This is a genomic window from Ideonella sp. A 288 (assembly GCF_002198735.1).
Classification (GTDB): domain Bacteria; phylum Pseudomonadota; class Gammaproteobacteria; order Burkholderiales; family Burkholderiaceae_C; genus Pseudaquabacterium.
This window is the reverse complement of the sequence record NZ_MWLO01000115.1, coordinates 1-55,751: the sequence shown is the minus strand read 5'-3', so window position 1 is coordinate 55,751 and position 55,751 is coordinate 1. Positions and strand designations below refer to the sequence as shown.

Here is a 55,751-nt window from a genome sequence, read left to right as displayed (position 1 = left end):
GACCATTCCTTCAGCTGCCCGCCTTCGAACACCTTGACCTGGGCCTCCACGGCCTGCAGGCGCGTGCGGCAGAAATCCAGCAGGAAGGCGGCCCGGCGGTAGTTGTCCAGCAGCCCGTCGAGCGGCATCTGCGCCGATTCCATGGCCTGCACCAGGCGTTCGAGCTCGGCCAGGGCCGCCTCGTAGCTGGCAGGTTCGGGGGCGTCGGTGGGGCGGTCTGTCATCGGCTTCGGCACGGCGGGAAGTTTGATTTTAGTCGCCACCGGCGCCCCGCCCTGACCCCTTGGCTACAATCCCATGCATGGCCGCCAGTGCCTCGAGTCTGGCGGCCATGTTCTTGATGAGACCCATCCCGCGGGGCCACCGGGTGGGGGGTTGAGACATCCTTTCTGGAGCACCTGGGGATCATGTCGGACCTGAGCACACGTCTCGAAGCTCTGGCGCGCGGTGACACGAGCACCCGTTCGCAGCTTTCGGTTTCCACCTATTTCGCCGACGACCTGCATCGCCGCGAGATGGAGCTGATCTTCCAGCACGGACCCCGCTACCTCGGACACGAGCTGGCGGTGCCCGAAGTCGGAGATTTCTACGCCTTGCCGCAAGAGGGCGAAGGCCGCGCCATGGTGCGCACCGCCGAGGGCGTGGAGCTGATCTCCAACGTCTGCCGACACCGCCAGGCGCTGATGCTGCGCGGCCGCGGCCATACCAAGAACAACATCGTCTGCCCACTGCACAGGTGGACCTACGACCTGCAGGGCAAGCTGCTGGGCGCGCCGCTGTTCGAGAAAGACCCCTGCCTGCACCTGCAGCGCTACCGCACCCGCACCTGGAACGGCATGGTGTTCGAGGACAACGGCCGCGACATCGGCGCCGAACTGGGCCACGTCGGCCCGAAGGCCGACCTCGACTTCACCGGCTACGTGCTCGACAAGGTGCACCTGCACGAGTGCGCCTACAACTGGAAGACCTTCATCGAGGTCTACCTCGAGGACTACCACGTCGGGCCCTTCCACCCCGGGCTGGGCCGCTTCGTCAGCTGCTCCGACCTGCGCTGGGAGTTCAGCCGGCACCACTCGGTGCAGACGGTGGGCATCAACGATTCGCTGCGCCAGGCCGGCTCGCCCGCCTACAAGCGCTGGCACGAGGCGGTGCTGGCGCTGGGCAACGGCCAACCGCCCAAGCAGGGCGCGATCTGGCTCACCTACTACCCCAACATCATGGTCGAGTGGTACCCGCACGTGCTGGTGGTGTCCACGCTGTACCCCAAGGGGCCGCAGAAGACGCTGAACATGGTGGAGTTCTACTACCCCGAGGAGATCGCCGCCTTCGAGCGCGAGTTCATCGAGGCCGAGCAGGCCGCCTACATGGAAACCTGCATCGAGGACGACGAGATCGCCCTGCGCATGGACGCCGGCCGCAAGGCGCTGATGGAACGCGGCGACGACGAGGCCGGCCCGTACCAAAGCCCGATGGAAGACGGCATGCAGCACTTCCACGAGTGGTACCGCCGCGTGATGGGCATGGGCCGCGCGTCCTGGTAGGAATGCGCCCGGCGCGTCATCGAAAAAGGGCCGCAGCAATGCGGCCCTTGTTCATTCCGGTGGGCGCAGATCAGGGCTGGTAGACCCAGGCGCCCTTGCTGATCTTGACCATCACGCGGGCGCGTTGGTCCAGGCCGTTGTGGTCGTTGGCCGACATGTTGAAGATGCCGTGCGCGCCCGCCACTTCCTTGGTGGCCTCCAGCGCGTCGCGCAGCGCGGCGCGGAAGGCCGGCGTGCCAGGCTGGGCCTTCTTCAACGCGGCGGTGGCGGCCGCCTGCACCACCAGGCCCGCGTCCCAGGCGTGCGCGCCGAAGGTGGACACGCTGCCCTTGCCGAACTTGGCCTCGTAGGCCGCCACGTAATCCAGCGCGGTCTTGCGCGCGGGGTGGCTGGCCGGCAGCTGGGCGGCCACCAGCACCGGCCCGGCCGGCAGCAGCGTGCCTTCGCCATCGGCACCGACCACGCGCAGGAAGTCGTTGTTGGCCACGCCATGGGTCTGGTAGATCTTGCCGGCGTAGCCGCGCTCCCTCAGCGTGCGCTGCGGCAGCGCTGCCGGCGTGCCCGACCCGCCCACCAGGATGGCCTGCGGGCTGGCGCCCAGCAGCTTGAGCACCTGCCCGGTGACCGAGGCGTCGGTGCGGTTGAAGCGCTCGCTCGCCACCACGTTGATGCCCTTGAGCGCCGCCGCCTTGCCGAACTCCTGCGCCCAGCCTTCGCCGTAGGCATCGGCAAAGCCCACGTAGCCGACCGTCTTGATGCCGTTGTCGGCCATGTGCTGGGCGATGGCCAGCGCCATCATGATGTCATTCTGCGGCGTCTTGAAGGCCCACTTGCGCTTGGCGTCGACCGGTTCCACCACGCGCGAGGACGCGGCCAGCGAGACCATCGGCGTCTGGCTCTCGGCCACCACGTCGAGCATGGCCAGCGAGTTGGGCGTGGTGGTCGAGCCGATGATCACGTCGACCTTGCTTTCGGTGACCAGGCGGCGCACGTTGGCCACCGCGGCCGTGGTGTCGGACGCGTCGTCCAGCACGATGTAGTTCACCTTCTGGCCGGCGATGGTGCGCGGCATCAGCTCGACGGTGTTCTTCTCGGGGATGCCCAGCGAGGCCGCCGGGCCGGTGGCCGACAGCGTGACGCCGATGGTGATGTCGGCCTGCGCCGCCAGCGAGGCCAGCGCCAGGGCGGCAGCGAGCAGGGAACGGGTGAAGGTCATGGGGAGTGCTCCTGTGGTGTCTGTTTGAATCGATGGCCGCGGACGTCGCCGCGGCGGCGGGCCGTCAGCCGCCGGATCCGGCCCGGTGCACTGGTGCACCGCCGACCACCGGGCGTCCCTTCATCGTGTACGACCGACCGCGGAACTCGGCCACGCGCCGGCCATGCTGGTTGGTGACGACGATGTCGTACAGGCCGGTGCGGCCGGTCTTGTTCAACTCGCGCGCCACTGCCGTGAGCACGTCGCCTTCGTGCGACGGCGCCAGCAGGTCGACCGAGAAGCCGGAGGCCACGGTGAGCTCGTCGTAGGCGTTGCAGGCGTAGGCGAAGGCCGTGTCGGCCAGCGTGGTGACGAGACCGCCGTGGCAGATGGCAAAGCCGTTGAGCATGTCGGCGCGTACGGTCATGCTCACCGTCGCCCGCCCGGGACCGACCTCGCCCACCGTGATGCCCAGCGTGCGCAGCACGGTGTCGTTGACGAGCATGGCATCGCGCACGGCCTCGGCGGTCTGCTGCGGCGTTCGCTGGGGCGGGGTGGGTTCGGTCATGGTGGTGTGCAGAGGAACGGCAGGCTCGGTCGAGCCGGCTCGAGACAGGCCATGGTACCGGCTGCCGCCGTCACAGACGACCGGCCACCTTGCCCAGCAGTTCGATGAGCATGGCGTGCTCGGCACGGCTGAGCCGGTCCAGCAGTTCGCGCTCCATCGGGGCGGCGGCCTCGGCCGTGGCGCGGGCAATGCGGCCCCCTTCGGCCGTGAGCACGATGTTCTGCGAGCGGCGGTCGACCTGGCTGCGCTCGCGGCGGATGAGGCCGCGCTCCTGCAGGCGGTCGAGCAGCAGCGTCAGGTTCGGCGCCGACAGCGCCAGTGCCTGGATCAGCCGCTTGGGCGACAGCGGCCCGTTGGCCAGCAGCAGCATCAGCATCGAATACTCCACCTTGCGCAGGCCGTGCGGCTGGCCGATGTGGCGCTCGAACAGCGCATAGGTGACGACCGCGGCCTGGGCAATGTGGTAGCCCAGCACGTCGGTGAGCGGCCCCAGCGACAGCGACGCCGCCTCGTTCGGCCGGTCGGTGGGCAGGTCGGCCGTGGGCTCTGCCCCGGCAAGGTCGGACGTTCGGTCGGCGCGGGCCATGCGTGATTGTCAGGCCCAGGGCAGCACCGCATCGCGCCGCGCCGCGCGGGCCCAGTGCACCTGGGCCTGCGGCAGCAGCCAGTCGATGCCGAAGCGGGCCGACTGCAGCCATTGCGCCGGACTGCGTCCCCCGGCGACGGCGGACGGTTGCGGCTGCGCCGTCGCCCGCGCGATGCGGGCCCAGGCCCAGGCCATCAGCGCATGGCCGATGCCGTGCAGCAAGTCGTCGGCCACGCGCAGAGGCCAGTCGGGGTCGGCGTCGCGGCCCGCCAGCAGCGCCGCCATCGCGTCGCGCCAGGCCTGCAGTTGCCCGTCCAGCGCGTCGGCAAACGGCTGCAGCCCGGCCAAGGCCCGGCACGCCGCCACCTCCTGCGCCAGCAGCGCGATCAGCGCGGTCGCGCGTGCGCCGCCGTCGTCGAGCAGCTTGCGCTGCACCAGGTCCACCGCCTGGATCTCGTTGGTGCCCTCGTAGATCATCGCGATGCGGCTGTCGCGCACCGTCTGCTCGATGCCGAACTCGTGCACGTAGCCGTAGCCCCCCCACACCTGCAGGGCCTCGTCGGCGCTGCGGTGGCCGAGGTCGGTGAACAGCGCCTTGGCCACCGGCGTCAGCACCGCCACATGGCCACCCGCGGCGGCGCGTCGCTTGGCGTCCGGGTGCTGCTCGTGCTCGTCGAGCAGCAGCGCCGTCCAGTAGGCCAGCAGACGGCAGGCGTCGGTGCGGGCCTGCAGCGTGTGCAGGATGCGGCGCATCGCCGGGTGCCAGGCGATCGGGTCGGCCGGCGCGGGCGCGGCGCCCTCGGGCCGCACCGCCGCCCGCATCTGCACCCGCTCGGCGGCGTAGCGCCAGGCGTTCTGCGTCGCCGCCTCGAGGTGGCCGACGCCCTGCATCGCCACGTGCAGGCGCGCCGCATTCATCATCAGGAACATCGCCGCCAGGCCACGGTTCGGCTCGCCGACGAGCCAGCCCTGCGCGCGCTCGAAGTGCATCTGGCAGGTGGCGCTGCCCTTGATGCCCATCTTCTTCTCGACGCCGTCGCAGTGCACCGAATTGCGCGTGCCGTCGGGCAGCCACTTGGGCACCAACGCGAGCGACAGGCCCTTGGTGCCGCCCGGTGCGTCGGCCAGCCGGCACAGCACCAGGTGGACGATGTTGTCGGTGAGGTCGTGGTCACCGCCGGAGATGAAGATCTTGCCGCCAGTGACCGTCACCGTGGCGCCGTTGGCCGCCTCGGCGCCGCCCGCCAGGTCGGCGCGCGTGCGCACCAGGCCCAGGTCGCTGCCGGCCTGGGGTTCGGTGAGGCACATGGTGGTCAGCCACTCGCCCGAGGCGACCCGGGCGAGGTAGCGCTCGCGCAGGGCCGGCACGGCATGCGCGCGGATCACCTCGTAGGCGCCGTGCAACAGGCCGGGGTACATGGTCCAGGCGTGGTTGGCCGCGCACAGCATCTCGAACAGCGCCGCGTTCAGCAACTGCGGCAGGCCCTGGCCACCGGCATCGGGCGCGCAGGCCAGTGCGGGCCAGCCGCCGTCGACGAAGGCCCGGTAGGCCGCGGCATAGCCCGGGGGCGTGCGCACGCCCTCGGCCGACCAGTCGCAGCCCGCCAGGTCGCCGGGGGCGTTGGTGGGCGCGAGCACCTCGCACGCAAAGCGAGCGGCCTCTTCCAGCACCTGGCCGGCGGTGTCGGCATCGAGCGCCGCGAAGGCCGGCTGGGCCGCCCACGAGGCCGGCGCGTCCAGCACGCGGGTCATCAGGTGCAGCATGTCGGCCACGGGGGCCTGGTACGACCACATGGCGTGGGTCCTCTCGAAGGGACAGCGGGCCTCAGGCGTTCTTGCGGGCCGCGCCGAGGTAGGTTTCGATGACGCGCGGGTCGCCGGCGAGTTCACTGGCCGGCCCCTCCAGCACGATGGCGCCGGTTTCCAGCACGTGTCCGTGGTCGGCCACCTCCAGCGCCGCACGGGCGTTCTGCTCGACCAGCAGGATCGAGACACCCTGCTCGCGCAACTGGTCGATGATGCGGAAGATCTCGCGCACGATCAGCGGCGCCAGGCCCAGGCTGGGCTCGTCGAGCATCAGCAGCTTGGGCTGCGACATCAGCGCGCGGCCGACGGCCAGCATCTGGCGCTCGCCGCCCGACAGCGTGCCGGCCAGTTGCACGCGCCGCTCCTTCAGGCGCGGGAACAGCGTGTAGACGCGCTCCAGGCCGTCGCGCCAACCGGGCTGGCGCAGCTTCATCGGGCGGTAGCCACCCAGCACCAGGTTGTCCTCGACCGGCAGCGTGCCGAAGAGTTCGCGCTTCTCGGGTACCAGCGCCATGCCCAACATCACGCGTTCTTCCAGCGTGACGTCGGCCAGGTCGACGCCGTCGAAGACCACCCGGCCGCGCGACGGCAGCACCGCCATCAGCGCGTTCAGCAGCGTCGACTTGCCGGCGCCATTGGGGCCGATCACCGTGACCACCTGGCCGCGCGTCAGCCCGAAGCCGATGCCGGTCAGCACCTCGGCACGGCCGTAGCCGGCGTGCAGGTCGCTCACTTCGAGCAATGGGATCGTCATGTCAGTGCTCCGTGCCGAGGTAGGCGGCGCGCACCACCGGGCTGGCCTGCACCTCCTCAGGCGTGCCTTCGATCAGCCGGGTGCCGAACTCCATCACGACGATGCGGTCGGTCAGGCCCATCACGAACTCCATGTCGTGCTCGACCAGCAGGATGCTCATGCCCTCGGACTTCAGCTGGCGCAGCACGTCGGACAGTGCCTGCTTCTCCTTGTGGCGCAGTCCCGCGGCGGGTTCGTCCAGCAGCAGCAGCGCGGGGTCGGTGGCCAGGGCGCGGGCAATCTCCATCAGGCGCTGCGGGCCCAGCGCCAGGTTGCCGGCCAGCTCGTGCATCTGCCCGGCCATGCCGATGCGCTGCAGTTGTCGCTCGGCCTCGGCGAACAGCGCGCGCTCCTCGGCGCGGTCGAGCCGCAGCATCGCGCGCAGCGTGCCCGAGCTGCTGCGCAGGTAGCCGCCCAGCGCGACGTTTTCGAGCACCGTCATCTCGGGGATCATCTTCACGTGCTGGAAGGTGCGCGACACGCCGCGCCGCGCGATCTCGCGCGACGGCAGCCCGGCCACCGATTCGCCGCGGAAGCGCACGTTGCCGCGGGTGAGCGACAGCACGCCGGTGACCAGGTTGAAGGTGGTGGACTTGCCGGCGCCGTTGGGCCCGATCAGCCCGACGATGTCGCCCGCGCGCACCTGGAAGCTCACGTCGTTGACCGCCACCAGGCCGCCGAATTCCTTGCGCACCTGGTCCACGTCCAGCAGCAGTTCGCCGGGCTGCGGCTTGTCGCGCGAGACCAGCGGCGCGGCACCCTGCCAGTCGCGCACGCGGGCCGACGCCGGGAACCAGCGGGTCACGAAGGTCCACAGGCCGTCGGGCACGTACTTCAGCACGCCGATCAGCACCAGACCGAAGACCACGATCTCGAAGTTGCCGCTGGTGCCGATGAGCCTGGGCAGCACCACCTGCAACTGGTCCTCGACGATCTTCACCACGCCGGCGCCGAGGAACGCGCCCCACACGTGGCCGATGCCGCCGAGCACGGCCATGAACAGGTACTCGATGCCCTTGTGGATGCCGAAGGGCGACGGGTTGACGGTGCGCTGGAAGTGCGCAAACAGCCAGCCCGACACGGCGGCCAGCACCGCCGCCAGCACGAAGGCGATGACCTTGTAGCGGAAGGTGGATACGCCCATCGCCTCGGCCATCGTGGTCCCGTTCTTGATCGCGCGGATGGCGCGGCCGGGGCGCGAATCGAGCAGGTTCGTCACCGCCAGCGCCGAGGCCAGCGCGATGGCCCAGATCAGCACGTAGATGCCGCGGCCGCTGCCCAGGCTGAAGCCGGCCAGCGAGATCGGCGGCACGCCCAGGATGCCGTCGTACTTGCCCAGCCAGTCCATGTTGGCCATGGTGTAGTTCAGCGCCAGGCCCCAGGCGATGGTGGCCAGCGGCAGGTAGTGCCCCGACATGCGCAGCGTGATGGCCCCCAGCAGCAGCGCCACCGACACCGACAGCGCCACGCCGATGAACAGCGTGAGCCACGGCGAGACGCCCAGCTTCGTCGACAGGAAGGCCGCCGTGTAGGCGCCCACGCCGACGAAGGCCGCCTGGCCGAACGAGGTGAGCCCGGCCACGCCGGTGAGCAGCACCAGGCCCAGCGAAACGATGGCATACAGCCCGATCGAGTTGAGCTGGGTGATCCAGAAGTCGGGCAGCGGCAGTGCCGGCAAGGCCAGCATCACGGCCGCGAAGAGCGGGAAGTGCAAGCGCCGTGGCATGTCAGTACCGCCCGGCCGTCCGAAGGGACTGACGCGCCCCTCGGGGGCTGCGAACGCAGTGAGCTTGGGGCCGTTTCACTTCAGTGCTCCTCGGTGTGCGGGTCGCGCAGCGAGCGCCACAGCAGCACGGGGATGATCGAGCCGAACACGATCACCTCCTTGAATGCGCTGGCCCAGAACGATCCAAAGCTCTCGAGCAGGCCCACGCACAGTGCGCCCAGCAGCGCCTGCGGGTAGCTGGACAAGCCGGCGAACACCGCGGCGACGAAGCCCTTCAGCCCGATCAGGAAGCCCGAGTCGTAGAACACCGTGGTGGTCGGCCCGATCAGCAGGCCCGACAGCGCGCCGATGAAGGCCGCCACGGTGAAGGTGGCGCGGCCGGCACCGTCGGTGGAGATGCCCATCAGCCGCGCGCCCAGCCGGTTGATGGCGGTGGCGCGCAGCGCCTTGCCGTGCAGCGTGCGTTCGAAGAACAGCCACAGCGAGACGATCAGCGCCGCCGAGGCCATGAAGATGATCAGGGTCTGGCCGCTGAAGGTGAGCGGGCCGACGTTGAAGCGCGCGTCCCAGAAGCTGGGGTTGCGGAAGCCCTCGGCACCGAAGAAGAACAGCCCCAGCCCGGTGAGCGCGAAGTGCACGCCGACCGACACGATCAGGAGCACCAGCACGCTGGCGTCGGCCAGCGACTGGTAGGCCAGGCGGTAGATCAGGCCGCCGAAGGGAGTGACGACCGCCAGTGTCAGCAGCGCCTGCACCAGCAGCGGCGGGTTCTGCGGCGCCGCCCACACCACCAGCGCCGACACGGCCACCGGGTAGGCCAGCGTGCGCAGCGCGGCCAAGGCCACACGCGCCAGCTGCTGGCCGCGCTGCAGGCCCTGCACCAGGTCGGTCACTGCCGCCGCACCGGCCAGCACCAGCAGGAACCACACCGTGCCGGGCACCTTGCCGAGTTGCAGCATGGCCAGCGTGAGCGCGCCGAAGGCCACGTACTCGCCCTGCGGGATGTAGATCACCCGCGTGACGGCGAACACCAGCACCGTGGCCAGCGCCAGCAGCGCGTACACCGCGCCGTTGGTCACGCCGTCGAGCGTGAGGATGCTTGCGATCGAGAAGTCCATCGGGGCCTCTGCGCCGGTTGCCCGGGCGGTGATGGGGAGATCGACGCCGGCTCGCGCCGGGCCGGTCGACAGGGCATGCAGTGGCCCGCCGGGTGGCGGGCCCGTCGCGGCCTTCGGACCGCCCAGAGGCGGGCCGAAGGCCGTGAGCTCAGTTGGCCAGCGCCCAGTCGGCGTTGACCACCTTCAGCATCACGCCGGTCTCGAGCGTGTAGCCCCAGTGGTCGTCCTTGGTCCAGTTCATGATGCCGTGCGCGAACACCGTGCGGCCCATGCCCTCGATGGCATCCTTCAGCGCCGCGCGGAACTCCTTGGTGCCGGGCTTGGCCTTCTTCAGCGCCACCGGCACGGTCTTCTCCAGCACCACGAGCGCGTCGTAGGCATGGCCGGCGAACTGGTTGCGCGAGCCGGCGCCATAGGCCTTCTCGTACTTGGCGACGAAGTCCATCGCCACCTTCTTGCTCGGGTGCGCGTCGGGCAGCAGTTCGCCCACCACAGCCGGGCCGGAGACGACGAAGGCGCCTTCGACGTCCTTGCCGCCGACGCGCATCAGGTCGCGCGTGGCCGCCGCATGCGTCTGGTAGATCTTGCCCTTGTAGCCGCGCTCGACGACGGCCTTGTGCGGCATCGCCGCGCCCGAACCCGAGGCCACGATGAGCATCGCGTCGGGGTTGGCCGCGGTGAGCTTGAGGGCCTGTGCGGTGACGCCGGTGTCCGAGCGCGCGAAGCGCTCGGTGGCCACGATCTTGATGCCGTTCTTCTCGCCCTCGGCGGTGATGGCCTTCAGCCACTGCTCGCCGTAGGCGTCGGTGTAGCCCAGGAAGCCCACCGTCTTGACGCCCTGCTTCTTCATCAGGCCGACCATCGCATGGGCCATCACGTCGTTGGACTGCGGCAGGCGGAAGGTCCAGCCGTCCTTGCCGGGCGGCAGGCCGATCGGCGAGGCGGCCAGTTGCACCGTGGCCGATTCGGCGGCGACGTCGGCGATCGGGATGGCCACCGGCGTGGCGGCCGAGCCGATGATCAGGTCGACCTTGTCCTCGGTGACGAAGCGGCGCGCGTTCTGCACGCCCTTGGTCGGGTCGGTGGCGTCGTCGAGGATGATGACGTTGAGCTTCTCGCCAGCGATGCTGGCCGGCCAGAGCTTGAACTGGTTCTGCATCGGGATGCCCAGGCCCGAGGCCGGGCCGGTCAGCGGCAGCGTGATGCCGATGGTGATGTCGGCCAGCGCCGGTGCCGCCGCCAGCAGGGTGGCCGCTGCGGCCACCAGGGTCTTGATGAACTTCATGGAGGTGTCTCCTTCTGGGTGGGGTGGGGGCGACTCAGAGGCACAGCGCCTTGATGTCTTCGGGGATCGGTATGGCCTTGATGCGGTCGGGATCGGCCGGGTCGCGCACGACGAATGCACGCACCTCGGTGCCTTCGCACAGCAGGTCGTCGCCGCGGCGCACCACATGGCGGTGGAGGAAGGTCTTGACGGCCCACTCCTCGACGGTGGTGTGCACCTCGATCGTCTGGCCATAGGTGGCGGGCTTCATGAAGCGGGTGTGGATCTCGAGCAGCGGCGTGCCGACGATGCCGCGCGTCTTGACCAGCTCGCGCCAGGGCGGCACACCACAGGCCATGAAGAAGGCGAGCGAGGACTGGTCCATCCACTTCGAGAAGTTGGGAAAGAACACGATGCCTGCGGGGTCGCAGTCGCCGAAGCACACGTCGACGCGGTGGACGTGCACTTTGCTCATTGGGTTCTCCCGATCGCCGTGGGGCGCGTGGTCGCGGCGGTCATGCTCAGTCCTTGCGCGGCAGGATCAGGAACGGATCGGCCTCGCGGCCCTCGTACAGCGCCTCCACCAGCGAGGCGCGGTGGGTGAGTACCGCGCGCTGGTTGATCGAGCCCTTGTCGGTGACCTCGCCATGGTCGATCGACGGCGGCTCGGCCAGCACGTGCAGGCGGGCGACTCGGCTGGCGCTGCCGGTCGACTCGCGCCACAAGCGGTCGGCCAGCACCTGGAAGAAGGCCCGCACCGCCGGGTGGTGCAGCACCTCGGGCATCGGCGTGCCCTCGGGCAGGCCGGCCAGGCGGCGGCATTCGTCAGGCCGCGGGAAGATCATCGCGCCGACGTCGTCGCGGTTCAGACCGGTGATCACCGCGTCCTGCACGCAGGGGTCGCCCGCCAGCGTGATGCGCGCGCGCAGCGGGCCGACGCTGACGAAGGTGCCGGTGGACAGCTTGAAATCCTCGGCGGTGCGGCCGTCGAACATCAGGCCGCGGCCGGGGTGGTCGGCATCGATCCAGCGGGCGGCGTCGCCGGTGCGGTAGAAGCCTTCGTCGTCAAAGGCCTCGCGCGTCTGCTCGGGCGCGCGCCAGTAGCCGGGCATCACGTTCGGGCCGCGGAAGCGGATCTCGGCCTTGCCGCCGGTGGAGGCATCCTTGACCAGCTTGACCTCGACGCCCGGCACCGGCAGGCCGATGTGGCCCGAGCGCACGTCGGTGCCCACGGCGAAGGTGCAGGCTGGCGCGGTCTCGGTCATGCCCAGGCCGGTGATGATGCGCACGCGCTCGCCCACCGCCGCCTCGCCATGCGCCTCGAGCTTGTCCCACACCGCCTGGTTGAGCGCGGCGCCGGCGAACATGAAGGCCTTGCAGCGCCTGAACAGCGTGTCGCGCAACTGCCGGTCGGTGTCCATCGCCGAGGCGATTTCCTCGAAGCCCTTGGGCACGTTGAAGTACACCGTGGGCGAGACCTCGCGCAGGTTGCGCAGCGTCTGCGCGATGGCCTTCGGCGTGGGCTTGCCGTCGTCGATGTAGAGCGTGCCGCCGTTGTAGAGCACCAGGCCCACGTTGTGGTTGCCGCCGAAGGTGTGGTTCCAGGGCAGCCAGTCGACCAGCACCGGTGGCTCGTCGGCCAGGAAGCCCATGCACTGGCGCAGCATCTGCTGGTTGGCGCAGAGCATGCGGTGGGTGTTGATCACGCCCTTGGGCGCCTTGGTGGACCCGGACGTGAACAGGAACTTGGCGATGCTGTCGGGGCCCACCTTCGCATGCGCCTCGGCCAGCGCCGGGCCGGGTACGGCACCGAGCAGGCTGTCGAAGCGGCGCAGGTCGCGGCCCTGCAGCAGGCCGGCGGCGGCCACCTCGGCCAGGCCGTCGGTCAACACCACCGGCACGTCGGGCGACAGCACCGCATCGATGGCCTTGGCGTAGGCGGGGCCGCTGGCAAACACCAGACCGGGCGTCACGATGCCGACGATGTGGCGCAGCTTGCCGAAGTCCTGCGAGATCAGCGAATAGGCCGACGACACCGGCGCATAGGGCACGCCGGCCCACATCGCGGCCAGCGCCAGCGTCAGGTGCTCGAGGTCATTCTCGGACAGGATGGCCAGCGGTCGGTCGACCGACAGGCCCAGGTCCAGCAAGCGCTGGCCCACAGCCTGCACCCGCTGCAGCATCTGCGCGTAGGTGATGTGCACCCAGGCGCCGCTGGCGTCGCGGCGGGCGACCAGCGTGCGGTCGGGTGCCTCCTGCGCCCACTGCTCGAGGCAGTCGGTCAGCCGGTCGGGGAACCAGCGCAGCGCCTCGGTCGATCGCAGCACGATGCTGCCGTCCGGCCGCTGCTCGATCTCGGCCTCGACGCAGCCGCCGACGCTGGCGTCGCGGTAGCGCGGCGCGCCGGCCTCGCCGTCGTGGCGCGCGTGGACGGCACCCGCGCTCATGGGTGCACCCTGCGGCCTGCGGCCGGTCCCGCCAGGCGGGAATGAGCCCTCGGCAAAGCCTGCGGGCTCATGACTTGACGACCTTGCCGGCGCGCCCGTCGAGGAACGCGCGCAGGCGGTCCTGGGCATCGGGCGTGCTCTCGGCCACCGCCGCCATCAGCGACTCGGTGAACAGGCCTTCGGACTGCGCCTGATCGGCGATGCGCGGCAGCGCGTGCATCACCGCGAAGTTGCTCATCGGCGCATTGGTGGCGATGCGCTGGGCCAGCGCGATGCCCCGGGCCAGGCCTTCGCCGTCGCGCACGCGGTACTGCACCAGGCCGACCTGCAGGCCCTCGTCGGCGTCGTAGACGCGGCCGGTGAGCATCAGGTCGGTCATGCGGGCCACGCCCATCAGCCGCGGGATGCGCGCCGAGCCGCCGCCACCGACGAAGATGCCGCGCTGGCCCTCGGGCAGGCCGAAGTACGCCGAGTCTTCCGCCACGCGCAGGTGGCACGAGGTGGCCAGTTCGAGGCCGCCGCCAACCACCGCGCCATGCAGCACCGCCACCACCGGCACGCGGCCGAACTGGATGGCATCGAACGCGGCGTGCCACATGCGCGAGTGCAGCACCGCGCTGCCGATGTCGCGCTCCACCAGTTCGGCCAGGTCGAGCCCGGCGCAGAAATGGGCGCCCTCGCCGCTGAGCACCACCGCGCGCACGCCTTCGGGCAGGTTCACGAAGCAGGTGTGCAACTGCTGCACCAGCGCGTCGCTGATGGCATTGCGCTTGGCCGGGCGGTTCAGGCGCACATGCACCACGGCATCGTTGCGCGAGACCTGCAACAGGTCCAGAGTGCCGGGCAGGCCGGGCAGCGGTTGGAAGTCGGAGGTCATCGGGAGCCCTTTGCGAACAGGCGCAAAGATATTTCAGTTCATTAACTTAATAACTAGGAGAAACCCGAGTCACCCCCTGAATCTGCCCATGGAGAATCCGGCTTGACCCATCAATCGTTGCTTTTTTTATTCCACTGTTGAAGCAAAGCCACCCATGAAGACCGATGATCTGATCGCGATCGACGTGCACACGCATGCCGAGGTGTCGTGCTGGAACCCGTTCGACAGCTACGGCGAGGAGTACGACCGGGCGGCGGACAAGTACTTCCGCTCGAACCGCCGGCCGACCATCGACGAGACGGTGGCGCACTACCGCGAGAAGAAGATCGGGCTGGTGATGTTCACCGTCGACGCCGAGACGCAGATGGGCCGCCGCCGCATCCCGAACGAGGAGATCTGCGAGGCCGCAAAGAAGAACAGCGACATGATGATCGCCTTCGCCAGCATCGACCCGCACAAAGGCAAGATGGGCGCGCGCGAGGCGAGGCGGCTGATCGAGGAACACGGCGTCAAGGGCTTCAAGTTCCACCCGACGGTGCAGGGCTTCCTGCCCTACGACCGCATGGCCTGGCCCATCTACGAGGTCATTGCCGAACACAAGCTGCCGGCGATCTTCCACAGCGGCCATTCAGGCATCGGCTCGGGCATGCGTTGCGGCGGCGGCCTGCGCCTGCAGAACAGCAACCCGATGCTGCTGGAGGACGTGGCGATCGACTTCCCCGACATCGAGATCGTCATCGCCCACCCCAGTTGGCCGTGGCAGGACGAGGCGCTGTCGCTGGCGCTGCACAAGCCGAACGTCTGGATCGACCTGTCGGGCTGGAGCCCGAAGTACTTTCCGCCCCAACTGGTGCAGTACGCCAACACGCTCTTGCGCGACCGCATGCTCTTCGGCAGCGACTACCCGCTGATCACGCCCGAGCGCTGGATGAAGGACTTCGAGGAGGCCGGCTTCAAGCCCGACGTGCACCCGCTGATCCTGAAGGACAACGCCAAGCGGCTGCTGCGGCTGGGCTGAGCGCCGCCGCAAAAGGAAAAGCCGGTACCGCGAGTGCGGTACCGGCTTTCTTTTGGCGACCCCTAGGGGATTCGAACCCCTGTTACAACCGTGAAAGGGTCGTGTCCTAGGCCTCTAGACGAAGGGGTCAAAAACTTCGTCGTCCTGAACTGCGCGCTTTGATGGTGGAGGTAAGCGGGATCGAACCGCTGACCTCTTGCATGCCATGCAAGCGCTCTCCCAGCTGAGCTATACCCCCAACGAATCGACAACGATCCGCCATAAGGCGCGCCGTTCAAGCGAGTCCATGACTATAGCACAGGACTTCGTGGCTGCAAGCGTTCCAGCACCGTGCTTCGCTCGAAGAGCGACAGCACCGCGTCGACCGACGGCGTCTGCGCGCGGCCGCAGACGAGCACCCGCACCGCCGGGGCCAGCTGCGGCATCTTCAGACCGTGTTCGGCCAGCGTCTCCTTCATCGCCAGCTGGATGCCCGCCTTGTCCCAGGCACAGGTGGCCAGCCGATCGCGCAGCGCGCTCAGGGCCGGCTGGACCGCGTCGGTGACATGCGTGGCCAGATCCGCCGCCTCGGGCGTGACCGGCGCGTCGTACATCGCCAGCCAGTCGGCGAGCTCGACGGTGGTGTTGCAGCGGTCCTTGAACAGGCCGCATCGAGCGGCCATGCGGGCGTCCGCCGCCACCAGCAGGCCCCGCGTCGCGAGTTGCGCGGCCACCAGGCCGGCCAGGCGGGCGTCGTCGGCCTGCTTCAGGTACTGGGCGTTCACCCAGGCCAGCTTGGCCGGGTCCCACTGTGCCGGGCTCTTGGCCAGGTGGCTGCCGTCGAACCAGGCCACCATCTGCCCGCGGGTGAAGAGTTCGTCGTCGCCGTGGCTCCAGCCCAGGCGCGCCAGGTAGTTGAGCATGGCCTCGGGCAGGTAGCCGGCGTCCTCGTAGGCGGTGACGCTGACGGCACCGCGTCGCTTGGACAGCTTCTGGCCGTCATCGCCCAGGATGATCGGACAGTGACCGAAGCGCGGCAGTGGCGCACCGAGCGCGCGGAAGATGTTGATCTGCCAGGGCGTGTTGTTGATGTGCTCGTCGCCGCGGAAGACATGGGTGATGGCCATGTCCCAGTCGTCGACGACGACGGCGAAGTTGTAGGTCGGCACGCCGTCGGGCCGCAGGATGATCAGGTCGTCGATCTCCTCGTTCGAGATCGTGATCGGGCCTTTCACCAGGTCGTCCCAGCTGACCAGGCCGTCGGGCGGGTTGGCGAAGCGCACGACCGGCTTCACGCCCTCGGGCACCGGCGGCAGCGCCTTGCCGGGCGCCGGGCGCCAGCGGCCGTCGTAGTGGGTCTTCTCGCCGCGCTCGCGCTGGGCCTCGCGCATCGCGTCGAGATCGTCCGGCGTGGCATAGCAGCGGTAGGCGGTGCCAGCGGCCAGCATCTGCTCGATGACGGCGTGGTAGCGCTCGAGGCGCTGCATCTGGTAGATCGGGCCCTCGTCGCAATCCAGGCCCAGCCAGCGCATCGCGGCCAGGATCTGGTCGACCGAATCCTGCGTCGAGCGCGCCACGTCGGTGTCCTCGATGCGCAGCACGAACTGGCCGCCGTGGTGGCGTGCAAAGGCCCACGAGTACAGCGCGGTGCGGGCGGTGCCCAGGTGCAGGAAGCCCGTCGGTGACGGGGCGATTCGGGTGCGGACGGTGGATGTCATGGGCAGTTCAGGCCGCGGTCATGCCGCGTTGGAGGTCATCGGTGATGTCGTCGACATGTTCCAGGCCGACGGCCAGGCGCACCAGCCCCTGGCCGATGCCCGAGGCCTGGCGCTGCGCCTCGGTGAGCCGGCCATGCGAGGTGGTGGCCGGATGGGTGATGATCGACTTGGTGTCGCCCAGGTTGGTGGCGATGCTCAACACCCGGGTGCCATCGATGACGCGGAAGGCCGCGGCGCGGGCAGCTTCCGGGGTGTCGGCCCGCATGTCGAACGACAGCACCGCACCGCCCAGGCCCGACTGCTGGCGCATCGCCAGTTCGTGCTGGGGATGCGAGGCCAGGCCGGGGTAATGCACCCGCGCCACCGCCGGGTGACGTTCCAGCCAGTGGGCCACGGTCAGCGTGGCCTCGCTCTGCGCCTTCATGCGCAGCGCCAGCGTCTCCATGCCCTTGAGCACCACCCAGGCGTTGAACGGCGCCAGCGTCATGCCGGCCGTGCGCAGCACCGGGCCGAAGACGTCGCGGATCAGCTTGTCGGGCCCGCAGAGCGCACCGGCCATCACCCTGCCCTGCCCGTCCAGGAACTTGGTGCCGGCGTGCATCACCAGGTCGGCGCCGAGCGCCAGCGGCCGCTGCAGCGCGGGCGAGCAGAAGGTGTTGTCCACCGTCAGCAGCGCGCCGGCGTCGTGCGCCAGGTCGGCCAGTGCACGGATGTCGCAGACATCGGTGAGCGGGTTGGTCGGCGTCTCGGCGAACAGCAGCTTGGTCGTCGGGCGCATCGCGGCGCGCCACTCGGCCAGGTCGGTCTGCGACACGAAGCTGGTCTCGACGCCGAACTTGCCGAACTCCTTGGCGAACAGGCTGATGGTCGAGCCGAACACCGAGCGCGAGCACACCACGTGGTCGCCGGACTTGAGCAGGCCCATGATCAGCAGCAGGATCGCGCTCATGCCGGTGGCGGTGGCCACCGCGCCCTCGGCGCCTTCCATCGCGGCCAGGCGGGCCTCGAAGCTGCGCACCGTGGGATTGCTGGTGCGCGAGTAGGTGAAGTCCTCCATGTCCGTGAAGCGCCGGGCAGAGGTCTGTGCGTCTGGCTGCACGTAGGCGCTGGTCAGGAACAGCGCCTCGGAGTTCTCGCCGTGCTGGCTCGGGGCCAGTGCGGTGCGCACGGCCAGCGTCTCGGGGCGCAGCCCCTCGGGCAATCTGGCGCGGGCGATGCGGGCGGCTTCCGCGTCGCCGGGTCGGGCGGGGTCGGTCATGGCGTCAGGTTCGGTCGTTGCGGCTTTGCAGCGTCAGCCGGGTGCGGTCGTCGTCGTCCTCATCGTCATCGTCGCGCGACTCGGTGCGCTGCGACTCGATGGCCTCGAAATCGGCGCTGCTGACGTCGCCGGTGATGTACACGCCGTCGAAGCACGAAGCCTCGAAGCCGGCGATGGCGGGATTGAGCGCACCGACGACGCGCTTCATCGCGTCCACGTCCTGGTAGATCAGTGCGTCGGCGCCGATGAACTCGCACACCTGCGCCACGGTGCGGCCGTGGGCCACCAGTTCCTCGCGGGTGGGCATGTCGATGCCGTAGACGTTGGGATAACGCACAGGCGGTGCGGCCGAGGCCATGTACACCTTGCGCGCCCCGGCCTCGCGGGCCATCTGCACGATCTCCTTGCTGGTGGTGCCGCGCACGATCGAGTCGTCGACCAGCAGCACGTTGCGGCCCTTGAACTCCTGCACGATGGCATTGAGCTTCTGGCGCACGCTGCGCTTGCGCGCCTGCTGTCCCGGCATGATGAAGGTGCGGCCCACGTAGCGGTTCTTGACGAAGCCCTCGCGGTAGGGCTTGCCGATCTTCTGCGCCAGCTGCATGGCCGACGGGCGGCTCGACTCGGGGATCGGGATCACCACGTCGATGTCGCTGGGCGGCATCTGGTTGATCACGCGCTGTGCCAGGCTTTCGCCCAGGTTGAGCCGCGCCTGGTAGACGGAGATGCCGTCGATCACGGAATCGGGCCGCGCCAGGTAGACGTACTCGAACATGCACGGGTGCAGCGACGGCGCCTCGGCGCACTGGCGCGCATGCATCCGCCCGTCCATGTCGATGAAGATCGCCTCGCCCGGCGCCACGTCGCGCAGCACGCGGTGGCCGGTGCCTTCGAGCGCGACGGTCTCGCTGGCGACCATCAGTTCCTTGCCGCCGGGCAGGTCGGCTTCACCGACCACCAGCGGGCGGATGCCGAACGGGTCGCGGAAGGCCAGCAACCCATAACCCGCGATCAACGCGACCACCGCATACGAGCCGCGCAAGCGCCGGTGCACCGCACCCACCGCACGGAAGACCAGCTCGGGGGTCAGCGGCACGTCGCGGCCGGCAAGCTCCATCTCGTGGGCCAGGATGTTGATCAGCACCTCGGTGTCGCTGCCCGTGTTGATGTGGCGGCGGTCGATGTCGAACAGCTCCTGCTTCAGCGCATGGGCGTTGGTCAGGTTGCCGTTGTGCACCAGCACGATGCCGTAGGGCGCGTTGACGTAGAAGGGCTGGGCCTCTTCCTCGCTGTACGCGTTGCCTGCCGTCGGGTAGCGCACCTGGCCCAGGCCCACCGAGCCCGGCAGCGCCCGCATGTTGCGGGTGCGGAACACATCCTTCACCATGCCGCGGGCCTTGTGCATGAAGCACTGCGTGCCGAGCATGGTGACGATGCCGGCAGCGTCCTGGCCGCGGTGCTGCAGCAGCAGCAGCGCGTCGTAGATGAGCTGGTTGACGGGCGCCTTCGAGATGACGCCGACGATGCCGCACATGGTGTTGGACCCCTGGAGCGAGAAAGAGTGACGCCGGCCCGATCAGGCCGGCAGGTGGCGCGAGACCTCAGCCGGCAGCACGGGCTTGAGGCCCTGCAGCAGCGTGCCGAGCCAGGACGCGCCCTGAGATTGCCGCCACGGCTCGGACCGCACCGCCGGCGTGAAGGCAATCAACGTGGCGACGGCCAGCAACACCACCAGGCCGCGCAGCAGCCCGAAGGCACCGCCCAGCATGCGATCGGCCACCGTGAGCGGCGTGGCCTGGATGGCCATGCGCACCAGCTTGGCCAGCAGCACCCAGGCCACCAGCGCCGCAATGAAGGTGAGCGCGAAGGCCGCCGCCTGGTACAGCGCCGAGCCCTGTGAGCCGATCGGCAGGTAGGCGCCGAGTTGTGGCGAATAGGCCTGCGCGGCGATGTAGGCCACCACCCAGCCCACCAGCGACATCAGTTCGAACACCAGGCCGCGCCACAGCCCGACCACCACCGACAGCGCGAGGGTGGCCCCGAGCAGCAGGTCGACCCAGCCTGGCGCGGCCGTCGGCATCACAGCGCCAGGATGGCCGCTGGCAGGCCGGCGGCCTTTAACCGGGATGCGGCCTTCTCGGCCTCGTCCCGGCTGGGGAACGGACCGACCCGCACCCGGGTGCGGCGGCCGCCGTCGGCCTCGACGACCTGGGTGTAGGTCTTCATGCCGAGCTTTTCGACCTTGAGCCGGGCCTCGCGCAGCTTGTCGGCATCGGTGTAGGCGCCGACCTGCACGACCATCCGCATCCCGGCCGCGTCGGAGGCTTTCGTGGCGGCCTCGGCCTTGCCCTCGAGCAGCGCCTGGGCACGCTGGCCTTCGCCCGCCTTGGGCACCGAGGCAGGCCGCGGAGCGACAGCGGCGGCGGACGCGGCCCGGGGCGCCGGCACGGGCGGTGTCGATGCGGCAGTCCGCGGCGCCTCGGCCACCTGGGCCGCCGGCGCCTGGGTCGGCGCGGCGGCAGAGGCCGCGGTGGCCGGGTCGTCCGTCGGCTCGGCCGGCGCCACCACCACGGAGGGCGCTGGACGCGCAGGCGGCAGCGTCAACGCCGGCGCATGGTCCTTGCGCGGGATCTCGATCGGGATGTCGACCGGGATCGGCCTCGGCTGGGTTTCGAACAGCAGCGGGAAGCCGACGATGCCGATGGCGAGCAGCACCGAGGCGCCGATCAGCCGGCGGCGCGCGCGGGTGCGGGCAACGACCACCGCGTCGGGCGCCGAACTGGCGGCCGGGGTGGCATCGTCTTGGCGCTTGAAGAAGGACAGCAGACCCATGCGTGGCGCGGTGGCCGCGGGGGTGTGGCGAAAGGGGGCAGCACCCGGGTGGTCCGGGGCAGTCGCCAGGATCCGGGCGGTCGGTCAGCCCAGATGCTTGGCCACCAACCGGGGCAGGCCGTCCTTCAGCACACCACCGACGGTGTAGAAGGAGCCAAAGACGATGATTCTATCAGCCGGGTCCGCCGAACCGAGGGCGGCGAGCAGGGCTTCGCGGGGGTCGGCATGGCACTGCAGCGTGACGCCCGGGCGCAGCCCGGCGGCCCGCACCGCGGCCTGCAGTTCGTCGGCAGTGGCCGCCCGGGCGGCCGGCAGGCTGGTGAGGTGCCAGTGGTCGACCAGCGGCATCAGGTGCGGCAGCAGGCCGGCCAGGTCCTTGTCGCGCATGGCCCCGAAGACGGCATGGGTGCGCGGAAAGAAGCCCATCTCGTCGAGGTTGAGCGCCAGCGCCGCCACCGACTGCGGGTTGTGAGCCACGTCGAGCACCAGCGTCGGCTGGCCGGGCACGATCTGGAAGCGGCCGGGCAGTTCGACCATCGCCAGGCCGTTGCGCACGCCCTGCGCGGTGACCGGCACGCGGTCGCGCAAGGCCTCCAACGCAGCCAGCGCACCGCCCGCATTGAGCAACTGGTTGGCGCCGCGCAGCGCCGGGTAGGCCAGGCCGCTGAAGCGCCGGCCGCGACCGGTCCAGGACCACTGCTGCTTGTCACCCTGCACGTTGAAGTCGCGGCCCAGACACCACAGGTCGGCGCCCAGTTCCTCGGCCCGCCGCAGCACCGAGGCCGGCGGTTGCGGATCGCTGACGATCACCGGCCGGCCACCGCGGATGATGCCGGCCTTCTCGCGGCCGATCGATTCGCGGTCTGGCCCGAGGTATTCGGTGTGGTCGAGTGCGATGCTGGTGATGACGGCGCAGTCGGCGTCGATGGCATTGACCGCGTCGAGCCGGCCGCCCAGGCCCACTTCGAGGATCACCAGGTCGAGCGGCACGGCGGCCAGCGCCCGCAGGATGGCCAACGTGGTGAACTCGAAGTACGTGAGCGTCACGCCCTGGCGCGCGGCCTCCACCGCCTCGAAGTGCGGCAGCAGCGCATCGGCATCGACCATCTCGCCATTGATGCGGCAACGCTCCTCGAAGTGCACCAGGTGGGGCTTGATGTACAGGCCAACGCGATAACCCGATTGCAGAGCGACGCACTCGAGCATCGCGCAGGTGCTGCCCTTGCCGTTGGTGCCCGCCACGCTGATGACCGGCGCGTCGAAGTGCAGCCCCAGGCGGTCGCGCACAGCGACCACCCGGTCGAGCGTCATGTCGATGGTCTTGGGGTGCAGGTGCTCGCAATGCGCCAGCCAGTCGGCCAGCGTGCGCCGGCCGGGGCCGCCTGCGCCCCGGTTGTCGTCGATGGCGGCGGGCCGCTGGGGTGCTGCTGGAGCCGGCGCCGGGTCAGGCGACGGCATCGGCACTCTGCCGCTGCAGCATCGCCAGCATGTGGGCGATGGTGCTGCGCAGTTGGCGGCGGTCGACGATGCGGTCGATCGCACCCTTGGTGATCAGGAACTCGGCGCGCTGGAAGCCTTCGGGCAGCTTCTCGCGCACGGTGTTCTCGATCACGCGCGGGCCGGCGAAGCCGACCAGCGCCTTGGGCTCGGCAATGACCACGTCACCGACGAAGGCGAAGCTGGCCGACACGCCACCCATGGTGGGGTCGGTGAGCACGCTGATGTAGGGCAGTTTGGCCTTGGCCAGGTGCGTGAGCGCGGCGTTGGTCTTGGCCATCTGGAACAGGCTGAACAGCCCTTCCTGCATGCGCGCGCCGCCGGTGGCCGTGAAGCACACGAAGGGCACCTTCTGCTCGATGGCCGCGTCGACGCCGCGCACGAAGCGCTCACCCACCACCGAGCCCATCGAGCCGCCCATGAAATCGAACTCGAAGCAGGCCACCACCAGCGGCACGCTCATCACCGCGCCGCCCACGACGACCAGCGCGTCGGTCTCGCCGGTGGATTCGAGCGCATCTTTCAGCCGCTCGGGGTACTTGCGGCTGTCCTTGAACTTCAGCGGGTCGACCGGCACCACCTCCTGGCCGATCTCGTAGCGGCCCTCGGGGTCGAGGAAGGTGTCGAGCCGCGCGCGCGCACCGATGCGGTGGTGGTGGTCGCATTTCGGGCACACATTGAGGTTCTCGGCCAGGTCGGTGTTGTACAGCACCGTCTCGCAGGCCGGGCACTTGACCCACAGGCCCTCGGGCACCGAGCGACGCTCGGTCGGGTCGGTCTGCTGGATCTTGGGCGGCAGCAGTTTTTCGAGCCAACTCATCGATGCTCCTTCACGTCGTTGTCCAGCGCCGCACGGATCTCGGCCATGAAGGCCTTGCCGGCGGCGGCCACCGTGTCGCGGGGCTGGTCGTTGAGGATCTGCACCAGCCGCGAACCGATGACCACCGCGTCGGACACCCGGGCCACGGCCTGGGCGGTCTGCGCGTCGCGAATCCCGAAGCCTACACCCACCGGCACCTTGACATGGGCGCGGATGCGTGGCACCGCTTCGGCCACCGCATCGGTGTCCAGGTGACCGGCGCCGGTGACGCCCTTCAGCGACACGTAGTAGACGTAGCCCGTGGCGATGCAGCCGACCTCCTTGATGCGCGCCTCGGTGGAGGTGGGCGCCAGCAGGAAGATCAGGTCGAGGCCGGCGGCCTTCAGGCGCGACGCGAAGACCTCGCACTCCTCGGGCGGGTAGTCCACCACCAACAGGCCGTCGACGCCGGCGTCGCGGGCATGGGCCACGAAGGCGCCATCGCCGTGGCGCTGGTCGTAGCGCTCCACCGGGTTGGCGTAGCCCATCAGCACGACCGGCGTGGTGCGGTCCGACTCGCGGAAGCGCTTCACGTGGGCCAGCACCTGGGCCAGGCCGATGCCGCGTGCCAGGGCCCGCTCGCTGGCCTGCTGGATCACCGGGCCGTCGGCCATGGGGTCGGAGAACGGCACGCCCAGTTCGATGATGTCGGCGCCACCGGCGGCCAGGCCGAGCATGATCTCGGGCGTGGCGTCGGCGAAGGGATCGCCCGCGGTGACGTAGGGGATCAGGGCCTTGCGGCCCTGGCGCTGCAGCGCCTGCAGGGTGGCGGCAATGCGGCTCATCGCGTCACCTCGATCGTCTGCGCGCCGCCCTTGACGGTCTGGCCTCGGCACGAGGGTCGACAGAAGAACTCGGCACCCGACAGGTCGGCCACAGTGCCGATGTCCTTGTCGCCGCGGCCCGAGAGATTGACGAGCAGGTGCTGGTCGGGCCGCATCGTGGCCGCCAGCTTCATCGCATAGGCCACCGCGTGGCTGGATTCCAGCGCCGGGATGATGCCCTCGGTGCGGCACAGGCGGTGGAAGGCCGACAGCGCCTCGGCATCGGTGATGCCGACGTACTCGGCGCGGCCGATGTCCTTCAGGTAGGCATGCTCGGGGCCGACGCCGGGGTAGTCCAGGCCGGCGCTGATCGAGTGTGTCTCGGTGATCTGGCCGTTGTCGTCCTGCAGCAGGTAGGTGCGGTTGCCGTGCAGCACGCCGGGAGAACCGGCCGACAGGCTGGCCGCGTGCTTGCCGCTGTCGAGCCCCTCGCCTGCCGCCTCGACACCGATGAGGCGCACGTTCTCGTGGGCGATGTAGGGGTAGAAGATGCCCATCGCGTTGCTGCCACCGCCCACGCAGGCGATCACGGCATCGGGCTGGCGGCCCGTCTGCGCCGGCATCTGCACCACGCACTCGTCGCCGATGACGCGCTGGAAGTCGCGCACCATCGTCGGGTACGGGTGCGGGCCGGCCACCGTGCCGATGATGTAGAAGGTGTTCTCGACGTTGGTGACCCAGTCGCGCAGCGCTTCATTGAGCGCATCCTTCAGCGTGCGGCTGCCCGATTCGACCGGCACCACGCGGGCGCCGAGCAGGTGCATGCGGTAGACGTTGGGCGACTGGCGCTTGACGTCCTCGCTGCCCATGTAGACCACGCACTCCATGCCGTAGCGCGCGCAGATGGTGGCGGTGGCCACGCCATGCTGGCCGGCACCGGTCTCGGCGATGACGCGCTTCTTGCCCATGCGGCGGGCCAGCAGCGCCTGGCCGATGGTGTTGTTCACCTTGTGCGCGCCGGTGTGGTTCAGGTCTTCGCGCTTGAGGTGGATCTGCGCGCCGCCCAGTTCGCGGCTCAGGCGGTCGGCGTGGTAGATGGGGCTGGGGCGGCCGACGAAGTGCTTCAGTTCATGGTGGTACTCCGCCATGAACGCCGGGTCGGCGCGGCACTGGTCGTAGGCCTCGCGCAGTTCGTCGAGCGCATGGACCAGGGTCTCGGCCACGAAGGTGCCGCCGTACGGCCCGAAGTGCCCGCGGGCATCGGGCTGGTGGTAGTCGAACATGGTGTGTCCTGCGGTGCAGCCCGCGGACGTTGGCCACGGGCGGAGAGATCGGGGAAAGGTCAGTTGGCCACGTCGGCGATGCGCGCATCGGCTTCGCGGACGGCCTCGCAGAAGCGGCGCATCAGCGCGGCGTCCTTGAGGCCCTTGGCGCTTTCGACGCCGGAACTCACGTCAACGGCCCAGGGCCGGACGTGCATGACCCCATCGATCACGCTTGCAGGATTCAACCCACCAGACAAAACGACCGGACGGGGCACGTGAGGGGGGACGAGAGACCAATCGAACGCCTTTCCACTGCCGCCGTAGCCCTCGACATGGGCGTCGAGCAGGATGCCGGCGGCACTCGCATGCACTGCCGCGAAGTCTAGCAAATCGAAGCCCGGCGACATGCGGGCCGCCCGCAGGTAGGGCCTCCCGGCGGCCAGGCAGGCCTCGGGCGATTCGTCGCCATGGAATTGCAGCAGCGCCAGCGGCAGCGCCTCGATGGCCTGCCGCAGGTGATCGGGCGTGGCATTGACGAACAAGGCCACCGGCACCACGAAGGGCGGCAGCCGCCGCGCCAGTTCGGCGGCGCGGGCGATGGTCACGGCCCGCGGGCTGCGGTCCCAGAGCACGAAGCCGATGGCGTCGGCGCCGCAATCGACCGCGGCGTCGACGTCGGCCTCGCGCGTGAGGCCGCAGATCTTGATGCGTGTTCTCGAACTCATGTCGCCATGCCCCACCAGCCCGGTCCGGCCTCGCTGGCCGGGATGCGGTGGCGATCATCGTACGTCGGCCCGACGAAGTACAGGCCATCGGCGGCGAAGGTGGGGGCGGCCACGTCGCGGTTGCGGGCCGCCAGCACCTCGGCCATCCAGCCCGGCGCCTGCCGGCCGCTGCCGATGGCCACCAGGCAGCCCATCAGGTTGCGGATCATGTGGTGCAGGAAGGCGTTGCCGTGGAAGTCGATGCACCAGAACGTGCCCTGGCGCCGGAAGTCGATCGAGTGCAGGGTCTTCACCGGGCTGGCCGCCTGGCATTCTGACGACCGGAACGACGAGAAATCGTGTTCGCCGAGCAGATGGGCCGCCGCCTGTCGCATGGCCTCGAGGTCGAGCGGCCGGAAGGTCCAGCCGGCCATGCCGTCCTCGAGCGAGGGCCGCACTGGCGACTCCAGCATCACGTAGCGGTAGCGTCGGCTGCGCGCGCTGTTGCGGGCGTGGAAATCGGGCTCGACCGGGCAGCACCACTGCACCGCGATGTCGTCGGGCAGGTGGCGATTGGTGCCGCGCACCCAGCTGAACTCGGCCCGCTCAACGCCCGGCTCGAGGTGCACGACCTGGTTCAGGCCATGCACGCCGGCATCGGTGCGGCCGGCGCACAGGGTGCGCACCGGCCGGTCTGCGAAGCGCGACAGCGCCAGCTCCAGCGCGTCTTGAACGGTGCGCCCGCCAGGTTGGCTCTGCCAGCCCTGGTAGGCATGGCCGCGGTAGCGGATGCCCAGGGCAATGCGCCCGGTCACCCCAGGTCGTCGAGCATGCCCTGGGCCTTGGCCTTGAGGGCGCCGCTGCTCTTGGACACCACTTCCTCGAGCAGGTCGCGGGCGCCTTCCAGGTCGCCGATCTGGCGGAACTCCTCGGCCAGTTCGAGCTTGCGCGCGATCGGGTCGGCGCTGTCGGGGCCCAGGTCGGCCATCGACGGCACGGTGGACCCGCCCAGCGGCGCGTTGTCCGACAGCGCGAAGTTGCCGAAGTCGAGCGTCGGGTCGGTGGCCGATCGGGATGGTGCCGGTGCGGGGGTGCCCGGCAGATCGAGCGACAGCGAATCGAGGTCGAAATCCATGCCCGTCGGGCTCGCCGGCGAGGCGGCCGCCGGCGCCAATGGGGCGGGTGCGGAGAAGTCGAAGTCGAGCCCGCCCGCCGTCGCATCGGGTTGCGCGCCAGTGGCCAATGGACGCGTCGCCTCCATCGGCGACACGGGCGTTTGTCCGGGCACGTCGAGTTCGAGATCGAGCTCGAGGTCCAGTGCGCCATCCAACGGCAGGGGCTGCAGGGACGAACCGAACTCGGACTCGTTGCCACGCGGCATCGCAGTGGCCGGCAGCGTGGTGGCCCCCAACGGCTCGACGAACACCTTGTCGCCGTTTCGCATCACCTCTTCGGGATGGCCACCGGGTTGGTACAAGGGGTTCTCGGGGTCGATCTGCAGACCCATGGCCTGCGCCTTCTCCCAATCGGCGCCAGCGCCCTTGGTGAGCGAGAACAGCTGGACCGCCAGGAGCTCGAAACCCTTGGTGTCGCGACGCTTGGCATAGACCTCGAGCAGCTTGGTGCGCACCGCCATCCGCTCGGGATTGGCGCGCATCGCCTCCTTCAGGATTTCCTCGGCCTGCAGGTCGCGGCCATAGGCCAGGTACACATCGGCCTCGGCCACCGGGTCGACGTCACCGATGGCGTCGAGCTGGCTCAGCGAGAAACCCATCGATGAACTGCCCGCCGACGCGTCGGTGGTGTCCACCCGCTGGCCGCCGCTGGCACCGAAGAAGGAATCGGGTTGGGCACGGCTCTCGAGGAACGACGTGTCGTTGCGGTCCTTGCCGCCGTTGCGGCCCTTGAAGCGGTAGTAGCCCAGGCCCAGCAGCGCGAGCACGAGGGCACCCACGCCGGGCAGGAGGTATGGGCTGTCCGACAGGGAATCGAGGAACCCAGGCTCGGAGCCGGCGATGGGGGCGGCTGCCGCTGCAGGCTTGGACGCCATCGGGGCGGCCGGCTCCGGAGCCGGGGCGGGGGCGACAGGGGGAGACACCGCCACGGCAGGGCCGGTCGAGAGGGCCGGTGCCGGTGCAGGTGCTGCAGCAGGTGCAGGCATGGGAGCCGGCGCCGGTGCGGGTGCTGGCGCAGGGGCTGCAACTGGCGCAGGGGCCGGCGCTGGCGCCGCCGCGACGACGACGGCCGCCGGTGGTGTGCCCTGAGCGGCCGAGGCGCCCTGCTGGAGGCGCTTGAGTTCCTCGACGTTGCGGGTCAGTTCGGCCACTCTGGCCGTGCTGTCCTTGCGTTCGGCTGCCTTGGAGATCTGCCCCTCGGGCGCAGACGCCCGCACGCCACCACCGGACAGCGTGAGCTTGTCCGGCGATGTGGCCGCCGCCTGGCGCCTGTCGTCGACCGAACCGCTCACCTTGCCCTTGGCCTGACGGCCGCCGTCGTCAGTGTCGGCCGTCGGCGCGCCTTCGGCCAGGCGCCGCCGATAACTGTTGAAGTCGGTGCTCTGCGCCAGGATGACCTGCCGCGCCTCGCCCGGCGTGATGGCCTTGACAGCGTCGGTGGACGGCACCGCGAGCACCACGCCCGACTTCAGCCGGTTCATGTTGCTCTGGATGAAGGCGTCGGGGTTGGCCCGATACAGGCCGACCAGCATCTGGTCGAGCACCACACCGGGCCGTTGGGTCTTGCCTGCGATGCGCGACAGCGTGTCGCCACTGCGCACGCGGTACTCATCGCCACCAGGCGGCCGTGCCGCGGGGGCCGTGGCCACGGCAGGCGACTGCACAGGCGCGCTGCGCGGTGCAGGGGCCGGTGCGGCCGCTCGGGTGGATGGGGCCGGCGCGGCAGGCGCCGGCGACATCGACGGTGCCACGGGTGCGGCGGCCTGCACGGGCGGCGCCGGGCGGTTGTCGCTGGGCGGGTCGAACAGCAGCGTGAACTCGCGCACCAGGCGACCGCTGGACCAGTTGAGTTCGAGGATCACGTCGACGAAGGGTTCCTGCACGGCCCGGTCGCCGGTGACGCGCAGATAGGGCCGGCCATCGGCCCGCCGGGCCAGCACCGCCCGGGCGGAGGCCAGCGCGGCGTTGTACTCGACCCCTGCGGCCCGATAGGCCTCGGCCGGCGCAATGCGCACCGCCAGGGTGGAGGCCTCTTCGGGTGTCAGGCTGGTGATGTCGATCTCGGCCCGCAGCGCCTCGCCGAGTGCGGACTGCACATTCAAGCGGCCGAGGCCCAGTGCCCAACTGTCGATGGGTGCTGCCGTCAGGGCCAGGGCGGCCGACAAGGCCAGCGCGGTACGGGCAGCGGGGAAGGGTCGGTTCTTCAAGGCGTCTCCACAATGACCACAGCGGGCACCGCCCGGCGCCCGCCGCGAGGACATGAACTGACGATCGCGCTGAGGGTCAGCATGCAGCCAATTCGCCTGAAATCACAATAACATCAAGCATATAGGCTGACAAGCTCATCCAAAGGCTCAAATCCCGGCGGCCGCGTCCTTGCGTTGCCATCCAACGCCGATTGTTGCCCATCGGCAACGCACCGACGGGCCGTGGCGCGTTCAGGCCTGCAACAGAATGCGCAACATGCGCCGCAGCGGTTCGGCCGCTCCCCACAGCAGCTGGTCGCCGATGGTGAACGCGCCCACGTACTCGGGGCCCATGGCCATCTTGCGGATGCGGCCCACCGGGATCGTCATCGTGCCCGTCACGGCCACCGGCGTCAGGTCGCGGATGGTGGCCTCGCGGGTGTTCGGCACCACCTTCACCCAGGCGTTGTCGGCGGCGATCATGGCCTCGAGGTCGGCCACCGGCACGTCCTTCTTCAGCTTGAAGGTCAGCGCCTGGCTGTGGCAGCGCATCGCGCCGACGCGCACGCAGAATCCGTCCACCGGCACCGCCGCGCTGCCGAAGCCCTCGCCCTGGCCGAGGATCTTGTTCGTCTCGGCCATGCCCTTCCACTCTTCGCGGGACATGCCGTTGCCGAGATCCTTGTCGATCCAGGGGATCAAGGAGCCGCCCAGCGGCACGCCGAAGTTGGCGGTTTCAGCCGCCGACAACGCACGTTGCTTGGCAATGACCTTGCGGTCGATCTCGAGGATGGCGCTCTTGGGGTCATCGAGCAGGGCCCTGACTTCGGCGTTGAGCGTGCCGTACTGCGTGAGCAGTTCGCGCATGTGCTGCGCGCCGCCGCCCGAAGCCGCCTGGTAGGTCTGCGTGCTCATCCACTCGACGAGCCCGGCCTTGTACAGCGCGCCCACGCCCATCAGCATGCAGCTGACGGTGCAGTTGCCGCCGATCCAGTTGCGGCCGCCCTTGGCCAGGGCGCCCTCGATCACCGGCAGGTTCACCGGGTCGAGGATGATGACCGCGTCGTCCTTCATGCGCAGCGTGGACGCAGCGTCGATCCAGTGGCCCTTCCAGCCCGTGGCGCGCAGCTTGGGGAAGACCTCGGTGGTGTAGTCGCCGCCCTGGGCGGTGATGACGATGTCGCAACGCTTCAGGGCGTCGATGTCGAACGCGTCCTGAAGGCGGGTTTCGTTCTTCGCCATCGACGGGGCGGCGCCACCGGCGTTGGAGGTAGAGAAGAACAGCGGTTCGATGAGTGCGAAATCGCCCTCGGCCTGCATGCGATCCATCAGCACGGAACCGACCATTCCGCGCCAGCCGACCAATCCTACGAGTGCCATGTGAGTTGCCTTTCCAGTTGCGATCCGGACCCCCGGGTTGCCCGGCTCGAATCGCCGGGGTCCAGGTGTGGGGGCGAGACGATCCGGAGCTGGTTAGCTCGTGGTAATCGAGGTGGTGGTGGTTTTGCCGGACAGGGCCGCGACGACCGCGTCGCCCATCTCGCGCGTGCCCACCCGCTGCGTGCCCTCGGACCAGATGTCGCCGGTGCGCAGACCGGCGGACAGCACCGAGCGCACCGCGGATTCGATCCGGGCGGCGGCTTCGGGTTGGTTGAGCGAGAAGCGGAGCATCATGGCAGCGGACAGGATTGTAGCCAGCGGGTTTGCAATTCCCTTACCGGCGATGTCGGGCGCGCTGCCGTGGCTGGGCTCGTACAGGCCCTTGTTGTGCTTGTCCAGCGAGGCCGAGGGCAGCATGCCGATCGAGCCGGTGAGCATGGCCGCCTCGTCCGACAGGATGTCGCCGAACATGTTGCCGGTGACCACCACGTCGAAGGCCTTGGGCGCCTTGACCAACTGCATCGCTGCGTTGTCGACGTACATGTGGTCGAGCGCCACGTCGGGGTACTGGGCGTGCACCTCGGTGACCACGTCCTTCCAGAACTGGAAGGTCTCGAGCACGTTGGCCTTGTCCACCGAGGTGACCTTCTTGCTGCGCTTGCGCGCCGCCTGGAAGGCCACGTGGGCGATGCGCTCGATCTCGGGCTTGCTGTAGCGCATCGTGTCGAAGGCTTCCTCGGCGCCCGGGAAGTGGCCGTCGACCGCAGTGCGGCGGCCGCGCGGCTGGCCGAAGTAGATGTCACCGGTGAGCTCGCGGATGATCAGGATGTCGAGGCCCGCCACCAGCTCGGGCTTCAGGCTCGACGCATGGGTGAGTTGCTCGTAGCAGATGGCCGGGCGGAAGTTGGCGAACAGGCCCAGGTGCTTGCGCAACCCCAGGATGGCCTGCTCGGGCCGCAGCGGTCGGTCGAGCTTGTCGTACTTCCAGTCGCCAACGGCGCCGAAGAGCACCGCATCGGCGGCCTTGGCCAGGTTGAGCGTGCCCTCAGGCAGCGGGTGGCCCTGGGCCTCGTAGGCGGCGCCGCCGACCAGCGCCTCTTCCATCTCGAAGCGCAGGTCCAGCACCTTCAGCACCTTCACGGCCTCGGCCATGATCTCGGTGCCGATGCCGTCACCCGGCAGGATTGCGATCTTCATTTGCAGGTGTCCTCGTGGGTCGAAATCACAGCACGCGCTGGCTCAGCCAGGGCATGCGGGCCAGGCGCTCGGCCTCGAAGGCCTTGATCTTGTCGGCGTGGCGCAGCGTCAGGCCGATGTCGTCGAAGCCGTTGACCAGGCAGTACTTGCGGAAGGCCTGCACCTCGAACGGGATCTCGCTGCCGTCGGCCTTGACCACCACCTGGCGCGGCAGGTCGATCGTGAGCTGGTAGCCGATGAAGCCATTCACCTCGTCGAACAGGCGAGACACAGCGGCTTCGGGCAGCACGATCGGCAGCAGGCCGTTCTTGAAGCAGTTGTTGAAGAAGATGTCGGCGAAGCTGGGCGCGATGATGGCGCGGAAGCCGTACTGGTCGAGCGCCCAGGGCGCGTGCTCGCGGCTCGATCCGCAGCCGAAGTTCTCGCGCGCCAGCAGGATCGACGCACCGGCATAGCGCGGCTGGTTGAGCACGAAGTCGGGGTTGAGCTTGCGCACCACGTGCTCCTGCCCGGGCTCGCCCTTGTCGAGGTAGCGCCACTCGTCGAACAGGTTGGGCCCGAAGCCCGAGCGCTTGATCGACTTGAGGAACTGCTTGGGAATGATGGCGTCGGTGTCGACGTTGGCACGGTCCATCGGGGCCACGAGGCCCTTGTGCACGGTGAAGGCTTGCATGTTGGCTCCTGCGCCGGCGCCCGGCGGGCGCGCAGCGTGCGTGGTCATTTGCGGGCGGCGCTCTCGATGGTCTGGCCGGCCTTCTGGATGTCCTGCCCCATGCCCTTGAGGGTGTTGCAGGCGGCCAGGCTCAGCGCGGCGGCCAGGAGAAAGGTCAGTCGGGTCATCGAGGTCTCCTTCAGGCGATGCGGCGCACGTCGACGAAGTGCCCGTTCATCGCGGCCGCGGCGGCCATCGCCGGGCTCACGAGGTGGGTGCGGCCGCCGGCGCCCTGGCGGCCTTCGAAATTGCGGTTGCTGGTGCTGGCGCAGCGTTCGCCGGGCTCGAGCCGGTCGGCGTTCATCGCCAGGCACATGCTGCAGCCGGGCTCGCGCCATTCGAAGCCGGCGGCCTTGAAGACCTCGTGCAGGCCCTCGGCCTCGGCCTGCGCCTTGACCAGGCCCGAACCGGGCACCACCAGCGCCAGCCGCACGTTGCCGGCCACGCGGCCGCCGATGCGGCGCACCACGGCGGCGGCCTCGCGCATGTCCTCGATGCGGCTGTTGGTGCACGAGCCGATGAAGACCTTGTCGATGCGCACGTCGTTGAGCGCCTTGTTCGGCTCCAGGCCCATGTAGGCCAGCGCGCGCTCGATCGAGCCGCGCTTGACGTCGTCCTTCTCCTTGTCGGGGTCGGGCACGCGATCTTCGATCGACAGCACCATCTCGGGCGAAGTGCCCCAGGTGACCTGCGGGCGGATCGTCGCCGCGTCGAGCTCGACCACGGCGTCGAAATGCGCGCCGGGGTCGCTGCGCAGCGTGCGCCAGTAAGCCACGGCCTGGTCGAACTCGACGCCCTTGGGCGCGAAGGTGCGGCCCTTGACGTACTGGATGGTGGCCTCGTCCACCGCCACCAGGCCGGCGCGGGCGCCGGCCTCGATGGCCATGTTGCACACCGTCATGCGGCCTTCCATGCTGAGCGCGCGCATCGCCGAGCCGCCGAACTCGATGGTGTAGCCGGTGCCGCCGGCGGTGCCGATGCGGCCGATGATGGCCAGCGCGATGTCCTTGGCGCTGCAGCCCTTCTGCAGTTGTCCTTCCACCTTGACCAGCATGTTCTTCGCCTTCTTGGCCAGCAGCGTCTGCGTGGCCAGCACATGCTCGACCTCGCTGGTGCCGATGCCGTGGGCCAGCGCGCCGAAGGCGCCGTGCGTGCTGGTGTGGCTGTCGCCGCAGACCACCGTCATGCCCGGCAGCGTGGCGCCCTGCTCCGGCCCGATGACGTGCACGATGCCCTGGCGCTTGTCCAGGAACGGAAAGTACGCCGCCGCGCCGAAGGCCTGGATGTTGGCGTCCAGCGTGGTGACCTGCAGCTTGCTGATCGGATCGGTGATGCCGTCGTAGCCCTTGTCCCAGCCGGTGGTGGGCGTGTTGTGGTCGGCGGTGGCGACGATGGAGCTGATGCGCCAGACCTTGCGCCCGGCCAGTCGCAGGCCCTCGAAGGCCTGCGGGCTGGTGACCTCGTGCACCAGGTGGCGGTCGATGTAGAGCACGGCGGTGCCGTCCTCCTCGGTGTGGACGACGTGGTCGTCCCAGAGCTTGTCGTACAGGGTGCGGGCGGTCATGGGACAGGCCTCCTTCGGGTGCGGGATTGTCGCGCCGCCGGAGCGGCGACGGGGGATGCGGGGTCGCTGGCTGGGCACAGGGCGTCGACGAAGCGCTGCACCACCGCGGGCAGCACCTCCTGCTGCCGCACCGCCAGCAGGTAGCGGCGGCGCGCCCAGGCGTCCAGCAGCTTCAGCGGCTTGACGCGGAACACGCGCGAGAAGCGCTCGGCCACCACCGCCGGCAGCACCGCCACGCCGAGGCCGGCCTCGACGAGCTGCGCGATGGCGTCGAAACCATGCACCTGCACCCGCACCTTGAGCGGCCGGCCCAGCGCCTGCGCGCGCTCGCGCATCAGCTCGTGGACGGCGGTGCCGACGTGCAGGCCGACGATGTCGTAGTCGAGCAGCGCGTCGAAGGGGTGCGCCGGCTTGCGGGCCAATGCATGGCCGACCGGCACGAGGATGGCCAGTTCGCCCTCGCGATAGGGCCGGCAGGCCAGCCGGGGCTCGTGTTGCGGCGGCACGAAGACGCCAACATCGGCCCGGCCCTCGGCCACCGCCGCCTGGATCTCGGCGCTGGTGAGGTCGTCCAGGCTGATGCGGATGCCTGGGTGCGCGCGCGAGAAGGCGGCCAGGTCGGCGGGCAGGCACTCGGCGATCGCGCTGGCATTGGCGACGATGCGCAGGTGGCCCTTCACGCCGCGCGAGAACTCCACCACCTCGCTCTCCAGCGCATGCAGCGACGCGTTCAACGAGCGGACGTGGCGCACCAGCGCGCGGCCGGCCTCGGTCAGCTCGACGCCACGCGCCCGCCGCTCGAACAGCGTGACGCCGAGCCTCGTCTCCAGGTCGGACAGCCGCTTGCTGGCCGCCGCCAAGGCCAGGTGCTCGTGCTCGGCGCCGCGCGTGATGCTGCGCGTCTCGGCGATCGCGAGGACGAGGTTGAGGGTGACGAGGTCGAAGCGCATGGCGGCCAACACGGGACAGGCGCGACGTTACCCTTCGTGATTCACGATTGGTTGCGTCGATTGTCAATCGTATCTTCGTGAACCACGAATCCTCGCCAACAATGCGGTCGCCGCACGGGCCGGCTCGGTGTGCCGGACCTGATGCGCCAAAGCCACAACCCACCCCAACCCATACCGGCGGACGGCCCCAACGGTGCCGACTTCGCCTATCGTCCCGGCCCATCGTGGCCTGTTGAAGCTGTCTGACCATGCCAAAGCTGTTTCCCCTCACCGGCGTCGTGCTTGCCCTGTCGGCCCTGGCCGGCCTGCAGGCCGCAGCCCCCGCCGCGTCGGCGCCGCTGGCTGCCGCTGAATCGCCGGCGCCGGGTATCCCGCTGCCGCGACTGCGGCTGGATTTCGCCGCCGGCAGCGTGGTGCTGAGCGGCAGCGTGCCCAACGAGATCGAGCGCGCCGCGGTGCTGCGCAGACTGCGCGTGCTGTACGGCGCAGACCGCGTCACCGACCGCCTGCAGGTGGGCGAGGTAGGCAACCCGTCGTGGCTGAGCGCGGCCTTCCTGCCCGACCTGCGCGGCGCCGTTCACGCCGTGGCGGTGCTGGACGACGCCCGCCTGGTGATCGACGGCGTGGCCGGCTCGGCACTGGCCCGCGACGCCGTCTCGGCCTCGGTGGCTGACGCGGGCGGCAAAGGCGTGCGCGTCGACAACCGCATCGAAGTGCGCCCCTGAGCAGGGCCGGGCGCGCGGGCGCTCTCGCCCGCCGCCGATGCCGCGCGCGGCAAGCCGCCGATCCTCTCGCCGCTTTGCGCGTATGCTGCCCAGGCTCGCGTGCCTGCCTGGCGCGAGTTTCCGTTCTGCCCCGAGTGCATGCCGACCGGCGCGCCCGCGCACCCTGCGCCCGCCGCCGCCCACCTGGCCGCTGACCCGCCGCACTGCGCCGATCCATGCCTGCCACCCCGTCCGCAGCCGCCCGTCGGCCGCGGGCCGCAGGCTTTCGCGGGGCACCCGATGCCAGGTTACGACACCAAGCAGGAATGCATCGCCGTCGACGGCACCGCCGACCTGCAGATCCGATCGCTGCTCGACCGGCAGCAGTTCGCCGACGTTGCCGGCGAGGCTGCGGCCCTCGGCATCTCGTCGGCCACCTGGCCGCTGTTCGGCCTGCTGTGGCCGTCGGGCCGCGCCCTGGCGGCCCACATGGCGCTGCGCACGCTGAGGCCCGGCGATCGCATCCTCGAGATCGGCTGCGGCCTGGCACTGGCCAGCCTGGTGTGCCATCGCCGCGGTGCCGACGTGACCGCCAGCGACTGCCACCCGCTGGCAGAGGCCTTTTTGCGCGAGAACCTGCGCCTCAACGCGATGCTGCCGCTGCACTACCGGCATGGCCCGTGGGACGGTGAGCCTTCGCCGAGCGGCTTCGCCCTGCGCGACCCGGTGGTCGGCCGCTTCGACCTGATCATCGGCAGCGACGTGCTCTACGAACGCGACGACGGCGGCCACCTGCCCCGCTTCATCGAGCGGCACGCCCAGCCCGGCGCCTGCGTGCTGATCGTCGACCCCGACCGCAGCAACCGCAGCGCCTTCAACCGCCGCATGCTGGCGATGGGGTTCACGCTGCGCGAATCGCGCCTCGATCGTCGTGCTCGCGAGGGCGACGCCGGCTACAAGGGCCGGCTGCTGTGCTTCGAAAGGCCCAGGCAGGCTGCGGCGCCCGACTCGGCCTGGCCGGCCTGACGCGCGACGGCTGGCATACCGTCAGAGCGCCGCAAGCCCTACTCTGCTACCATCCGGCCCAGGCTGACCACGCATCACCTCGCCCCGCTTTCCCAGAGCGTCCGGCCCGGCGCCTCCATTCAGCCCGATCGTTCGACCGCCAGTCGGCCCCCGTGGCCCTCCGATGCGGTTGCCACATTGGCTGGTTCGCCCAGCCACTTTTCCTGAGAACCCGATGCCGTACCACGGGCAACCTGCCCGTCAGGCGGCGCTGCATGAATCTGACGAACAACCGCTTTGCGGTGGGCAAGTACCTTGTCTCACCGATGACCCGACAGCTCGACGACGGCCGCTACGCGCCCTCCGTCTCCATCCGCAGTGGACGCGGCAGTGGCACCCATGACCGGGTGATCCGCCTCGACGCCCGCTTCGCGACCCACGCGGCCGCGATCGCCCACGCCACCGAACACGGCATGTCCTGGCTGCGCCAGGCCCCCGGTGGCTGATCGCACCACGCCCCTCATCGAACACCCCCAACACACCCTCCAGGAGACCCGGCCATGGCCAAGGAAGAACTGATCGAGATGCACGGCATGGTCACCGAGGTGCTGCCCGACTCGCGCTACCGCGTCACGCTCGACAACGGCCACACCCTGGTGGCCTACACGTCGGGCAAGATGCGCAAGCACCACATCCGCATCCTGGCGGGCGATGCCGTGTCGCTGGAACTGTCGGCCTACGACCTCACCAAGGGCCGCATCACCTTCCGCCACATCGAGCGCCGCGGCCCGGCCCCGGGCGGCGGTGCCGGCGCGCCCCGACGCGCGCACTGACGCCGACGCACTGACGCAGATGCACTGACGGCGGGCCCTGCCCCGCCGCATGCCGTCGATGCTCCGGCGTCGGCGGCCGCGCCCCCAGACGGCGCGCAGCCTGCCAAGGCTCAGCCCCTGGCAGGCACCTCGAGGTTGTCGATCAGCCGCGTGCGGCCCAGCCGCGCCGCGGCCAGCACCACCAGCGGCACACCGGCCTGGGGCGCGCCCAGGTCAGCCTGCCGGCGAACGGCGACGTAATCGGGCTGCCAGCCCCGCGCCGACAGGCCGTCCATGGCCTGCTGCTCCAGCCCCCGCCAATCCTGCGCGCCGGCGGCCACGGCCGACTCGATGGCGCGCAGCGCGCGGGCCAGCGCCGGGGCCTCGGCCCGCTCGGCCGGCGACAGGTAGCCATTGCGCGACGACAGCGCCAGGCCATCGTCGGCCCGCCAGGTCTCGCTGCCCACCACCTCCACCGGCAAGGCCAGCTGCCGCACCATGTGGCGCACCACCATCAGCTGCTGGTAGTCCTTCTTGCCGAACACCGCCACGGCGGGCTGCACGCAATGGAAGAGCTTCAGCACCACCGTGCACACGCCGACGAAGAATCCCGGGCGGAACGCCCCTTCCAGCACATCGGCCAGTGCCGCCGGCGGGTGCACCTTCACATCCTGCGGTTCGGGGTAGAGCACAGACTCGTCGGGCGCGAAGACGATGTCGCAGCCCACGCCCTGCAGCAGCGCACAGTCGCGCTCGAAGGTGCGCGGGTAGGTGTCGAAATCCTCGTTCGGCGCAAACTGCAGCCGGTTGACGAAGATGCTGGCCACCACCGGCCCGCCACGCTCATGCGCCTGGCGCACCAGGGCCAGGTGGCCCTCGTGCAGGTTGCCCATGGTCGGCACGAAGGCCGTGCGGGATTGTCCGGCCAGCGCCTGGCGCAGTTCGGGGATGGTGCGGATGACCTGCATCGGAGGACCTCAGGAATGCTCAGTACCCGTGCAGGGCGGGGTCGGGAAAGCTGCCGTCCTTGACCGCGGCAACGTAGCGGCGCACCGCGTCGGCGATGCTGCCCCCCTCGGCCATGAAGTTGCGGACGAAGCGCGCCACGCGCCCGCCGGTCAGGCCCAGCATGTCGTGCAGCACCAGCACCTGGCCGGCCGTGCCCGGGCCGGCACCGATGCCGATCAGCGGCATCGGCAGGGCCTCGGCCAGCTCGGCCCCCAGCGCGCTGGGCATCAGTTCGAGCACCATCATCGCCACGCCGGCGTCGGCCAGTTCGCGCGACTCCTGGCGTAGCCGAGCGGCGGCCCGGTCGTCTCGCCCCTGCACGCGCCAGCCGCCCAGCGCGTGCACCGACTGCGGTGTCAGGCCCAGGTGGCCGCACACCGGGATGCCGCGCTCCACCAGCGCGGCGGCCAGCGGCACCGTCCAGCCGCCACCTTCGAGCTTGACCATGTGCGCGCCGGCCTGCATCAGCCGCACCGCGCTGTCGATGCCCTGCGCCACCGAGGCGTGGTAGCTGCCGAACGGCAGGTCGGCCACGATCCAGGCCCAGCGGTTGCCCCGCGCGACGCATTGCGTGTGATAGACCATGTCGTCCAGCGTCACCGGCAGCGTGCTGTCGCGGCCCTGCAGCACCATGCCCAGCGAATCGCCGATCAGCAGCAGGTCGACACCGGCCTCGTCCAGCACGCGGGCGAAGCTGGCGTCGTAGCAGGTGAGCATGGCCAGCTTCTCGCCGGCCGCGTGCATCGCGCGCAGGCGGTGCAGCGTCATGGGCTTGCGTTCGGGTGCGGTCATGACGGCACTTTAAGGCCTGCGGCAGGCCCCCGCCGCGCAGGGGGCTGCCGCCACGCGATCGCGATCAGCCCAGGGCGGCCACCACGTCGGGCGGCGCCTGCACCAGTTCGATCAGCACGCCCTCGCCGCCCACCGGGAACTCGTCGTTGCCCTTGGGGTGGATGAAACAGATGTCGTGGCCGGCGGCGCCTTTGCGGATGCCGCCCGGCGCGAAGCGCACGCCGTTCGCGCTCATCCACTCCACCGCCTTGGGCAGGTCGTCGACCCACAGGCCGACGTGGTTCAGCGGCGTGGCGTGCACCGCCGGCTTCTTGTCGGGGTCGAGCGGCTGCATCAGGTCGACCTCGACCGCGGTGGGGCCGCTGCCGAGCGCGCAGATGTCCTCGTCGACGTTCTCGCGCTCGGAGACGAAGGTGCTCTTGACCTGCAGGCCGAACATGTCGACCCACAGCGACTTGAGCCGGCCCTTGTCGGGCCCGCCGATGGCGATCTGCTGGATGCCCAGGATGCGGAAGGGCTTGGTGCTCATCGCGTCCTCCCTCAGGCGAACCTGATGATCGGCTGGTCCACCGACAGGCTCTCGCCCTTGGTGGCCAGGATCTCGGCGACCACGCCCTCCTGCGCGGCGGTGAGGATGTTCTCCATCTTCATCGCCTCGATCACCGCCAGCCGCTCGCCAGCCTGCACGGTCTGGCCGGGCTTGACCACCACGTCGGCCAGCAGGCCAGGCATCGGCGACAGCAGGAACTTGCTCATGTCCGGCGGCACCTTGAACGGCATCACGCGCAGCAGTTCGGCGGCCCGCGCGCGCAGCACCTGCACGTCGATGGCCAGGCCGTTGTGCGACACGCTGAGCCACAGGCCGTGGCGCTCGATCTGGGCGGTGAACGGCCGGCCGTTGCAGGTGCCGCTGGCCCGGATGCCGCCGAAGCTCCAGTCGCCGTCCAGGTCGTACACCCGCTCGCCCACCGTGACCTTGATGCCGGTGTCGCTCAGGCGCGTCTGCAGCTTCTTGTGCACATGCGCACCGGCTTCGCCGCGCACCACGGCCACGTAGTCCTTGCCGATGCGCACGCCATGCCCTGGCAACTGCCCGCTGATGCCCGCGGCGCGGCCCAGATAACGCCGGTTCACGGCGGCCGCCAGCGCCACCAGGAAGTCGGGGTCGTCGTGCGGCACGTCCTCGGCGCGGAAGCCCTTGGGGTAGTTCTCGGCGATGAAGCCGGTGTTGAAGTCGCCCGAGACAAACTTCGGGTGCGCCAGCAGCGCCGCCTGGAACGGGATGTTGCTCGACACCCCGCGGATGACGAAACCGTTCAGCGCCTCGCGCATGCGGGCGATGGCGTCGTTGCGATCGACGCCGTGCACGATCAGCTTGGCGATCATCGAGTCGTAGTACATCGGGATCTCGCCGCCCTCGTACACGCCGGTGTCCACCCGCACGCCGCCGCCCTCGGGCACCGGCTGCGCCGATTCCATGGTCTGCGCCGGCGGCAGGTAGCGCACCAGCCGGCCTGTGGACGGCAGGAAGCCGCGGAACGGATCCTCGGCGTTGATGCGGCATTCCATCGCCCAGCCGGTGCGCTTGACATCGGCCTGCGTGAAACCCAGCGGCTCGCCCGCGGCCACGCGGATCATCTGCTCGACCAGGTCGAGCCCGGTGATGCACTCGGTCACCGGGTGCTCCACCTGCAGCCGCGTGTTCATCTCGAGGAAGTAGAAGCTCTGGTCCTTGCCGACCACGAACTCCACCGTGCCCGCGCTCTGGTACCGCACCGCCTTGGCCAGGGCCACGGCCTGCTCGCCCATGGCCTTGCGGGTGGCATCGCTGATGAAGGGCGACGGCGCCTCCTCGATCACCTTCTGGTGGCGGCGCTGGATCGAGCACTCGCGTTCGTTGAGGTAGACGCAATTGCCCTGCGCATCGCCCAGCACCTGGATCTCGATGTGGCGCGGGCTCTCGACGAACTTCTCGATGAAGACCCGGTCGTCGCCGAAGCTGTTGCGCGCCTCGTTGCGGCAGGCCGAGAAGCCCTCGAAGGCCTCCTTGTCGTTGAAGGCCACGCGCAGGCCCTTGCCGCCACCGCCGGCGCTGGCCTTGATCATCACCGGGTAGCCGATGCCCTGGGCGATCTCCACCGCCCGCTCGGGCGTCTCGATGGCCTCGTTCCAGCCCGGGATGGTGTTGACCTTGGCCTCGAGCGCCAGCTTCTTCGACGCGATCTTGTCGCCCATCGCGGCGATGCTGTAGTGCTTGGGACCGATGAAGGTGATGCCCTCTTCTTCGAGCCGGCGGGCGAAGCCCTCGTTCTCGGATAGGAAGCCGTAGCCCGGGTGCACGGCCTGCGCGCCGGTGCTCTTGCACGCGGCGATGATCTTGTCGGCCACCAGGTACGACTCGCGGCTGGGCGCCGCGCCGATGAACACCGCCTCGTCGGCCAGTTCGACATGGCGCGCGTCGCGGTCGGCCTCGGAGTACACCGCCACCGTGGCGATGCCCATCTTCTTGGCCGTCTTGATGACCCGGCAAGCGATCTCGCCGCGGTTGGCAATCAGAATCTTCGTGAACATGGTTGGGTTCTCCTGGCGCGCGCTCACAAAGGGATGTTGCCGTGCTTGCGCCACGGGTTCTCGAGCTTCTTGTCCTTCAGCATCGCCAGCGAGCGGCAGATGCGCTTGCGGGTTTCGTGCGGCTGGATCACGTCGTCGATGAAGCCGCGCGCGCCGGCGACAAACGGGTTGGCGAAGCGGGCCTTGTACTCGGCCTCCTTCGCGGCCAGCTTGGCCGGGTCGCCCTTGTCCTCGCGGAAGATGATCTCCACCGCGCCCTTGGCGCCCATCACCGCGATCTCGGCATTGGGCCAGGCGAAGTTGACGTCGCCGCGCAGGTGCTTGGAGCTCATCACGTCGTAGGCGCCGCCGTAGGCCTTGCGGGTGATCACGGTGACCTTGGGCACGGTGCACTCGGCATACGCGTACAGCAGCTTGGCGCCGTGCTTGATGATGCCGCCGTATTCCTGGCTGGTGCCGGGCATGAAGCCGGGCACGTCGACGAAGGTGACGACCGGGATGTTGAAGGCATCGCAGAAGCGCACGAAGCGCGCGGCCTTGATGCTGCTCTTGATGTCCAGGCAGCCGGCCAGCACCTGCGGGTTGTTGGCGACGATGCCCACGGTCTGCCCGTCCATGCGCGCCATGCCCACGACGATGTTCTTGGCGTAGTCGCGCTGGATCTCGAAGAAGTCGCCGTCGTCCACCACCTTGTAGATCAGTTCCTTGATCTCGTAGGGCTTGTTCGGGTTGTCGGGCACCAGCGTGTCGAGCGAATGGTCCAGGCGCCCGGCGGGGTCGCCACTGGGCCGCACCGGCGGCTTCTCGCGGTTGTTCAGCGGCAGGTAGTTGTAGAAGCGCCGCAGCATCAGGATGGCCTCGACGTCGTTCTCGAAGGCCATGTCGGCTACGCCACTCTTGGTGTTGTGCGTGGTGGCGCCGCCCAGTTCCTCGGCGGTGACCTCCTCGTGCGTCACGGTCTTCACCACCTCGGGGCCGGTGACGAACATGTAGGAGCTGTCCTTCACCATGAAGATGAAGTCGGTCATGGCCGGCGAATACACCGCGCCGCCGGCGCAGGGGCCCATGATCAGGCTGATCTGCGGGATCACGCCCGAGGCCATCACGTTGCGCTGGAACACGTCGGCATAACCGCCCAGCGACGCGACGCCTTCCTGGATGCGCGCACCGCCAGAATCGTTCAGGCCGATCACCGGTGCGCCGACCTTCATCGCCTGGTCCATGATCTTGCAGATCTTCTCGGCATGGGCCTCGCTGAGCGCGCCGCCGAAGACGGTGAAGTCCTGACTGAAGACGAAGACCAGCCGGCCGTTGATCATGCCGTAGCCGGTGACCACGCCGTCGCCGGGGATCTTGTTGTCGGCCATGCCGAAGTCGGCACAGCGGTGCTCGACGAACATGTCCCACTCCTCGAACGTGCCCTCGTCGAGCAGCAGTTCGAGCCGCTCGCGCGCGGTGAGCTTGCCCTTGGCGTGCTGCCCGTCGATGCGTTTTTGCCCGCCGCCCAGTCGGGCCTTGGCGCGCATCGCTTCCAGCTTCTGCTGAATGTCATGCATGTGTGGTTCTCCTCGGTCGAAACTCAATGGAACAGGTCGAGCAGCCGCCGCGCGGCCACGGAAGCCGCGACGCGGCCGGCGCGCACGTCGTCGGTGAGTGCGGGCAAGGCGCCCCGCACATCGGGATGGGACTTGAAACGCTGTTGCAGGCCGGCGTCGATGCGTTCCCACATCCAGGCCTGGTCCTGCGCATGGCGGCGGGCGGCAAGCCGGCCATTGGCGGTCTGCAGTGTGCGGAAGCGGCTGACGGCGGCCCAGAACTCGGGCAGGCCCGTGCCCTTCAGCGCGCTCAACTGCATCACCTGCGGCTGCCACACGCTGGTGTCGTGGTGAAGGTGGTCCGGATTGCCGTGCATACCGATCAGCCGCAGCGACGAGGTGATCTGCGCCCGCGCCCGCGTGGCCGCCGCCTCGTCGAGGTCGGCCTTGTTGATGACCACCAGGTCGGCCAGTTCCATCACGCCCTTCTTGATGGCCTGCAGGTCGTCGCCGGCATTGGGCAACTGCAGCAGCACGAACATGTCGGTCATGCCGGCCACAGCGGTTTCGCTCTGGCCCACGCCCACGGTCTCGACGATCACCACGTCGTGGCCGGCGGCCTCGCACACCAGCATGGCCTCGCGCGTCTTCTCTGCCACGCCGCCCAGCGTGCCGCTGCTGGGGCTGGGGCGGATGTAGGCGCGCTCGTGCACCGACAGGTGCTCCATGCGCGTCTTGTCGCCCAGGATCGAACCGCCCGAGACGCTGGACGAGGGGTCCACCGCCAGCACCGCCACGCGGTGGCCCAGGCCGATGAGATGCAGCCCCAGGCCTTCGATGAAGGTGCTCTTGCCCACGCCCGGCACGCCGCTGATGCCCAGGCGGAACGAGCGACCGCTGTGCGGCAGCAGCGCATCGAGCAGCGCATCGGCACGTGCGCGGTGGTCGGCGCGGGTGGATTCGAGCAGCGTGATCGCCTTGGCCACGGCACGGCGCTGCCGCACGCCGTCGGGCGCGAGCACACCATCGAGCAGGGCCTGGTCGGCCAGCATCACGGGTTCCGGTCGCCTTGGGGTGATCAGGCGGCGGACTGGGCCTTGCGGATCTGCTCGAGCACGTCCTTCGCGCTCACCGGGATCGGCGTGCCGGGGCCGTAGATGCCCTTCACGCCATCGGCGTAGAGCTGATCGTAGTCCTGCGCCGGGATCACGCCGCCGACGAACACGATGATGTCGTCGGCGCCCTGCTTCTTCAGCTCGGCGATGATGGCCGGCACCAGCGTCTTGTGGCCGGCCGCCAGCGTGGACACGCCCACCGCGTGCACGTCGTTCTCGATGGCCTGGCGCGCGCACTCCTCGGGCGTCTGGAACAGCGGGCCCATGTCGACGTCGTAGCCCAGGTCGGCAAAGGCCGTGGCCACCACCTTGGCACCGCGGTCGTGGCCGTCCTGGCCCAGCTTGGCAATCATCACGCGCGGGCGGCGGCCGGCGCTCTCTGCAAAGGCCGCGATCTCGGCCTTCAGCTTGTCCCAACCCTCGGCACTGTCGTAGGCGGCTGCGTACACACCGGTCACCTTCTGGATGTCGGCGCGGTGGCGCCCGTAAACGGCTTCGAGCGCATCGCTCACCTCGCCCACCGTGGCGCGCAGGCGGATGGCGGCGATGGCCAGCGCCAGCAGGTTGCCCTGGCCGGACTTGGCGGCGGCGGTGAGCGCGTCGAGCGCGGCCGTGACCTTGGCGCCGTCGCGCGCGGCCTTGATGGCCTTCAGCCGGGCGATCTGCGAATCACGCACCGCCACGTTGTCGACCTCGCGGATCTCGACCGCGTCCTGCGTCTTCAGCTTGTACTTGTTGACGCCGACGATCACGTCCTTGCCGCTGTCGATGCGGGCCTGCTTCTCGGCCGCGCTGGCCTCGATCTTGAGCTTGGCCCAGCCGCTGTCGACGGCCTTGGTCATGCCGCCCATGGCCTCGACCTCTTCGATGATCGCCCAGGCCGCGTCGGCCATCTGCTGGGTGAGCGACTCCATCATGTAGCTGCCGGCCCAGGGGTCGACCACGTTGGTGATGTGCGTCTCCTCCTGGATGATGAGCTGCGTGTTGCGCGCGATGCGGGCCGAGAACTCGGTGGGCAGCGCGATGGCCTCGTCGAAGCTGTTGGTGTGCAGGCTTTGCGTGCCGCCGAACACCGCGGCCATGGCCTCGATGGTGGTGCGCACGACGTTGTTATACGGGTCTTGCTCGGTGAGGCTCCAGCCGCTGGTCTGGCAGTGCGTGCGCAGCATCAGGCTCTTCGGGCTCTTGGCGTTGAAGCCCTTCATGATGCGCGTCCACAGCAGGCGGCCGGCGCGCATCTTGGCGATCTCGAGGTAGAAGTTCATCCCGATCGCCCAGAAGAAGCTCAGGCGCCCGGCGAAGTCGTCCACGTCCAGGCCCTTGGCCAGCGCGGTCTTCACGTACTCCTTGCCGTCGGCCAGCGTGAAGGCCAGTTCCAGCGCCTGGTTGGCGCCGGCTTCCTGCATGTGGTAGCCCGAGATGCTGATCGAGTTGAACTTCGGCATCTTCTGCGCCGTGTACTCGATGATGTCGCCGATGATGCGCATGCTCGGCTCGGGCGGGTAGATGTAGGTGTTGCGGACCATGAACTCCTTGAGGATGTCGTTCTGGATGGTCCCGCTCAACTTCTCTTGCGACACGCCCTGCTCTTCGGCCGCCACCACGTAGCCGGCCAGCACCGGCAGCACGGCGCCGTTCATCGTCATGCTCACGCTCACCTTGTCGAGCGGGATCTGGTCGAACAGGATCTTCATGTCCTCGACCGAATCGATGGCCACGCCGGCCTTGCCCACGTCGCCCGTCACTCGCGGGTGGTCGCTGTCGTAGCCGCGATGGGTGGCCAGGTCGAAGGCCACGCTCACGCCCTGACCGCCGGCGGCCAGCGCCTTGCGGTAGAACGCGTTGCTCTCTTCCGCGGTGGAAAAGCCCGCGTACTGGCGGATCGTCCAAGGCCGCACCGCGTACATCGTGGCCTGCGGGCCGCGGATGAAGGGCTCGAAGCCCGGCAGCGTGTCGGCATGCGGCAGCGCGGCGGTGTCGGCCGCGGTGTACAGCGGCTTGACGGTGAGGCCCTCGGGCGTCACCCAGTTCAGCGCCTGCACGTCGCCCCCCGGCGCCGACTTGGCGGCGGCCTTGGCCCACTGGTCCAGCGTGGCGGGGTTGAATTCTGGGGTGGCGCTCATGGTGGTTCTCCTCGGCCCTGGGTGCGTGGTCGGGTGGGTCGGCCCGGTGTCTTGGTTGCGGCGTGTTCGGTGGTGCGCGCGGCGCCGTGTGGCTTCGGCCCGTGGCATCCGGTACTTGCCGAACCGCGACGATTATGCATAATTATGAATTCAAAACCAACACAGCGCTGACAAACGCTCCTGCCCGTGTCCACCGCGATCGTCGACGATTCTGCCCCCCGCAGCCTGTCGCCACGTGCCCTTTATCAGGACGTGGCCGAGCGCCTGCGCCAGCAGATCTTCACCCGGCAGCTCGAGCCCGGCAGCTGGATCGACGAGATGAAGCTCGCCAGCGAATACGGCATCAGCCGCACGCCGCTGCGCGAGGCGCTGAAGGTGCTGGCGGTCGAAGGCCTGGTCACCATGAAGGTGCGCCGCGGCGCCTACGTCACCGAGGTGTCGCGCGAGGACGTGGCCCAGGTCTACCACCTGCTGGGACTGCTGGAAAGCGATGCCGCGGCGCTGGTGGCCCGCAACGCCACCGACGCCCAGCGCCAGCAGTTGCGCGAGCTGCACGACCGGCTGGAAAAGCAGGTGCGCCAGCGCGACGCCTTCTTCGCCACGAACGAGCAGTTCCACCTGCTGCTGCTCGAGATCGCCGGCAACCGCTGGACGCAGCAGATCGTCACCGACCTGCGCAAGGTGATGAAGCTCAACCGCCACCATTCGCTGTTCAAGCAGGGGCGGCTCACCGAATCGCTGGCCGAGCACCGCGCGCTGATGCAGGCCATCGAGGCGCGCGACCCCGAAGACGCCCAGCGCATGATGCGCGCCCACTTCGACAGCGGTCTGGAGGCTGCTGCCGCCTGAGAGACTGAGAGTCGCCCGATCATGCCCGCTCATCACGCCAGAAGTCGCCCGCTCGTCGTTGCGAATGCTCGCCATGGCCCGAGCCATGCCTGTGCTTCGCGCCTAGATCGGACACCTTCTGACGCGCCGCTCAGGCACGCTCGAACAACTCTCAGCCTCTGACTTTGTCTCCCGGGCGACGATCTTCGTCGTCCCCACCCCACCGACCGCGGCAAACCATCAGCTTGCGGTCAGCCAAGCCCGATAACCTTCCGCGCGCTGCGCCAGTGGCGCCAAACGACCTTTCCATCAGGAGCCCCGATGAAGATCCACGAATACCAAGGCAAAGAGATCCTGCGCCAGTTTGGCGTGCCTGTGCCGCGGGGCTTCCCTGCGTTCACGGTGCAAGAGGCGGTGGAAGCCGCGCAGAAGCTGGGCGGCAAGGTCTGGGTGGTCAAGGCCCAGATCCACGCCGGCGGCCGCGGCAAGGGCGGCGGCGTCAAGCTCGCCCGCTCCATCGACGAGGTCAAGGCCCTGGCCGGTGAGATCCTGGGCATGCAGCTCAAGACCCACCAGACCGGCCCCGAAGGCCAGAAGGTGCGCCGCCTGCTCATCGAAGAAGGCGCCGACATCAAGAAAGAGTACTACGTCGCCGCCCTCACCGACCGTGCCACGCAGAAGGTCGCGATGATGGCCTCGTCCGAAGGCGGCATGGACATCGAAGAGGTGGCCCATTCCACCCCCGAGAAGATCATCAAGGTCTTCGTCGAGCCCGCCGTCGGCCTGACCGACGCGCAGGCCCTGCAACTGGCCCAGGGCATCGGCGTGCCCGAGGCCAGCCAGGCCCAGGCCGTGGACGTGCTGAAGAAGCTCTACAAGACCTACATGGACACCGACGCGAGCCTGGCCGAGATCAACCCGCTGATCCTCGAAGGCGGCGGCGGCGTGAAGGCCCTGGACGCCAAGTTCAACTTCGACGCCAACGCGCTGTTCCGCCACCCCGAGATCGTGGCCTACCGCGATCTGGACGAAGAAGACCCGGCCGAAGTGGAGGCCAGCAAGTTCGACCTGGCCTACATCAGCCTGGACGGCAACATCGGCTGCCTGGTCAACGGCGCGGGCCTGGCCATGGCCACGATGGACACCATCAAGCTGTTCGGCGGCGAGCCGGCCAACTTCCTGGACGTGGGCGGTGGCGCCACCGCCGAGAAGGTGACCGAGGCCTTCAAGATCATGCTCGCGAACAAGAGCGTCAAGGGCATCCTGGTCAACATCTTCGGCGGCATCATGAAGTGCGACACCATCGCCGAAGGCGTGATCACCGCCTGCAAGGCGGTGAACCTGAGCGTGCCGCTGGTGGTGCGCATGAAGGGCACCAACGAAGACATCGGCAAGAAGATGCTGGCCGACTCGGGCCTGCCCATCATCGCGGCCGACACCATGGCCGAGGCGGCCACCAAGATCGTCGCTGCAGTCGCCTGAAGCGCGGGAGAACACACATGAGCATCCTGATCAACAAAGACACCCGCGTCATCACCCAGGGCATCACGGGCAAGACGGGGCAGTTCCACACGCTGGGCTGCCAGGCCTATGCCAACGGCAAGAACTGCTTCGTGGCCGGCGTCAACCCGAAGAAGGCGGGCGAGAAGTTCGCCGACATCCCGATCTACGCCAGCGTGAAGGAAGCCGCGCAGCAACAAGGCGCCACCGTCAGCGTGATCTACGTGCCGCCCGCGGGCGCGGCCGCGGCCATCTGGGAAGCGGTGGAAGCCGACCTGGACCTGGCGATCTGCATCACCGAAGGCATCCCCGTGCGGGACATGCTGGAAGTGCGCAACAAGATGAAGGCCAAGGAAGCCGCCGGCGGCAAGAAGACGCTGCTGCTGGGGCCGAACTGCCCGGGCCTGATCACGCCGGAAGAGATCAAGATCGGCATCATGCCGGGGCACATCCACCGCAAGGGGCGCATCGGGGTGGTCAGCCGCTCGGGCACGCTGACCTATGAAGCAGTGGCGCAGCTCACCGAGATCGGTCTGGGCCAGTCCAGCGCCGTGGGCATCGGCGGCGACCCGATCAACGGCCTGAAGCACATCGACGTGATGCGCCTGTTCAACGACGACCCGGACACCGACGCGGTGATCATGATCGGCGAGATCGGCGGGCCGGACGAGGCCGAAGCGGCTCGTTGGTGCCAGGCCAACATGAAGAAGCCGATCGTCGGCTTCATCGCCGGCGTCACCGCCCCCGCGGGCAAGCGCATGGGCCACGCCGGTGCGCTGATCTCCGGCGGCGCCGACACCGCCGACGCCAAGCTCGCCATCATGGAAGAGTGCGGCTTCACCATCACCCGCAACCCCAGCGAGATGGCGAAGTTGTTGAAGGCCTTGCTGTAAAGCCCACGCCTTTGGGCCGCGCGGTCCTCCGACCTTGCGCGGCCCACGGCGGCGTGGCTGAGGCATCCCGGCCGCCGTGATGGCGTCCCGTCGGGGCGCAGCAAGCCTCCGACGCTCGACGCCCGAGCGACCACTCTGGCGCCGCTCGCCCCGGGCTCCCCTGCGCCGTTTGGCACTGCGCCCTGCACCAATCGCCGGTCGCCGAGGGGGCGGCCCTGCGCTGCACCTCGGCAGCACTGCGCCCGCTCACCAGCACGGCGGGGCCTCTTCACAGAGCGCCCGACGGACCTGGACCGCGGTTCGATGCTGCCCAGCGCCGCACGGTGCCGGTCCGTAGTTCCACGCACCGCCGCGGCGCTTCGGGACCCTACACTGGTTTTCTTCCCCGCCAGTCCCCCCAACAAGAAACCAAGGAACGCACGCGATGGAAATGTTCATGACCACCGAGTTCTGGATCGCTGTCGGCCAGATCATCATGATCGACATCCTGCTCGGCGGAGACAACGCCGTCGTGATCGCCCTGGCCTGCCGCAAGCTGCCGCCCAAGCAGCGCACTCAAGGCATCCTCTGGGGCACCGCGGGCGCGATCGTGCTGCGCATCGTGCTGATCTTCTTTGCGCTGCAACTGCTGGCCATCCCGTTCCTCAAGGTGGTCGGTGCAATCCTCCTGCTCTGGATCGGCGTCAAGCTGCTCATGCCCGAGCATGAGGAAGGCCACGCCAACATCGAAGGCAGCGACCGGCTCTGGGGAGCGGTGAAGACCGTGATCGTGGCCGACTTCGTGATGAGCGTGGACAACGTCATCGCCATCGCCGGTGCGGCCGAAGCCACCGGCGGCGACCACAGCATGGCGCTGGTCATCTTCGGGGTGCTGATCAGCATCCCGATCATCGTCTGGGGCAGCCAGATGGTGATCAAGCTCATGGATCGTTTCCCGCTGATCATCACACTCGGCGGCATGCTGCTCGGCTGGATCGCCGGTACGATGATCGTCACCGACCCCGCGCTGATCAACCCAGAGGTCATGCCCCAGATGCCCAAGATCGCCGCCACGGACGCCATTCGATACGGCGCCGGCGTGGCCGGTGCCTTGCTGGTGCTGCTGGTCGGCAAGTGGCTGGTCAGCCGCCGCGGCGCCGCCGCCAAGCCGGCGCCCTCGGCCATCACGGCCGCGGCGCAGCCCAGCGGCTTGATGCGCAGCGTGCTGGTGGCCGTCGACGGCTCCGAGGCCTCGCAGAAGGCCGTGCAGCATGTGCTGGCGCTGCGCCAGGAACTGCGCGATCCGTCCGCGCTGGTGCTGCACCTGCTCAACGTGCAGTTGCCGGTCTCGGGCGATGTGTCGGCGTTCATCGCCAGCAAGTCGATCCAGGAGTACCACCAGGAGCGCGCCGACGAAGCCCTGGCCCCGGCCAAGGCCCTGGTCGAATCCAGCGGCATCGCGCACCAGGTGCACCAGCGCGTCGGCTCGCCCGGCCAGACCATCGCCGAAGTGGCCCAGGCGCAGGGCTGCGACCTCATCGTGATGGGCACGCGAGGCCTGGGCTCGTCCACGGCGGCGCTGCTCGGATCGGTGGCGCAAATCGCGATCGAGCACGCGGGCGTTCCCGTCACGCTGGTCAAGTGAACGGCCATCGTCGGCATGGCAGGCCGGCACTCGCGCCGGTTGCGCCGGCGCGGTCAGCATTCGCGCGGGCTGCGCTGGCGCGGCCGGTGCCAAGCCGCCGATGCGCCCCACCCGGCACCCACCCGGGCCCCGAGCCGGCCGACCCGTGATGCCCGGGGGCACGTGGCGGCGCCTGGTGGAATCGTGCCGGCAGTGGCGAGCCGCCGGCCGGCGCGGGGCCGCCGCAAAGCCCCCCGACCACCCCGCCGCAGCGGCGCCGCCGCCCACGGCAGACCCCTCCTTCACCGACCGCTACCAGCTCGAGCACGCACTCGGCGAGGGCGCCGTCGGCGAGGTTGTCCTCGCGGTCGACAAGCGCACCGGCGCCCACGTCGCGATCAAGTTCATGGCGCGGGCCATGCGGGAGCATGCGCTGGCCGGGCCCACGGCCTCACGCGAGTGGCAGGCGGCACGTCGGCTCGACCATCCGGGCATCGCCGCCGTGCTCGATGCCGGCGAGCATGGCGACCAGCAGTGGCTGGTCATGGCCCTGGCGCCCGGCATGCCACTGGACCGCTACACCCAGCCCGCCAGATTGCTGCCCGAGCCCCTGGCCCTGCGCGTTGGCGCGCGGGTGGCCGACGCACTCGCCCATGCGCATGCGCATGGCGTGGTGCATCGCGACCTCAAGCCGTCGAATGTCCTGTTCGATCTTCCCACCGGCCGGGTCACCCTGCTCGATTTCGGCGTCGCCCGCATCGACGACGGCAGCACCACGCGCACCGGCATGACGCTCGGCACGCCTTCGTACATGGCCCCCGAGCAACTGGCCGGCCAGCCGGCGACCGCAGCCGTCGACACCTATGCGCTGGGCGTGCTGTTGTTCGAGTTGCTCACCGGTCGGCGGCCGCACCTGGCAGCCACCCTCGGCGAGCTGCTGCGGGCCATCGCCAGCAGCCCCGGCGCCCGGCTGCAGGACCTGCGGCCCGACCTGCCCGCCGCCGTGACCGAAGCCGTCACCCAGGCCTTGTCGCGCGAGGCGACCGACCGCCCTGCCGACCTGGTGGCCTATGCGGCCCGGCTGGATGCGCTGGCGGATGCCCTGCCTGGCGCCCTGCAGAGCACCCGCCCGGCGCCCTGACCGACGCACTGACCGTCACTCGGCCCGCGCCCGAGGCGGCGCCACGCACGACACCGCCGACCACCTGACCGCCACGGCGGCCCCGCGGCCCGACCGCCATTGAAGCACTCGGTGCAGTGCCAGTGCGGCATCGGATGTGCAGTCCCCCACGGCTTCGGGTCCACCCGGGCCGATCGGCCGCGGCAGGCAAGGCACAATCGTTCGAAACCCCGAAACCGGCCTTGCCCACCGAATGAGTCTCGAGTTCTTTCACGCCGTCGACACCGGCCGCGCGCGCTCGAACAACGAGGACTCCGTCGCGGTCGACGAAGCCAATGCCCTGGCCGTGCTGGCCGATGGCATGGGTGGCTACAACGCGGGTGAAGTCGCCAGCAACATGGCCACCTCGTTCATCAAGACCGAATTCGGCCGCTGGCTGCAGGAGGCCGGTGGCCGCGCCAGCGACGCCGAGATCCGCCGCGCGATGGACATCTGCGTCGACAACGCCAACCGCGCCATCTTCAACGCCGCCAATGCCAACCCGCAGTACGCCGGCATGGGCACCACGCTGGTGGTGGCGGTATTCCGCGAGGGCCAGCTGCGCCTGGGCCACGTCGGCGATTCGCGCGCCTACCGCCTGCGCGAAGGGCAGTTCGTTCAGATCACGCGCGACCATTCGCTGCTGCAGGAACAGATCGATGCCGGGCTCATCACGCCCGAGCAGGCGGTGTTCTCGGCCAATAAGAACCTGGTCACCCGCGCCGTGGGCGTGGAAGACACCGTGCTGCTCGAAACGCACCTGCACGAGGTGCTGCCCGGCGACATCTACCTGATGTGCTCGGACGGCCTGTCCGACATGCTCGAGGATTCGACCATCGCCCGGCTGTTGCAGGCGCACGACGCGTTACCGTCTGTCGGACAGGGCCTGATCGCCGCCGCCAACGAGGCAGGCGGAAAGGATAATATCGCGCTGGTTCTCGTGCGGGTGGCGAGCAGTTCGGCCGCAACGTCCAAACCCTGGTGGCGATTCGGGCGCTGAACGGCAGACGACCCAGCACGCGTCAAACGGGTGCGAGGGACGGACCCGATACTCGAAAAAAGGTCAAGCATGGGCAAGCTGGTGGTGTCGCTCGATGGTGTGGTCATCAAGGAAGTCCAGATCACCAAGGACAAGACCACGCTCGGTCGCAGGCCCTACAACGACATCGTGATCGACAACCTCGCCGTCAGCGGCGAGCATGCGGTGCTGCAGATGGTCGGGCAGGACGTGTTCATCGACGACCTGAACAGCACCAACGGCACCTACATCAACGGCAAGGCCGTCAAGAAGCAGTTGCTGGCCCACAACGACACGGTCGAGATCGGCAAGTACAAGATCAAGTACCTGGTCGACGAGGGCAACGACTACGAGAAGACCATGATCATGGCGCCGGGGCAGATGAACCTCGGCCAACCCCGCCCGGCCCCGATGGGGGGCATGCACACGCCGCCGCCGTTCGGCAGCGCGTCCTTGGGCCTGCAGGCCTCGATCAAGGTGCTCAGCGGCGCCGCCGCGGGCCGCGAGGTCACGCTCACGAAGGTCGTTACCACCATCGGCAAGCCCGGGGTGCAGGTGGCCTCGATCACCAAGCGGCCCAGCGGCTACGTGATCGCCCATGTCGAAGGTGCCGCGCGGCCCAGCCTGAACGGCGTCACCCTGGTGGCCGACACCGCGCCGCTCAAGAGCGGCGACATGATCGAGCTGGCCGGCACCCAGATGCAGTTCGTCCAGGGCTGAACCGGCCCCGCGGTGGCGCCCCCCGCCGGCGCCACCACCGCACGTGATGGAAGTCACGCGGCCCCATGCGGCGGCGCTGCCACCGCACCGATGTCCCTGCAAGCGTCGAAAAACCCGCTTGCCGCGGCCGGCCCCCGAACGCACCATGGCGCTTTGACACCTGCCGTCCACGCCAGCGGTCGACGGCGCACCCCTTCTCTCCCATGCACATCCGGGTCCTGGGCTGTTCCGGCTCCATCGCCGAGGGCTGCCGCACCACGGCATTCCTGCTCGACGACGACATCCTGATCGATGCCGGCACTGGCGTGGGCGACCTGCCGCTGGCCCAGCTGGAACGCGTCGACGATGTGCTGCTGAGCCATTCGCACCTCGACCACGTGCTCGGCGTGCCCCTGCTGGCCGACAGCGTGATGCGCCGGCGCGCGGGCCGCCCGCCGATCCGCGTGCACGGCCTGCCGGCCACGCTGGACGCGCTGCGGGCGCACATCTTCAACGGCGCGATCTGGCCCGACTTCACCCGCCTGCCCTCGGCCGAGCGGCCGGTGCTGGCGCTGCAGCCCTTCGAGATCGGCCAGACGCTCGACTTCAGCCGCGGCCGGCGCATCGAGGTGCTGCCCGCGCTGCACACCGTGCCGGCCGTCGGCTTCGCCGTGCTGTCGGACACCGGCGCCTGGGTCTTCACCGGCGACACCGCGCCCAACCCGGGGCTGTGGCAGCGCCTGGCCGACATGAAGGTGGCCCACCTCGTCATCGAGACCGCCTTCCGCGACGACGAGCACATCGTCGCCAACGTCAGCCGCCACCTGCACCCGGCCGCCCTGGGGCGTGAGCTGGCCCACCTCACCCAGCCGGCCCAGGTGCACATCACGCACATCAAGCCGGGCGAGATCGACGCGGTGATGTCCGAGATCAACGCGCTGGGCCACCGGCACCGCGTCGCCGCACTGGTGGCGGGGCAGGTGATCGAGTTCGGCTGAGCGGCGACCCGCTCGTCGCGGCACCCGCCCGGCTCCTCCGCGGCACCACAACGGCCTGGCAGCACCCGTGCAACGGGCGCAGCGCCGCCGCCCATCCCGGCGATCCTCCGCCGTGACCCTGGGGGCCAAGCCCGACCTGCGCCCCGCCCGTCGGGTGCCCGAACGGCGAGGGCGGGCGCAGGCTCGGCTCCGCACAGACGCGGCCCCACACGGAGTCGAAAAACCCTGAATGCAGCGACGGTCTGGGCCCCGGTTGACGAAATTCGTCACCGTGCTGCATTGCAGCATGACCCTTTTGGACAGCCGCATCGGCCCGGGTGTGTGGAAAGTCCCGGTTTTCACCCCCCTACCCTCGAATCAGGGGTTGGCACGAAGGCTGCAACTTCTGTGTGTCCCCCACCCCCTCACC

General features: G+C 69.4%; 51 protein-coding genes, 2 tRNA genes and 1 pseudogene (1 of these 54 running past the window's edge). 15 read left to right on the top strand and 39 right to left on the bottom strand.

Features of this window, described 5'->3' with window-relative positions; all coding sequences use genetic code 11:
• Nucleotides 1-224 carry the 5' portion of an exodeoxyribonuclease VII small subunit gene (gene xseB / locus EOINJALH_RS12075; protein ID WP_088280605.1) on the bottom strand. Its footprint begins 10 nt before the window's first position, so the window shows 224 of its 234 coding nt (coding positions 1-224); it begins with the start codon at nt 222-224; its stop codon lies beyond the left edge, outside the window.
• Between the two features lie 183 nt (nt 225-407).
• On the opposite strand from xseB, the gene EOINJALH_RS12070 reads away from it, so the two are divergent.
• Nucleotides 408-1,541 carry an aromatic ring-hydroxylating dioxygenase subunit alpha gene (locus EOINJALH_RS12070; protein WP_088280604.1) on the top strand — a complete coding sequence of 378 codons (1,134 nt, stop codon included), beginning with the start codon at nt 408-410 and terminating at the stop codon, nt 1,539-1,541.
• Nucleotides 1,542-1,611: 70 nt separating this feature from the next.
• On the opposite strand, the gene EOINJALH_RS12065 is transcribed toward EOINJALH_RS12070, so the two are convergent.
• From EOINJALH_RS12065 to EOINJALH_RS12015, 11 genes are all read right to left on the bottom strand, one after another.
• A complete protein-coding gene (locus EOINJALH_RS12065; RefSeq protein WP_088280603.1) occupies nt 1,612-2,757 on the bottom strand; it encodes an ABC transporter substrate-binding protein in 1,146 nt (381 codons plus the stop codon).
• Nucleotides 2,758-2,821: 64 nt separating this feature from the next.
• Nucleotides 2,822-3,304 carry a hydroxyphenylacetyl-CoA thioesterase PaaI gene (paaI, locus tag EOINJALH_RS12060; RefSeq protein ID WP_088280602.1) on the bottom strand — a complete coding sequence of 161 codons (483 nt, stop codon included), beginning with the start codon at nt 3,302-3,304 and terminating at the stop codon, nt 2,822-2,824.
• A gap of 70 nt (nt 3,305-3,374) precedes the next feature.
• Nucleotides 3,375-3,890, bottom strand: a complete 516-nt coding sequence (locus tag EOINJALH_RS12055) for a MarR family winged helix-turn-helix transcriptional regulator (protein ID WP_088280601.1) — start codon at nt 3,888-3,890, stop codon at nt 3,375-3,377.
• Between the two features lie 9 nt (nt 3,891-3,899).
• A complete protein-coding gene (locus EOINJALH_RS12050) occupies nt 3,900-5,684 on the bottom strand; it encodes an acyl-CoA dehydrogenase family protein (protein ID WP_088280600.1) in 1,785 nt (594 codons plus the stop codon).
• A 31-nt stretch (nt 5,685-5,715) separates the two neighbouring features.
• Nucleotides 5,716-6,450, bottom strand: coding sequence for an ABC transporter ATP-binding protein (locus EOINJALH_RS12045; RefSeq protein WP_088280599.1), 735 nt, complete (start codon nt 6,448-6,450; stop codon nt 5,716-5,718).
• A gap of 1 nt (nt 6,451) precedes the next feature.
• Nucleotides 6,452-8,215 carry a branched-chain amino acid ABC transporter ATP-binding protein/permease gene (locus EOINJALH_RS12040; RefSeq protein WP_088280598.1) on the bottom strand — a complete coding sequence of 588 codons (1,764 nt, stop codon included), beginning with the start codon at nt 8,213-8,215 and terminating at the stop codon, nt 6,452-6,454.
• 80 nt (nt 8,216-8,295) lie between these two features.
• Nucleotides 8,296-9,333 (bottom strand): branched-chain amino acid ABC transporter permease, encoded by a 1,038-nt coding sequence (locus tag EOINJALH_RS12035; protein ID WP_088280597.1) that lies wholly within the window; start codon nt 9,331-9,333, stop codon nt 8,296-8,298.
• Between the two features lie 148 nt (nt 9,334-9,481).
• A complete protein-coding gene (locus EOINJALH_RS12030; protein ID WP_088280596.1) occupies nt 9,482-10,618 on the bottom strand; it encodes an ABC transporter substrate-binding protein in 1,137 nt (378 codons plus the stop codon).
• Between the two features lie 34 nt (nt 10,619-10,652).
• Complete coding sequence (locus EOINJALH_RS12025) at nt 10,653-11,072, bottom strand: thioesterase family protein (protein WP_088280595.1); 420 nt, start codon at nt 11,070-11,072, stop codon at nt 10,653-10,655.
• Nucleotides 11,073-11,118: 46 nt separating this feature from the next.
• The gene (locus EOINJALH_RS12020) at nt 11,119-13,044 is read right to left on the bottom strand and encodes a feruloyl-CoA synthase (protein ID WP_088280594.1); all 1,926 of its coding nucleotides are present in this window, start codon (nt 13,042-13,044) and stop codon (nt 11,119-11,121) included.
• Nucleotides 13,045-13,111: 67 nt separating this feature from the next.
• Entirely contained in the window at nt 13,112-13,921 is an 810-nt protein-coding gene (locus EOINJALH_RS12015; protein ID WP_088280593.1) for a crotonase/enoyl-CoA hydratase family protein, read from the bottom strand.
• 154 nt (nt 13,922-14,075) lie between these two features.
• Between EOINJALH_RS12015 and EOINJALH_RS12010 the strand changes: the two genes are divergently transcribed.
• Nucleotides 14,076-14,939 carry an amidohydrolase family protein gene (locus EOINJALH_RS12010; RefSeq protein WP_088280592.1) on the top strand — a complete coding sequence of 288 codons (864 nt, stop codon included), beginning with the start codon at nt 14,076-14,078 and terminating at the stop codon, nt 14,937-14,939.
• Between the two features lie 53 nt (nt 14,940-14,992).
• Here EOINJALH_RS12010 and EOINJALH_RS12005 read toward each other — a convergent pair.
• The 20 genes from EOINJALH_RS12005 to EOINJALH_RS11910 all read right to left on the bottom strand — a co-directional run bounded on the left by EOINJALH_RS12005 (nt 14,993) and on the right by EOINJALH_RS11910 (nt 34,979).
• Nucleotides 14,993-15,068, bottom strand: a tRNA-Glu gene (locus tag EOINJALH_RS12005).
• 33 nt (nt 15,069-15,101) lie between these two features.
• Nucleotides 15,102-15,177: transfer RNA gene (locus tag EOINJALH_RS12000), tRNA-Ala, on the bottom strand.
• Nucleotides 15,178-15,229: 52 nt separating this feature from the next.
• Nucleotides 15,230-16,636: a glutamate--tRNA ligase gene (gltX, locus tag EOINJALH_RS11995; protein WP_088280591.1), complete on the bottom strand. Its 1,407-nt coding sequence runs from the start codon at nt 16,634-16,636 to the stop codon at nt 15,230-15,232.
• 7 nt (nt 16,637-16,643) lie between these two features.
• Nucleotides 16,644-17,894: an O-succinylhomoserine sulfhydrylase gene (locus EOINJALH_RS11990; RefSeq protein WP_088280590.1), complete on the bottom strand. Its 1,251-nt coding sequence runs from the start codon at nt 17,892-17,894 to the stop codon at nt 16,644-16,646.
• 4 nt (nt 17,895-17,898) lie between these two features.
• Entirely contained in the window at nt 17,899-19,428 is a 1,530-nt protein-coding gene (gene purF, locus EOINJALH_RS11985) for an amidophosphoribosyltransferase (RefSeq protein ID WP_088280589.1), read from the bottom strand.
• 42 nt (nt 19,429-19,470) lie between these two features.
• On the bottom strand, nt 19,471-19,974 hold the full coding sequence (locus tag EOINJALH_RS11980) for a CvpA family protein (RefSeq protein ID WP_088280588.1): 504 nt from the start codon (nt 19,972-19,974) through the stop codon (nt 19,471-19,473).
• A complete protein-coding gene (locus EOINJALH_RS11975) occupies nt 19,974-20,726 on the bottom strand; it encodes an SPOR domain-containing protein (protein ID WP_088280587.1) in 753 nt (250 codons plus the stop codon). Before EOINJALH_RS11975 ends, EOINJALH_RS11980 begins: the two co-directional genes overlap by 1 nt.
• Before the next feature lie 84 nt (nt 20,727-20,810).
• Nucleotides 20,811-22,184, bottom strand: coding sequence for a bifunctional tetrahydrofolate synthase/dihydrofolate synthase (gene folC, locus EOINJALH_RS11970; protein WP_088280586.1), 1,374 nt, complete (start codon nt 22,182-22,184; stop codon nt 20,811-20,813).
• Nucleotides 22,171-23,043, bottom strand: coding sequence for an acetyl-CoA carboxylase, carboxyltransferase subunit beta (gene accD / locus EOINJALH_RS11965; protein ID WP_088280585.1), 873 nt, complete (start codon nt 23,041-23,043; stop codon nt 22,171-22,173). Before accD ends, folC begins: the two co-directional genes overlap by 14 nt.
• Entirely contained in the window at nt 23,040-23,867 is an 828-nt protein-coding gene (gene trpA, locus EOINJALH_RS11960; RefSeq protein WP_088280584.1) for a tryptophan synthase subunit alpha, read from the bottom strand. The genes accD and trpA overlap by 4 nt, the downstream gene beginning before the upstream one ends.
• Complete coding sequence (gene trpB, locus EOINJALH_RS11955) at nt 23,864-25,129, bottom strand: tryptophan synthase subunit beta (RefSeq protein ID WP_088280583.1); 1,266 nt, start codon at nt 25,127-25,129, stop codon at nt 23,864-23,866. Before trpB ends, trpA begins: the two co-directional genes overlap by 4 nt.
• A gap of 59 nt (nt 25,130-25,188) precedes the next feature.
• Complete coding sequence (locus EOINJALH_RS11950; RefSeq protein ID WP_088280620.1) at nt 25,189-25,836, bottom strand: phosphoribosylanthranilate isomerase; 648 nt, start codon at nt 25,834-25,836, stop codon at nt 25,189-25,191.
• On the bottom strand, nt 25,833-26,630 hold the full coding sequence (gene truA / locus EOINJALH_RS11945; protein WP_234413808.1) for a tRNA pseudouridine(38-40) synthase TruA: 798 nt from the start codon (nt 26,628-26,630) through the stop codon (nt 25,833-25,835). The genes EOINJALH_RS11950 and truA overlap by 4 nt, the downstream gene beginning before the upstream one ends.
• Nucleotides 26,627-29,197 carry a FimV/HubP family polar landmark protein gene (locus EOINJALH_RS11940; protein WP_234413807.1) on the bottom strand — a complete coding sequence of 857 codons (2,571 nt, stop codon included), beginning with the start codon at nt 29,195-29,197 and terminating at the stop codon, nt 26,627-26,629. The genes truA and EOINJALH_RS11940 overlap by 4 nt, the downstream gene beginning before the upstream one ends.
• A gap of 231 nt (nt 29,198-29,428) precedes the next feature.
• Nucleotides 29,429-30,556, bottom strand: a complete 1,128-nt coding sequence (gene asd, locus EOINJALH_RS11935) for an aspartate-semialdehyde dehydrogenase (RefSeq protein ID WP_088280581.1) — start codon at nt 30,554-30,556, stop codon at nt 29,429-29,431.
• Nucleotides 30,557-30,649: 93 nt separating this feature from the next.
• Nucleotides 30,650-31,753 carry a 3-isopropylmalate dehydrogenase gene (gene leuB, locus EOINJALH_RS11930; RefSeq protein ID WP_088280580.1) on the bottom strand — a complete coding sequence of 368 codons (1,104 nt, stop codon included), beginning with the start codon at nt 31,751-31,753 and terminating at the stop codon, nt 30,650-30,652.
• A gap of 25 nt (nt 31,754-31,778) precedes the next feature.
• The gene (leuD, locus tag EOINJALH_RS11925) at nt 31,779-32,426 is read right to left on the bottom strand and encodes a 3-isopropylmalate dehydratase small subunit (protein ID WP_088280618.1); all 648 of its coding nucleotides are present in this window, start codon (nt 32,424-32,426) and stop codon (nt 31,779-31,781) included.
• A 44-nt stretch (nt 32,427-32,470) separates the two neighbouring features.
• A complete protein-coding gene (locus EOINJALH_RS11920; RefSeq protein ID WP_088280579.1) occupies nt 32,471-32,593 on the bottom strand; it encodes an entericidin A/B family lipoprotein in 123 nt (40 codons plus the stop codon).
• An 11-nt stretch (nt 32,594-32,604) separates the two neighbouring features.
• On the bottom strand, nt 32,605-34,029 hold the full coding sequence (gene leuC, locus EOINJALH_RS11915) for a 3-isopropylmalate dehydratase large subunit (RefSeq protein WP_088280578.1): 1,425 nt from the start codon (nt 34,027-34,029) through the stop codon (nt 32,605-32,607).
• Nucleotides 34,026-34,979, bottom strand: a complete 954-nt coding sequence (locus tag EOINJALH_RS11910) for a LysR substrate-binding domain-containing protein (RefSeq protein ID WP_088280617.1) — start codon at nt 34,977-34,979, stop codon at nt 34,026-34,028. The genes leuC and EOINJALH_RS11910 overlap by 4 nt, the downstream gene beginning before the upstream one ends.
• A 248-nt stretch (nt 34,980-35,227) precedes the next feature.
• On the opposite strand from EOINJALH_RS11910, the gene EOINJALH_RS11905 reads away from it, so the two are divergent.
• From EOINJALH_RS11905 to infA, 4 genes are all read left to right on the top strand, one after another.
• Nucleotides 35,228-35,704 carry a BON domain-containing protein gene (locus EOINJALH_RS11905; RefSeq protein ID WP_088280577.1) on the top strand — a complete coding sequence of 159 codons (477 nt, stop codon included), beginning with the start codon at nt 35,228-35,230 and terminating at the stop codon, nt 35,702-35,704.
• A gap of 279 nt (nt 35,705-35,983) precedes the next feature.
• A complete protein-coding gene (locus EOINJALH_RS11900; RefSeq protein ID WP_088280576.1) occupies nt 35,984-36,709 on the top strand; it encodes a methyltransferase in 726 nt (241 codons plus the stop codon).
• Nucleotides 36,710-36,963: 254 nt separating this feature from the next.
• Nucleotides 36,964-37,194, top strand: coding sequence for a hypothetical protein (locus EOINJALH_RS11895; protein ID WP_088280575.1), 231 nt, complete (start codon nt 36,964-36,966; stop codon nt 37,192-37,194).
• A 54-nt stretch (nt 37,195-37,248) separates the two neighbouring features.
• Entirely contained in the window at nt 37,249-37,521 is a 273-nt protein-coding gene (gene infA / locus EOINJALH_RS11890; protein WP_088280574.1) for a translation initiation factor IF-1, read from the top strand.
• Nucleotides 37,522-37,631: 110 nt separating this feature from the next.
• Here infA and panC read toward each other — a convergent pair whose 3' ends face one another.
• The 7 genes from panC to scpA all read right to left on the bottom strand — a co-directional run bounded on the left by panC (nt 37,632) and on the right by scpA (nt 46,644).
• A complete protein-coding gene (gene panC / locus EOINJALH_RS11885) occupies nt 37,632-38,468 on the bottom strand; it encodes a pantoate--beta-alanine ligase (RefSeq protein WP_088280573.1) in 837 nt (278 codons plus the stop codon).
• A gap of 19 nt (nt 38,469-38,487) precedes the next feature.
• The gene (gene panB / locus EOINJALH_RS11880; RefSeq protein ID WP_234413806.1) at nt 38,488-39,300 is read right to left on the bottom strand and encodes a 3-methyl-2-oxobutanoate hydroxymethyltransferase; all 813 of its coding nucleotides are present in this window, start codon (nt 39,298-39,300) and stop codon (nt 38,488-38,490) included.
• A gap of 64 nt (nt 39,301-39,364) precedes the next feature.
• Nucleotides 39,365-39,829, bottom strand: coding sequence for a VOC family protein (locus EOINJALH_RS11875; protein WP_088280572.1), 465 nt, complete (start codon nt 39,827-39,829; stop codon nt 39,365-39,367).
• Between the two features lie 11 nt (nt 39,830-39,840).
• On the bottom strand, nt 39,841-41,871 hold the full coding sequence (locus tag EOINJALH_RS11870) for an acetyl/propionyl/methylcrotonyl-CoA carboxylase subunit alpha (RefSeq protein WP_088280571.1): 2,031 nt from the start codon (nt 41,869-41,871) through the stop codon (nt 39,841-39,843).
• A 23-nt stretch (nt 41,872-41,894) separates the two neighbouring features.
• Nucleotides 41,895-43,427 carry an acyl-CoA carboxylase subunit beta gene (locus tag EOINJALH_RS11865; RefSeq protein WP_088280570.1) on the bottom strand — a complete coding sequence of 511 codons (1,533 nt, stop codon included), beginning with the start codon at nt 43,425-43,427 and terminating at the stop codon, nt 41,895-41,897.
• A 23-nt stretch (nt 43,428-43,450) separates the two neighbouring features.
• Nucleotides 43,451-44,458, bottom strand: coding sequence for a methylmalonyl Co-A mutase-associated GTPase MeaB (gene meaB, locus EOINJALH_RS11860; protein WP_088280569.1), 1,008 nt, complete (start codon nt 44,456-44,458; stop codon nt 43,451-43,453).
• Between the two features lie 26 nt (nt 44,459-44,484).
• On the bottom strand, nt 44,485-46,644 hold the full coding sequence (gene scpA, locus EOINJALH_RS11855; protein ID WP_088280568.1) for a methylmalonyl-CoA mutase: 2,160 nt from the start codon (nt 46,642-46,644) through the stop codon (nt 44,485-44,487).
• Nucleotides 46,645-46,830: 186 nt separating this feature from the next.
• On the opposite strand from scpA, the gene EOINJALH_RS11850 reads away from it, so the two are divergent.
• The 9 genes and pseudogenes from EOINJALH_RS11850 (at nt 46,831) to EOINJALH_RS11815 (ending at nt 55,342) form a co-directional block, all read left to right on the top strand.
• On the top strand, nt 46,831-47,493 hold the full coding sequence (locus tag EOINJALH_RS11850; protein ID WP_234413805.1) for a GntR family transcriptional regulator: 663 nt from the start codon (nt 46,831-46,833) through the stop codon (nt 47,491-47,493).
• Nucleotides 47,494-47,793: 300 nt separating this feature from the next.
• Nucleotides 47,794-48,954: an ADP-forming succinate--CoA ligase subunit beta gene (sucC, locus tag EOINJALH_RS11845; RefSeq protein WP_088280567.1), complete on the top strand. Its 1,161-nt coding sequence runs from the start codon at nt 47,794-47,796 to the stop codon at nt 48,952-48,954.
• Between the two features lie 17 nt (nt 48,955-48,971).
• On the top strand, nt 48,972-49,865 hold the full coding sequence (gene sucD, locus EOINJALH_RS11840; RefSeq protein ID WP_088280566.1) for a succinate--CoA ligase subunit alpha: 894 nt from the start codon (nt 48,972-48,974) through the stop codon (nt 49,863-49,865).
• 424 nt (nt 49,866-50,289) lie between these two features.
• Nucleotides 50,290-51,033, top strand: a pseudogene (locus tag EOINJALH_RS32735) (TerC family protein); the annotation flags it as partial.
• Nucleotides 51,034-51,057: 24 nt separating this feature from the next.
• Nucleotides 51,058-51,489, top strand: a complete 432-nt coding sequence (locus EOINJALH_RS32730; RefSeq protein ID WP_234413809.1) for a universal stress protein — start codon at nt 51,058-51,060, stop codon at nt 51,487-51,489.
• Nucleotides 51,490-51,637: 148 nt separating this feature from the next.
• Entirely contained in the window at nt 51,638-52,609 is a 972-nt protein-coding gene (locus tag EOINJALH_RS11830) for a serine/threonine-protein kinase (RefSeq protein ID WP_158219732.1), read from the top strand.
• 232 nt (nt 52,610-52,841) lie between these two features.
• Complete coding sequence (locus EOINJALH_RS11825) at nt 52,842-53,627, top strand: Stp1/IreP family PP2C-type Ser/Thr phosphatase (protein ID WP_088280563.1); 786 nt, start codon at nt 52,842-52,844, stop codon at nt 53,625-53,627.
• 69 nt (nt 53,628-53,696) lie between these two features.
• Nucleotides 53,697-54,365 carry an FHA domain-containing protein gene (locus EOINJALH_RS11820; protein WP_088280562.1) on the top strand — a complete coding sequence of 223 codons (669 nt, stop codon included), beginning with the start codon at nt 53,697-53,699 and terminating at the stop codon, nt 54,363-54,365.
• Nucleotides 54,366-54,568: 203 nt separating this feature from the next.
• Nucleotides 54,569-55,342: an MBL fold metallo-hydrolase gene (locus tag EOINJALH_RS11815; protein WP_088280561.1), complete on the top strand. Its 774-nt coding sequence runs from the start codon at nt 54,569-54,571 to the stop codon at nt 55,340-55,342.
• Nucleotides 55,343-55,751: the final 409 nt, after the last annotated feature.

Excerpts from the sequence above, each read along its gene's own strand:
- EOINJALH_RS11900 (WP_088280576.1), top strand. The coding sequence starts at position 35,984 with ATGCCAGGTTACGACACCAAGCAGGAATGCATCGCCGTCGACGGCACC.
- EOINJALH_RS12065 (WP_088280603.1), bottom strand. The coding sequence starts at position 2,757 with ATGACCTTCACCCGTTCCCTGCTCGCTGCCGCCCTGGCGCTGGCCTCG.
- panB (WP_234413806.1), bottom strand. The coding sequence starts at position 39,300 with ATGACCGCACCCGAACGCAAGCCCATGACGCTGCACCGCCTGCGCGCG.
- purF (WP_088280589.1), bottom strand. The coding sequence starts at position 19,428 with ATGTGCGGCATCGTCGGCGTCATCTCGAAGGCGCCCGTCAACCAGCTC.
- EOINJALH_RS12045 (WP_088280599.1), bottom strand. The coding sequence starts at position 6,450 with ATGACGATCCCATTGCTCGAAGTGAGCGACCTGCACGCCGGCTACGGC.
- asd (WP_088280581.1), bottom strand. The coding sequence starts at position 30,556 with ATGGCACTCGTAGGATTGGTCGGCTGGCGCGGAATGGTCGGTTCCGTG.
- leuD (WP_088280618.1), bottom strand. The coding sequence starts at position 32,426 with ATGCAAGCCTTCACCGTGCACAAGGGCCTCGTGGCCCCGATGGACCGT.
- EOINJALH_RS11820 (WP_088280562.1), top strand. The coding sequence starts at position 53,697 with ATGGGCAAGCTGGTGGTGTCGCTCGATGGTGTGGTCATCAAGGAAGTC.
- EOINJALH_RS11875 (WP_088280572.1), bottom strand. The coding sequence starts at position 39,829 with ATGAGCACCAAGCCCTTCCGCATCCTGGGCATCCAGCAGATCGCCATC.
- EOINJALH_RS11920 (WP_088280579.1), bottom strand. The coding sequence starts at position 32,593 with ATGACCCGACTGACCTTTCTCCTGGCCGCCGCGCTGAGCCTGGCCGCC.
- panC (WP_088280573.1), bottom strand. The coding sequence starts at position 38,468 with ATGCAGGTCATCCGCACCATCCCCGAACTGCGCCAGGCGCTGGCCGGA.
- EOINJALH_RS11910 (WP_088280617.1), bottom strand. The coding sequence starts at position 34,979 with ATGCGCTTCGACCTCGTCACCCTCAACCTCGTCCTCGCGATCGCCGAG.
- EOINJALH_RS11975 (WP_088280587.1), bottom strand. The coding sequence starts at position 20,726 with ATGGGTCTGCTGTCCTTCTTCAAGCGCCAAGACGATGCCACCCCGGCC.
- EOINJALH_RS12025 (WP_088280595.1), bottom strand. The coding sequence starts at position 11,072 with ATGAGCAAAGTGCACGTCCACCGCGTCGACGTGTGCTTCGGCGACTGC.
- EOINJALH_RS12070 (WP_088280604.1), top strand. The coding sequence starts at position 408 with ATGTCGGACCTGAGCACACGTCTCGAAGCTCTGGCGCGCGGTGACACG.
- leuC (WP_088280578.1), bottom strand. The coding sequence starts at position 34,029 with ATGACCGCCCGCACCCTGTACGACAAGCTCTGGGACGACCACGTCGTC.
- EOINJALH_RS12055 (WP_088280601.1), bottom strand. The coding sequence starts at position 3,890 with ATGGCCCGCGCCGACCGAACGTCCGACCTTGCCGGGGCAGAGCCCACG.
- EOINJALH_RS12050 (WP_088280600.1), bottom strand. The coding sequence starts at position 5,684 with ATGTGGTCGTACCAGGCCCCCGTGGCCGACATGCTGCACCTGATGACC.
- meaB (WP_088280569.1), bottom strand. The coding sequence starts at position 44,458 with ATGCTGGCCGACCAGGCCCTGCTCGATGGTGTGCTCGCGCCCGACGGC.
- trpB (WP_088280583.1), bottom strand. The coding sequence starts at position 25,129 with ATGTTCGACTACCACCAGCCCGATGCCCGCGGGCACTTCGGGCCGTAC.
- EOINJALH_RS11815 (WP_088280561.1), top strand. The coding sequence starts at position 54,569 with ATGCACATCCGGGTCCTGGGCTGTTCCGGCTCCATCGCCGAGGGCTGC.
- EOINJALH_RS12020 (WP_088280594.1), bottom strand. The coding sequence starts at position 13,044 with ATGAGCGCGGGTGCCGTCCACGCGCGCCACGACGGCGAGGCCGGCGCG.
- EOINJALH_RS11990 (WP_088280590.1), bottom strand. The coding sequence starts at position 17,894 with ATGACCGACCCCGCCCGACCCGGCGACGCGGAAGCCGCCCGCATCGCC.
- accD (WP_088280585.1), bottom strand. The coding sequence starts at position 23,043 with ATGAGTTGGCTCGAAAAACTGCTGCCGCCCAAGATCCAGCAGACCGAC.
- EOINJALH_RS12015 (WP_088280593.1), bottom strand. The coding sequence starts at position 13,921 with ATGACCTCCGACTTCCAACCGCTGCCCGGCCTGCCCGGCACTCTGGAC.
- EOINJALH_RS11895 (WP_088280575.1), top strand. The coding sequence starts at position 36,964 with ATGAATCTGACGAACAACCGCTTTGCGGTGGGCAAGTACCTTGTCTCA.
- EOINJALH_RS12040 (WP_088280598.1), bottom strand. The coding sequence starts at position 8,215 with ATGCCACGGCGCTTGCACTTCCCGCTCTTCGCGGCCGTGATGCTGGCC.
- EOINJALH_RS11980 (WP_088280588.1), bottom strand. The coding sequence starts at position 19,974 with ATGCCGACGGCCGCGCCAGGCTGGGTCGACCTGCTGCTCGGGGCCACC.
- EOINJALH_RS32730 (WP_234413809.1), top strand. The coding sequence starts at position 51,058 with ATGCGCAGCGTGCTGGTGGCCGTCGACGGCTCCGAGGCCTCGCAGAAG.
- EOINJALH_RS12035 (WP_088280597.1), bottom strand. The coding sequence starts at position 9,333 with ATGGACTTCTCGATCGCAAGCATCCTCACGCTCGACGGCGTGACCAAC.
- infA (WP_088280574.1), top strand. The coding sequence starts at position 37,249 with ATGGCCAAGGAAGAACTGATCGAGATGCACGGCATGGTCACCGAGGTG.
- sucD (WP_088280566.1), top strand. The coding sequence starts at position 48,972 with ATGAGCATCCTGATCAACAAAGACACCCGCGTCATCACCCAGGGCATC.
- EOINJALH_RS11830 (WP_158219732.1), top strand. The coding sequence starts at position 51,638 with ATGCCCGGGGGCACGTGGCGGCGCCTGGTGGAATCGTGCCGGCAGTGG.
- EOINJALH_RS11865 (WP_088280570.1), bottom strand. The coding sequence starts at position 43,427 with ATGCATGACATTCAGCAGAAGCTGGAAGCGATGCGCGCCAAGGCCCGA.
- scpA (WP_088280568.1), bottom strand. The coding sequence starts at position 46,644 with ATGAGCGCCACCCCAGAATTCAACCCCGCCACGCTGGACCAGTGGGCC.
- EOINJALH_RS11905 (WP_088280577.1), top strand. The coding sequence starts at position 35,228 with ATGCCAAAGCTGTTTCCCCTCACCGGCGTCGTGCTTGCCCTGTCGGCC.
- EOINJALH_RS12030 (WP_088280596.1), bottom strand. The coding sequence starts at position 10,618 with ATGAAGTTCATCAAGACCCTGGTGGCCGCAGCGGCCACCCTGCTGGCG.
- folC (WP_088280586.1), bottom strand. The coding sequence starts at position 22,184 with ATGCCGTCGCCTGACCCGGCGCCGGCTCCAGCAGCACCCCAGCGGCCC.
- EOINJALH_RS11825 (WP_088280563.1), top strand. The coding sequence starts at position 52,842 with ATGAGTCTCGAGTTCTTTCACGCCGTCGACACCGGCCGCGCGCGCTCG.
- paaI (WP_088280602.1), bottom strand. The coding sequence starts at position 3,304 with ATGACCGAACCCACCCCGCCCCAGCGAACGCCGCAGCAGACCGCCGAG.
- EOINJALH_RS11870 (WP_088280571.1), bottom strand. The coding sequence starts at position 41,871 with ATGTTCACGAAGATTCTGATTGCCAACCGCGGCGAGATCGCTTGCCGG.
- EOINJALH_RS11950 (WP_088280620.1), bottom strand. The coding sequence starts at position 25,836 with ATGAGTTCGAGAACACGCATCAAGATCTGCGGCCTCACGCGCGAGGCC.
- sucC (WP_088280567.1), top strand. The coding sequence starts at position 47,794 with ATGAAGATCCACGAATACCAAGGCAAAGAGATCCTGCGCCAGTTTGGC.
- leuB (WP_088280580.1), bottom strand. The coding sequence starts at position 31,753 with ATGAAGATCGCAATCCTGCCGGGTGACGGCATCGGCACCGAGATCATG.
- trpA (WP_088280584.1), bottom strand. The coding sequence starts at position 23,867 with ATGAGCCGCATTGCCGCCACCCTGCAGGCGCTGCAGCGCCAGGGCCGC.
- EOINJALH_RS12010 (WP_088280592.1), top strand. The coding sequence starts at position 14,076 with ATGAAGACCGATGATCTGATCGCGATCGACGTGCACACGCATGCCGAG.
- gltX (WP_088280591.1), bottom strand. The coding sequence starts at position 16,636 with ATGACATCCACCGTCCGCACCCGAATCGCCCCGTCACCGACGGGCTTC.